The following is a 54,431-nucleotide window of genomic DNA, read 5'->3' on the forward strand; positions in this document are numbered from 1 at the left end:
TGCCCATTTCCTCCTTTAACTTCGTCAGCTTCTCGGTGAGCCTTGTTACCTTCGCGGCCAGCGCCTCCGTCGGCTCCTGCCGGTCGGCCGTGTCAAGTTGGCTCAGATAGCGCGCGACGCTCTCCTCCAACTGGACACGCCGCCGTTCCACCTTCGCCCGCGTGAAGTTCTTATCCCGGTTGTTCACAGCTTTGAACTTGCTACCATCGATGGCGACGCTCGCCGTCGCAAGAAGACCCATCTCGCGGCAGAGTTCGACGAAGCGCGCACATACCCTGCGCAGCGCCAGGCCATTATCTTTGCGGAAGTCCGCGACCGTCTTGTGATCAGGTGCAAGCCGACCCAGCAACCACATGACTTCGACATTGCGTCCGGCCGCGCGTTCGAGCCGCCGGCTCGACTGCACCCGGTTCAAATAGCCGTAGATGTAAAGCTTGAGGAGAACCGACGGGTGGTACGACGGCCGACCAGTCGCCGTCGGCTCTACCCCCTCAAAGCTCATCTCAGCCAAATCGAGTGCATCGACAAACACGTCGATCACGCGAACAGGGTTGCGCTCGTCAATGAAATCATCGAGGCATTCGGGCAATAGCGTCCATTGCCCACGATCCGCCTCTTCAACGAAGCGCCTCATCGATTCCTCCCGCAGAATCACAGGAGAATCATGACAGCAGCACTGCGTTTTCACACAGCCAGGGTCATTTTCGGAAGTGAACGCCCGAGTCGGCGACTTCGGATCGTCCCCCAACAACGGACATCACTCGTCAGATCGGCCACTTCCGAAAAGTGCCAAGAACGCACTCGTGTACTTAAACTTTCCGTTAGCGGCCACTTCGGCTGCCTAAGATATTTTCAGCAGTGATCGAGCGACCTCCCGCGCACATTTAATGAACGCTTCCACTGCTGGGCTGAGCGTCCGATTCCTCAAAAATACGATCTCGGCCGATATCCGGGGCCCTGAGGACTTTAGCGGCAACACCTTCAAAGCAGTTTTATGAGCACTCAGTGCCGCAACCGAGGCCGGTAGAATTCCGACGAATTCTCCGCCCGCAATCAAAGACACCGTGAGCTGAACAGCGATCGTTTTGACCAGCGGCTTTGGCGGCGAAATGTCGTTGGCTCGAAATACCGCGGCAACGAGAGCACCCGGCGCACTGTCGTAGGGCGGCAGGACCCAATTAGCTTCCATGATATCCTTGAGTGCCGTTCGCCGCTTTCGCGCAAGATCACTGTGCGCCCCCACAACGAAGACAAGAGGCTCGTCGAACAGAACCTCGGAATTGAAATCGGCTTGCCGCGCCGGGGCTCTGGTAATCAGCAGATCAATTCTGCGCTCGCGCAATTCCTGTATTTGATGTTCACCCGGGTTGGTAAGCTTCACGTCGAGCTGAACGCCGGGATGCTCCCCGGAAAATCGCCGGACGATCGTCGGCACCAAGCTGTGTAGGATGATGTCCGTGCATCCCAACCTCACTTCGCCCGAATTTGGATCAGAGAGATATTCCAACGAGCGAAGACCTTGTTGCATCTCATCAAATATATTTACTCCGCATCGGAGCAGAACTTCTCCATAAGCCGTCAGCACCGCGCCCCGCGATCCGCGGTCCAGCAGTCGCACGCCGAGCGTACCTTCCATGTCGGATATCGTGTTGGAGATCGCAGGATGGGAAATTCTCAATTTGGTGGCTGCCTTCGCCATGCTGCCGGCATCTGCAATCGCCATCAGGATGTGAAGGTCACGCAACTTGATGCGACGGCCAATTCGATCCGACCAATCCATGCGAGCCAGCCTTAACCCAGGGGTTACAGGGATGTCATGATTTTCGGTCTACCAGATAAGGGGCAAACCGACCAGTGTCGATCGCGAACGTGAGCACCGTCTGCGCTGGAGAACCCCATGATTACGAGACGAAAATTCGTGTCGCTGACGTGCGTAGGTGGCCTTGCCTCGGTCTTGCCCGGCATGCCGCGCGCGGCGTGGGCTCAACAAGCCAACCATGCCAAAACGCGAATGCTGGTCGGCTTCACCGCGGGCGGCGCCATCGACGTCATTGCAAGGATGCTGGTCGATGGAATGAAAGACCACTTCCCTTCGTTTATTGTGGACAACCGCCCGGGAGCTGGCGGACGCGTTGCGCTTGGGGCCCTGAAGGCCAGCCCAGCCGATGGCACGACAATGATCCTTACGCCGGCCTCCAACTTCGCTGTGTTTCCCCACGTTTACAAGACACTTGGTTACGATGCGTTCCACGACTTCGCACCGGTCACAACCGTTTGTTCCTTTCCCTTTCTAGTCACGGTGGGACCGATGGTGCCGGCTGACGTTAGGACACTCACCGATTTCGTAAGCTGGTGCAGAGCCAATCCGAAGCTTGCGACCTATGGCACAGCTGCGGCTGGATCGATGCTGCATTTTACCGGCGTGGCCTTGGCCAAGGCCGGCGGTTTCGCATTCGTGCATCTGCCATATGGCGGCCCAAACGGCATCCAAGACCTGACCGGCGGTCGAATTGCCGCAACGATCTACCCGATCGGCACCGCACTTCCACATGTGCAGTCCGGAGTCATTCGAGCATTAGCAACAACCGGCCCCGAACGATCCTCGTTGCTCCCCGATGTGCCGACGGTTCGGGAGGCCGGATATCCCATGCTTGAAGCCATCGAGTGGTTTGGCATTTTCGTCCCGGCAATCACGCCGGCCGAAACGGTGAACCGCCTCAATAGCGCGATCCGCTCAGTTGTCGGTACCGATGCGTTCAAAGCAAAGCTGGCCAAGCTTTCGGTTGACCCGGCGGGCGTCACACCAGGAGAATTTGCGCAATTGATTAAATCTGATTTCGAACGGTGGGGGCCGATTGTTCAGGCTTCCGGCTTTTCACCCGAAGATTGACGCTCGTTATGATCGGCTCGGCAGAGGCGCGAAAGCACCGCGCGAGAACACGGGCAAGCACCGACAGGAGTAGCCAGCACCTCAATTAGTCGTATAATTATTGCACAATTCGGCTTTGGGGGAATTGAATATGCCTGATAGTCGGCTGGAAAACCCTCCGCAGCACGTTCAACTGATTCAGATGGGCCGTGCCCACATCGTCTCAAGAACCGTCTATGCAGCGGCCAAGCTGGGGCTGGCCGATCAACTCGTCTCCGGCCCGAAGAGCGCTGCGGAGCTGGCCGGCTCCATGCGTGTCCATGCGCCCTCGTTGCACAGGCTAATGCGTACGCTGGCGAGCCTGGGCATTCTGACCGAGCGAATGGAGCAGCGCTTTGCGCTGACCGATTTGGGCGAGGCGCTAAAGACCGGCGCGCCCGGTTCGGCAAGATCGGCGGTGATATTTTCGGGCAGCCCTTCGTCTCAGAGTGGCTGGGATCATGTGGTCTACTCCGTCCAGACGGGCAAACCTGGCTTTGATAAAGCGCAGGGCGTGGCGTTCTTCGACTATCTCGCGCAACATCCCGAGGACGCCTCGCTGTTTAGTGAGATGATGGACAGCCTGCATAGTCAGGAGCCTTCTGCTGTCGCCGAGGCTTATGATTTTTCAGTTTTCAAGACAATTGTCGACGTCGGCGGGGCGACCGGGAACATGCTGGCGGATGTGCTTGCCCAACATGCCGGTCCGCGCGGCATTCTGTTTGACAGGCCGCATGTCGTGAAGGACGCAACGCGCCTGCTTGAAGCCAAGGGCATCAGCGATAGGGTCGTAATTGAGCCCGGCGATTTCTTCACAAATGTCCCTCGGGCGGATGCTTATATCCTTTCGCATATCATCCATGACTGGGATGAGGATCGGTGCCTGACGATCCTTAGCCATGTCCGCAAGGCAATGAACCCAGCTGGCCGTCTGTTAATAGTCGAGATGGTGTTGCCGCCCGGCGACACGGCCCATCCGGGAAAAGTGCTTGATATGGTGATGCTGGTGCAGTTGGGGGGGCGTGAACGAACGGAATCCGAATACGCGTCTCTTCTGAGCAAGGCCGGTTTCCGCCTGACGCAGGTCGTGCCAACAAATTCAGCGGCGAGCATTGTGGAAGCCGCGGTGGTTTGAGTGAGAATGGAATTGGTGCCGACTTCCGAAATGGGTCAATCGCGTCATTTTAGTCGGCGGCCGACTACTTCCGGTCTTCCTCTGGAAACGGACATTGTCAGGGTCGGTCGCCACGTCTCAAAGGTGCCAATAACCGACATCAGCCTTGGGTGGGCATTCCGTCAAAACGCGTTTGGCGCTGCCCCCTGATCCGTCGTACAGTGTGCTGTGGGTTGGATTGCATGCCATGGTGCAAGAGCGGCCAGTCCGGGTTGAGCGGAGGCTGTCAGCGATACTGGCCGCCGACGTGGCTGGCTATTCGCGGCTCATGCATGATGACGAAGAGACTACCCACGCCAAATTGACGGCGCTCCTACTGGACGGTGTCGCGCCCGCGATCTCCGAACACGGCGGTCGCATCGTGAAGAACACAGGCGACGGGTTCTTGGCGGAATTTCCAAGCGCGGTCGAAGCGGTTCGGGCCGCTGTGCAGTTCCAGACGCGCATCAAGGAACTTACAATCAGCGAGGTGGAAGACCGCCGTATTGCATTCCGGGTGGGCGTCAATATCGGTGACGTAATCGTCGAACCCCACGACATCTTCGGCGACGGAGTTAACATTGCGGCACGCCTTGAGAGTATCGCAGAACCCGGCGGCATCTGCATCTCGTCAGCTGCTTACGATCAAGTCCGAGGCAAGGTCGGGGTTGAGTTCGCCGATCAGGGGGAGCAAAACCTCAAGAACATCGCCCTTCCGGTCCGAACCTATGCGGTGATCCGGGATGGGCTTAGCTCTCAGGCTGAGCGCGCGAGGCTAGACCTGCCTTCACCCCCTCATCTTTCCATCGTTGTGCTGCCTTTCGCTAACCTCAGCGGTGATCCCGAGCAAGACTACTTCGTCGATGGGGTGACCGAGAGCCTGACCACGGACCTCTCGCGGATCAGCGGATCGCTCGTTATCGGCCGACACACCGCATTCAGCTACAAGGGCAAAGCGGTTGACCTCAAGCAGGTCGGTCGCGAGTTGAACGTCCATTATGTATTAGAAGGTTCGGTGCAGCGCGGCGGTGATCGACTTCGGGTAAACGTTCAGCTCGTGGACGCAGGGACCGGCGCTCATCTATGGGCCGACCGTTTTGACAAATCCGTCGCCGATCTCTTCGCTATGCAGGACGAGATCGTATCGCGGCTTGCCCATTCGTTGAACGCGCAGCTCATCGCGGCTGAGGCTGGGCGAGCGGAACGATTACTGCATCCCAGTTCAATGGACTTATATTTCCGGGGTAGAGCTTCGCTGCACCAGTGGGCGAAGCTGTCGACGCTCGAATACCTAACACAAGCGCGTCGCTTTTTTGAACAGGCGGTAGTGCTCGACCCCAAAAATTTCTACGCAATCTTCGGTGTTGCAGCTGTCGATGTGCAAATTGCAGAGGGCTACTACTCTGAAGACCCGGTGGCGCGCCTCGTGGTCGCCGAGGAAATGATTGTAAAAGCGCTGCCTCACGTGCTGAACGTTGCGCTTGCGCATCAGGTATTTGGCCAACTGCTAATTCTAACCAACCGCGCGGCTTACGGGATAGCCGAGTGCGAGCAAGCGTTGGCCTTGGATCGCAATTTGGCTGGGGCGCATGCGTTGATCGGCAAAGCTAAATCTCTAATGGGTCGCGGCGAGGAAACTGAGGCCCATATTAACGAAGCACTCAGGCTCTGTCCTCACCATCAATTTACCCACCATATGCTGCTGATTGTTGGCGCCGCCAAATTGCAGCTTTCCGCGGATGCCGAAGCCGTCGATTGGCTACGACGTAGCATCGAGGCCAACCGCACTTATCCCCTCACGCATTTTGGACTCGCCGCTGCACTGGCGCTGCTCGGCTCGCTGGATGAGGCGAGGGCCGCCGCAAGGGCAGGACTTGCGCTCGATCCAAGCTTTACCATTCGACGCTACCGCGATCGCGCGCCGAGTGATAACCCGACTTACGTCGCCTCACAGGAGCGCATCTATCGAGGAATGCGGATGGCCGGGATACCGGAGGAGTGATGTCCGCCATGGGTCAAATTCGGAAGTCCGGGTGCGCAAATGGGCAGTCCGCTTTACCCTCAAGAACAGACGTCGCCAGCCGAGCCCGTCAGGTCCGGAAAGTGCCAAAGGACTAAACCGCTCGCGCGGTAGGGCGCTGCGGCGGGCGGCATGGGCGTGCCAATAATGGATGAACGATGGAGCGTCTTACCTGACGATGAGGGGCCAGAAGCGCGGCGGCCCTAGAATCGACGATCGATCAGCGTGATGATCGCGCGATCTATCATCGACGGCGTTGGGAGCGCACCGGACGTAGCGCGACGACATCTGCATCGCGGACGTTTCGAATACCCGAACCGATGCAATCGGAGATGCAGTCATGATCGCGAGTGGTGTATAAGGCGAGCTCGAAACAATTCTGTTGGACGCTGTCACGTGGAAATATTTGTTCGGCGATGTGGTAGAAAGGCTGCCATCAGGCACATAACGCACAAAGTGCAATATGTGCCCCTTTTACAACGCGTAACTCTTTGAAATTACAGGAGCGGCGAAAGGTGTTTTCCCCTATTCGCAAAGTTCGTGCCATATCGCAAAAGTTGTGCTCACATTCAGGCACGACAGCCGTCAAATCCCCATAGCGTCTGACGCGCCACCTCGCCACACATCCCGCGGTTTCCTCCATTGGAGGTTTGCGTACGCCGGCCCCGTGCGCGCGGCACCACCGTCATGGGGCCGGCATCCGCAAACCTTCACAGAAGCGGCCATTCACCCAGGGTCCCTATTTTTCTGGTCAGACAATAAAAGACAAAAGGCCACGCGGGCATTACACCGCATGGCCTTTGCGAGACTGTCCCCCTAGGCCCTCCAGAGATTCCGTCTCGGGGCGCATAGTGTGCGGGTGGAGGCGCCTGTCTAGGGTGTGATAGAATTACCCACAGCTTAACCGAACGACCACCCGTCCGCTTCAAATAGCGTCTTTAGCAACCTTCAGGGGTGACGCCTTGACCGACTTGCTGGCTGGCTTGGCCGCGAACTCCATAGGCTCTTTCGTGAAAGGATTTACACCGCTGCGGGCTTCAGTAGCAGGCTTGTTCACGACCGACATTTTCACGAAGCCAGGAATGACAAACTCGCCGGATTCATTCAGTTCCTTATAGCCTACGGTCACCATCTGCTCGATGACGGCCTTTACGTCTCCTTTGGAAACCTGCGTTCCTTCTGCAATTGCATCAATCAACTGATTCTTAGTCATCTTGGCCATAATGGATTCCTTTGTGGCGGCTCAGAACAATTCAAAGCGCATGAGCGACGGGAGGGGCGTCACTCTGTTTAAAACGCGGTAAAGCCCCGCAGTTCGCTTCCCGTTCATACCTGTGGTCATGAAGTCACCGGGCTTAAAACCTATCGAGGTCCAAAACGCAAGGAGCAGTTCGGCGTGTGTTCCTTATCTGACTACTATGTGCCAATAGCGGCCGTTCCCTAAACGTCGGCCGAGCCACGCTGTGTGAAAACGTGCACAAACAGAAAGGTCGCAGAATTATTTTCGCTTTTCTCCCTCATTAACTGGGGCTGTCAGCGCTGTTCATTTTCCAACCTATTTCGAGAAAAATTCTCTACGTGCGAGTCCGGCGCCGGAATTTTCACTTGGCCTAGACCACCGGGTGCAGGTCAGTGACAAGTACGCGCATGTTCTCGCTGTAGTCGACTGGCACCACAACGAGATGCACGCCGCCCTCGCTGAAAGCAGCTTCCAGCATCGTCACGAGTTCCGAGACCTTGCCGACGCGGGAGCCCTTGGCGCCATATGACTTGGCATAGGCGACGAAATCAGGATTGCCGAAATCGAGACCGAAATCGGAAAATCCGTCGACTTCCTGTTTCCATCGGATCATACCGTAGGCTCGATCCTCGAGTACGAGCACGACGAGATTCAGCTTGAGCCGCACGGCCGTCTCAAGCTCCTGCGAATTCATCATAAAGCCGCCATCGCCGCAGACGGCGAGCACGCGGCTGTCCGGGTGGATCAGCGACGCTGCTATCGCCGAAGGAAGACCCGCACCCATGGTCGCGAGCGCGTTGTCGAGCAGGAGCGTGTTGGCGACGCTGGTGCGATAGTTGCGGGCGAACCAGATCTTGTACATGCCGTTGTCGAGGGCAACGATGCCGTCCGGCGGGATGACCTGGCGGACGTCGTGCACGATGCGCTGCGGCGTCAGAGGAAACCGATCCTCCGTCGACCGCTCCGCGAGGTGGGCAAGGATCCCTTCCCGCAAACCCAGCAATGCCTGACCATTGGGGAGCTTGCCTTCGAGGCGATCGGCAAGGCTTGCGAGGCTCGCACCGACATCGCCAACGATCTCCGCCTGCGGGAAGTATACCTGCTCCACCGTCGCCGGCGTGACGCCGACATGAATGACCTGCGGTCCATCATGGCCCATCAGGAACGGCGGCTTCTCGACGGTGTCGTGACCGATCGAAATAATCAGATCGGCCTGGTCGATGGCCTCGTGAACCCAATCCCGCTCCGACAGCGCCGCCGTGCCCATATAGAGATTAGAGCCGGCATTGACCGCGCCCTTCCCCATCTGAGTGTTGAAGAATGGAATCCTGCATCGTCGCACGAACGCCGACAGCGGCTCGGCGAGATGCGGGCGGCTCGCCGCGGCGCCCAGCATAACGAGCGGCCTGCTGGCGCCCATGATCATGGCTGCGGCGCGCTCGATGGCCGCTGCAGGCGCGACCGGAAGCTCGACGACATGCGGGGGAATGATGTCGGCCGCGGCTTCGTCGGCCGCGATATCCTCGGGCAGTTCGAGATGCACGGGGCCCGGCCGCTCCTGCTGTGCGACCCGGAAGGCGTCGCGTACCAGGGTCGGAATACTTTGCGCGGAGACGATCTGCGTCGCCATCTTGGTGAGCGGTCGCATGGTCGCGACGATGTCGACGATCTGGAAGCGCGCCTGGCGGCTGCTCCGGATCGCCTTCTGTCCTGTGATCATGACCATCGGCATCGCGCCCAAATGCGCGTAGGCCGCAGCCGTCGCCAGATTGAGTGCACCGGGACCCAGCGTCGTCAGGCAGACGCCCGCGCGTCCGGTGAGCCGCCCGTAGGTGGCCGCCATGAAGCCGGCGGCCTGTTCGTGCCGCGTCAGCACTAGCTTGATCTTCGAGCGCCGCAGCGACTCCAGCACGTCGAGATTCTCCTCGCCGGGAATAGCGAAGATGTACCCGACGCCCTCGTTCTCGAGGGCAGCTACCAGCAGATCGGAGGCTTTGGTCACGCGGCCGAAACTCCGCGGGCGCCTGATTCAGATTTCTCCGCCCGATGCGGCAGCGTCCATTCCGGCCGAATGAAGTGACAGGTGTAGCCGTCAGGATATTTTTCAAGATAATCCTGATGCTCGGGCTCGGCCTCCCAGAAGGGTCCGGCAGGGGCCACCTCGGTGACAACCTTGCCCGGCCAAAGGCCGGAAGCATCGACATCGGCGATGGTGTCTTCCGCGATCCGCTTCTGCGCGTCGCTGGTATAGAAGATGGCCGACCGGTAGCTCGCGCCCCGGTCGTTGCCCTGGCGGTTCAGCGTCGAGGGATCATGGATCTGGAAAAAGAACTCCAGCAGCTTGCGATAGCTGATCGCCTGCGGATCAAAGGTAATCTCAATGGCTTCCGCGTGATTGCCGTGGTTGCGATAGGTCGCGTTTGGCACCTCGCCACCGGTGTAGCCCACCCTGGTCGAAATCACTCCGGGATACCGGCGCAGCAGATCCTGCACGCCCCAGAAGCAGCCGCCTGCAAGCGCTGCTCGTTCTGCCGAAACTGTCATGTCCGTCCTCCAACGGTTCGCTGCGGGTGGCGCTCCCGAAGCCTCATCGACGACGCATATTGCGGCCGAACGATGCAAAAACGCAAATATCAACGAATGTCTACTTTGCCACCAGAAGCAGCCATTCGACTCGATGGAACAGCGAACCAGGCGAACACCGACTCCGTGGAATGACCAAACTTCAGCAGCTCGGCCGTTTACACTATCACTTTCCGATCGACCATTCGTCCCGCTACTATCGGCACGTGGCCCTCGATCCTGCCTTCCGGACAAGAGTAAGGTGGCGGGGGCGTGCGTTCAGGTTCCAGGGAGGACAAAATGGCCACGATGATGAACGAACCACTTTCACGCCATGCCCTCGCCTTTGTTCTTGCGGGCGGTCGCGGAAGCCGGCTCCTGGAGCTTACCGACAAGCGCGCCAAGCCGGCGGTGTATTTCGGCGGAAAATGGCAGGTCCACATGAGTGCGGGCAGATTACGAGTCTACCTAGCGCCGTGCACGAATGTTGGATTTGGCACGTGTGATCAGGGATTTTCCGAAATCTTCCTCGCCAACCAGTTCAATCCCTTCCCTCTCCACAGGAAAGCGACCTCCAATGACTGGTATGCGCGGCCGGAGAACATACCCTGAAGCGAATAAGGTTGTTACGGAATAAACCCCATCGATCGGTGCGGGCTACGCCCCATGTAAACTGTATATGCGTGCCCTAGATTGATACCGCGACCACCGCCAAAGCTGCCCTCACGGTAGCAATCGAAGACACCAGAAGGCGCTTTTTGCATCGTTTCATGCGGCACGCTGGCTCTGATTTGATACCGCGGCGGGATATTTTGATACCGCGTTTTGTCTTCGGGCACCGTCTTGCTCGTGAGCTAGAGCTGCTGCCCATCGCGCAAGGTATGCAGAGTTATCTCCGGCGGGCAGTTTAAGCGCACAGGCAGAAGGCTCGTGCCAGCGCCCACGGAGGTATATCCGATCATGGCGCCATGGCGCCATGGTCCAGCGCCCATGAATCTAGGTAATGCTGCCTCCAGCTTGATCGGAATTCCACCGGGTAGGCAAAGCTGGCCTCCGTGGGTGTGTCCACATAACATGAGATCGAATCTGGCGCTCATCGCTCGATCGTAAATTTCCGGCGTGTGCGCCAACAAAATCGAAAAGGCATCTGAAGGAATTTGCGAGGCGGCTTTCTCAATGTCGTCTGCCCGATAGAAATGCGGATCGTCAACGCCGGCCAGGAAAATACGTTGCCCGTCACGAACAATCGGTTCGCACTCGTTGAACAGCATGCGGATTCCCATGGCTTCCATTGAAGGGGTCATTCGGATGCTGTCGTGGTTACCAAGCACCGCATAAACTGACCCCTTCAATTGGGCCTGCAGTTCACCGATGATTTCTAGGCTTTTTTCGAATGGACCATATGTCTTCCCGCGATAGTCGCCGGTTAAGACGCAAATGTCGTATTGAAGGCCGCCGACCACGCTAGCCAGATGCCGCATTGCGCTTATACTTATGTCGGCATGCAAATCGCTGATGTGAAGGATAGTGAAATTGTGAAATGCCGGGGGAAGATTAGCGAAAGCCACGCTATGTTTTTTGACAACGACGTGGTCCGCGTTTCGACGCGCACGGCCGTAAAGTCCAGTGAGCTTCAGCGCAGTTCTGACAATCCACGGCGCTAAGTACCAGTTTTCAAGATTGAATAAGATCAGTCCCTGTCCAAACAGCTGGGCCTCGTGCTCGACTTCTATTTTCAGTCGCCGCTCAACATGTTCTGAGCCGATTCGCTCGATCAGGTCTTGTAGGGACGAAGTAGGATCCAAATTCTAGTCTCTCCAGTTGTTGGGAGGCCGTTCCAAACAAAAGCATGAATGGAATGATAGGTCCATTGTAGCCGGCGCCAGGCGGTGCGCGCCATTGTCGCGCTGGTCTTGGCAACGCACTCCTCAGACGTCCATCTAGAGGCGGCATTCCGCCGATCAGAAATTATGGAACAGCGGGTGTCCGCGTTGCCCCTAAAAGCAGACGTCGCTCAGCTCCAGCGCAAAGTCCGCTTAGTGCCCAGCCCTGTGCTCAAGGACTGACAATGCGCTCAAACCCTATGCCGAATGACGACCACGCCAGGCGACCGGCAATTAGAAGCGACATGGAGCTGAATACGACAGTCCCCCAGAGCTGGAAATCGGGGCGCGTTTCATTCAGCCATACCAGTGCGGCTAGACAGAGCGTTGCCGGGACAAAGCACGCCTGCGTCGCAATGTAATGACGACGCAATGTGCGTGGCGCACGTGAAACGGGACCACAAAACCGCTCGCGCAAGGGATTGTCGTTGGAATCGACCTTCAACAAACCATCGCCCACTACCCCGGCGAGTAGATGCGCCGACGCCAGAAGACCGATCCCGCCGCCCAGATAATGCGGACAGAACGTCTTGCCGGATCTCACGATAGCGCCGGCAATGGAGCTACACTCCGTGAGCCCACCCCATTCGCGATATCTGGTTGAACCACTCGCAACGAGTCGTCACCGAGCGCCAGCTTGAATCCGTCGCGGCTCGCAATGTTCTCGTCCGCGGCAAGCGGCACGCCCGTGCCCTTCCGCAAGGCCAGCCACTCCTTCCATGGACGGTCGGCACGGATCGGCTCCTCCAGCCAGCCGAGATTGAACCTCGACAGTCCAGGCGCAATCTCCAATGCCTGCTCGATCGGCCAGGCCTGGTTGGCGTCGGCGGCCAGCATTAGAATGCAGAAATTGCCATGGCTGCGAACATGAGTGCTCTCGCTCCTAGCGGTTGCGCGGCGATGGGGCCCGCGTGAGCTGCGCGCAGTAACTAAGGGCTGCCCGAGTCCCGCAACTAATCCTAAAATCGCCAGGACCACACCTATGGCGAACATGCCTACAATCACGACCGGGATGAGCGCTTCGAGCACGGGCGCAGTCGCCCAAGGATTGAGGCAACCCGTAGGACGCATGTGCCAGAGCAAGGCGGCCGCAGCAGCAAAGTATGATGGGACCCGCAACAGGTATCACCGGATATTCCTCCATCGCTCAACGGGTGAGGCCCGAATATTCGACGCCCAAGGAGCAGAGCCCTACTTAGTCAATAGCGAGCTAATAACAGCGGCCGCGCCAAGACCGAGGAACACCAGAATGATCGGGGGATAAAGAACGAGTGCTGCGTTGAACCGCAGAAATTTTGGATGCTCCCCGGCGCTGTTCGGGCGGCCGATAACACACAGGACAGCAGCGACCACGAGCATCGCAATTCCGGTCCATAGGTTCATGTCCGCTTCCCTCGTATACAGGGGAGCAGACAGGAGCTATTTGAAAAACAGCAAGCTAGTCTAATGTCGGAGTAGGTGGCCGCCCGGGCGACGAACATCCAAGCGAATGTTTGCTTCCGGTCATTACGTCGATTTTTGTATGTCCGCATCATGCGCTTCGCCAGGTGCCAGCTCCCCCCGCTCGATCAGGTGCGGCGCCTTTAGCGAAGTATTTCACTTGACGGTAACCCAGGCTGTGCTTGGCAATTTCGTCCGCACCCAACTCCCTCTCTGCCTTCACTCGCCGCAAATTAGTTCTCGGACCAACGTTCCGGCGCAAAGCATCCACGGCGGATTGCTTGGTGGGATGTCCCACGTAGAAAAAGCGAAACTCGACAAACTTACCATTTTGATATCGGTGGCCGACGCTTACGACCCACGCCTTTCTTGCCAATTCTATCATCATGAAAGTTTTGGAAGCCCTATTTGGGTAAACACCGCCCTGCACCGGATGCGCAGTCATCCATTCGAGCAATTTTTGATCCGTTATTGTACCTCTAGCACTCGCCCTACCCGAGTCAGGATTTGCCCGACGCTCTAACAGAGTCAGGATTTGCCTGACAAGTGCGAGTCTGCTAGCCTGAGGGGGCAGTGGTATCTACGGTAATCGCCGGACGCAAATTGCCTCTAACGCCCACTCCGCATGTATGGACTGTCTTCGGAGGCGTATTTCAACGACGGGTCAGCCGCTAGCCGAATTTGTCGTGAAGTCTTAAGTTGCGAGGAAAGGCCGCCCGTTCCAGTATTGAAATTTTCTTCAACTGAGAACAGGCCAAGTGCAATTAGCATTCCTGCTGCGATCAAAAGGATTCGGGCCATGAAGCCCTCCTTGCCTCGTTGGACTCTCCGACATGGGATCCTTCATGGCAAACCATGTAATCACATTTCCTGGAAAGAGACTCGCCCAAGGCGAGGACGATTATCGCGAGCGAATGAGGGCTAATTTGGCGGCCATCGCCTTCCTCTCAATTTTTCTTTTGGCATCTTGCTGGGTGATAGACGGGCTGCTGAGCATTCCCACCCGGACAGATTGTAATTTTTCGGTGCGCCGGCCCTGCAATGTAAACTTCAGCATAGACAGCGCGTCGCTTGGGTAAGATGCTTCTGAGGAGGATGCTGCCGGCTAAGGCGGTTAGGAGTCGATGAGTTGGCCTTGCAGCATAGGCTTTGCGCCACTCGATGCGCCCTTTGGCTTCCGTCCGATGCGCGTCGCTTTCATATTCTTCCTAGAGTGCATTGAGTTTGATCGCAATACTCCAACGTTTCCCACACCGTCAGCAAGTTGGCGACATCTGTGGGTTCTCGCGCGGAGCTTTTCACTAGGAACTTCTCGTCGATACTATAGACGGCTGTTCTGCCTTGGCGGCCTCTTTCATGCCAATCGGGATCCATTCCCCCGAATGATGAAACTGCGCCCAAAGAACCCATTGCTGTTGGCCGTTATCGAGGAAGCGGAGGTGCCCAGCATGGCCTCCATCGCGAGTTTCGGCCACGACTGCCTGTCTCCCACTCACAGCGCTTTCGAAAGCCTGTCCAACTACAAACCGCATCGTCCGTCCTCCGATAGATCAAAGGCGAATCAACTTGCGACGGCTCAATTGTATCAGTTCATGTTATTCCATTCAGTGAGGGGAAGCACAAACCGCGCGACTCGCAAGTTAGCCATTGGTCGTCGGCCAAACGTATTATCTCGGTGCCGATCGCCGGACTCGGAACGGCCACCACGCTGGAGGCGGTCGGGACCACCCAAAACATGAAGGGAGAGAAGATGCTGGACAAGATGTCGGCCCATTGCGCAGCGTTGAACGTGGCGTCCGGCGACAAGAAATACATTGACGGCGCCTGCGTGCTGGCCGACAGCGACGGTGACAAGATTTTCTCGACCTTCGATACTCGCGACCTCGATAAGTCACAGCCTAAAATGGATTGTGGCACCCACATCATCGCCGGCGGTACCGGGAAGTATAAGGGGATCACCGGGAGTGAGCCATTTGCTTGCATAACAATGTCCGCGCTAGCCGGCCCGGGTGGCTATTTCGCGATGGACATCCCGCATAACACGACGTGGGAAATCAAATAAGACCCTCGATGTCCCCGTAGAACTCGGGTGCCCAAACTAGGCGCCAACCACTGAACGAGAGCCCGGCCTAAGAGCCGGGCTTTTCTTCGGCTGATTCGCAGGAATCCACGGTTCGTGAAACGCAGTAGACTTTGCACCGGGGCTTTAGTGGCATCCTAGTCTTGCGGATATCGATTGCCCCTGCAAACCGCAGCACTTTTGAGACATGCCGACGGTCCGCGATTATGTCTGCTTGTGGGGTTAGGCGGGAAGTGAGCTGCACGCGGTCAAAGCGACGCGAATCTCGTCGCCTGAGACCGAACGGGTCCTGGCTTCTCACCGACTTCCCTGGGTAGGGCGTTTTTACACAGCCAAGACCCGAAGCGGAAGTCGCATTATAATATGCTAGTCTGACCGAAATCGCTCGGAGGAGCCAAGGAGACGCGCGATGAGTGGTTTCCATGAGGGCGGCTGTCTTTGCGGAGATATCAGGTACCGAGCCCATGAACCGCCGCTCGAGGCGATCGTCTGCCACTGCAAGTTTTGCCAGCGTCGCACCGGAGCGGCATTCGGCGTCGAGGTGTTCTTCGCTACGGATCAGCTTGAGTTTGTCGGCTCGCCGCTCAAAACCTACGAGTACACGTCGGCAGACCATGGACGTTGGCTGCGGCTCGAGTCCTGCCCGCGATGCGCGACCCCTGTTGCGGTCACGGTTGAACGACGCCCAGGTCAGCGGGGCCTAAACGGCGGCACGTTCGATGATCCGACGTGGTTCACCATCACGAGGCACATCTGGGCGTCATCAAAGCTGCCCTGGGTCGAACTACCTGCTGCCGTTCCGTATCGGTTATTTGGAAGCACTTAGCTATCGTGTGGACGTTTGCCGCTTATGGCACATCGCGGTGCGATGCGGAATTCGGTCGCTATCGAGGCATAGCGGACATCTATCACAAGCCCGAGTTATGAGTACGCAGTTTAGTTGGCACGGCGGCCCCGGGAGTAATGCGAGGAACTAAGTCAGAGCAGCCCCTTTCGATAGACGTGCCGGCGCCGCCTTCCGCCGGCATCCTGTTGGACGAAGGCGAGCTTGAATTTTCTGCAACATGCTACACGCTGGATACGGCTGCCCATCCTTCGCAAGCGCGTCAGGACCCAAGGTCGGGCACACCAGATCCCAGCTGCGACTTGAAGGCCGATGTTGAAAGCAAACGCGGTCTGGTAAGCGATCTCAGGATAGTGCCCATCTGTGGGGGCCCAGAGTTGAACCACCAAGCCCGTCATATATTGCGCGACAAACGCACCACCGATGTGGAAGAGGTTCAGCGCCGCGTTGGCCCTACCCGCCAAGTTTGTGGGGAAATTCTCGGCCAGGATCGCGTAACTGAGGACAGTTCCAGCACCGACCGCCGCCACGACGATCCACGGGACATGCGATGGGAGCGGCAATCGCAGGATCAATGCCAACTGTGCCGCGATAAAAATCATGGCGACAAGGCCGAACAGCGCCCGCGGTCCGACACCACGTCGGCGCAACCGATCGACCGCGACGCCCCACAGAAGCGCCCCCAAACTTAATGCGATTGCCATGACAAGCAAATGCCGGAGCAATTCCGACCGATCCAGGCCCTCGACATCGCTGAGCCATGGCGCCGCCCACAGTCCCTGCAACGCCCAGGACGTCCCGATACAGGTCGCCGAAAGTGGGGCCAGGCGCCAGAAGCGTGGGTCGGCGTAAACCCTCTTAAGACTGCAACGAGTAGGTCCGCCCGCCCCCGGTATAGCTGCCGGCATCTCGGGGACGACAAGATAGATGACAAACGCGCATCCGGCCGAGGCAATCGCCAGTAGCTCAAACAATGCTCGCCAGCCCACCGAGACCAGCAGGAATTCCGCAGGCAAGGTTGCGGTCAGAGCACCCAACGCCCCCAACATAATCATCAGACCGTTGAGCAGTGGTACACGTTCCCTGGGAAACCAGAGCACGAGGGCCTTCAAGCCAGCCGTCAATGATGCGGCGACACCAAGACCGATCAGCGCTCGGCCGCCGAGCAGCAGCCAAAAATTGTCCGAGGCGGCAAATAACGCCGCGCCCAGAGCTGCAGCGACCATCACGGCACTTTGGATCTGCCCCGGACCATACCGGTCCAACAAGATGCCAATCGGAATCTGGGCGGCCGCGAACGTCAGGTAGTAAACAGACGTCAGCAGACCAAGATCGCCAGCGCCAAGGCCAAATTCCGCCGTCAAAGCGCTGGCGACCGTCGCATTGATGGTCCGGAACAGAAACGAGAGGTAGTAAGCAGCAACGAACGGCAAGAACACGCACAGAATCAGACGCCAATTTTGCGCCAGGCCTCCGGTATGCCGGCGCGCAGTCTCATGGGCATGCGATCGAGGCCGTTTCGGTGCACCGACAGTTTGCCGCCTCGTATGCGACTTATTGCAAGGGTATTCCCGCCTTCCCTGGAAAGCTGAACAGGCTGCCGCCCTCCCGGACGGCAGCGAATGACACTGCTTTGTCGCCAACCAGACTTGACGTGCGGAGAGCTTGCTTTTGAACCGGGGAGCATGTCTGCGGCGCGCCTCCGCCGAGAGCAATCGTGGCAGCGTCGCGTTTCGTCGTGCCGAGCCGATCCATCGTCTCCTGCATGAGCGACGTTCCCAACTGGACGCGACGCTTGACCTGTGTGGCCAATTCGTCGAAGCGCTCGGACCCAAGTACGCAAGCAGCGCGTTGGTCCGCTGCAGAAAGCACCGGTGTCACGGCGAGATGGAAGCGCGCCTGAAGGGCGACGGTCTCATTTACGATTCTAAGGCCGCGATCGAGCTCGTCGAGTTGGCGGCTCATAAGGGAAAGGCGACGGTCTATCGGAAGATCGTTGGTCTCATCGTCGGCACCGAGGAACTGAGCGAGGGCGGCCTCAACGAGCGCCGACTTGCTTGTGCCGGGACGTTTGGCCGCTGCCGCCAACCGTGCGGCCATTTGTTCCGATAGGTAGACGCCTATTCTGGGTTTCATGATGGACCTTGCGCCTGCGTTACGCATCCGATGACTTTGGCTGCCGAAAGTGGCTTGGCCGCCAAGAACGTGGCCTACAGAAGGAGGCACTCGGGTCTTTGGGCAACCGCTCAACCGCGCTTGTCGTAGGTTTGGATAGAACCGCGTACAAAAACCGATCAAGCCCGTGTGCGATCTGGAGCGACCGTGGATCGAGGTGTGTCACGGGCTGGCCCGAAAGGGCCGAACGTGGCTTGCCGTCAAATGCCGAGACCGATTTTCCTTTCAAAGCTCCAGGTCACTCGCCCGTCTGCGGTTGCAACACCTGAGACCTCTCGACCAAGGTGCCGCTCCAATGCCGGTTGCCAGGGCACGAGTTGGAAGCCAGTTCCATCGTCGATCATGGCAAAGCGGCCCGACGCCAGGATCAGGCGTTGACGATAGATGCCAGCCACATGCTCGCCCTCAGATGAAGGACGATGGAGCAGCCCGGTCTCAACGGAGAGCCTTGAGATAGCTGCATCAAGTTCCCGTTGTCTCAAGGTCTTGAGCAGATCGCGAGCTAAGATGACCCGCGGCCCCTGTCGCCGCGCAAGACCTTCGCCTACGAGATGATCAATCCGGCGTTCCATCGCATCCCGTGCTGCGATACCAAATCCGGTGCTGCTGACTTCAGAATCTCGGGTAATCAACTGTCGGTCAATCCAGGTCGCTCCCTGCGCCGAGACCTGGGCCTCAATACTGAGATCCGATCGCGTGGCGAGCGAGAGACGCTTGCGCCCCTGCGCATCGTCATATGTCCGCGCCTCCACGATTGCGCCGGGCGCGGCATCGCCGGTCATTTCGATATCGGTAAACCGGATGTGATGCGTTCGTCCATCGATGCCCTCGACGATCGCGTAGGCCGAGCCTCGCAGCTCGTCATGTAGTCCCCGCTCGACAAGACGGCCGAGGACCGCATCTACCGGCACGTCGCCGTGCAGGGCAAAGCCTGCGACATCCGGCTCGCGGTGGACGCCGCTCATCGCCCGATGCATCGTCTTGATGATATCGCCGCGAAGCGAGAGATCACGCAGCTTGTCCTCAATACCGGCTTTGAGGGTCCAGCAGCCGGGTGCAATCTGCTCGGCAAGACCGAGACGCTCCAGCCTGGTCGCCCGTCCGACCATCAGGCGGCGGAGTTCGGGGTCTTCGCCTGATGCGCTGGGGCGAAGGTCTGCCACGCCAGCCCCCTCGTCTGTGGCAACACGCAACGCCCGATCGAGGCTCGTCCAACGTTCGGCCTCAAGCTCCCTTTCCAGGGCAGACCGGATTTCCCGCTCGCTGCGCGGCCCAAGCTCGAGGGTAACGCGCTCGGCGGCACGATCCCGAAACCCGCGGCTGATGTAATCCCGGCTGATGACCAGATCCTGGCCGTCCTCGGCACGCCCGCGGATCAGGACATGAATATGCGGGTTATCGGTGTTCCAATGATCGACCGCGATCCAGTCCAGTTTGGTTCCGAGATCCCGGGCGACGTCGGTCATCAGTTCGCGCGTGAAGGTGCGGAGATCGCCCAGCTCGGCGGCATCCTCAGGAGAGATGATAAAGCGGAAGTGATGCCGGTCATCCGTACAGCGCTCGGCGAAAGCGCGTTCGTCCACCATATCCGACGTCGCGTCGAACATCCGGGCTTCCGCTCCATCCCGCGTCACGCCGTCGCGTTTCAAATAGGTGATGTGCTTGGACAGCGGCGCCGAGCGAAACCGCGCGCCGTGATGACGGACCACGCGCGCCTTCATCACCACACGTCGTGAGGTCGATCGCAACGACAGGGAGAGCGCAGCACGCCGGCCCCGACCGAAGCGGGACCGGCTCGCACCGCCCTTGCCTCGTCCAAAACTGTGACCGACATGTCCTGCCTTCTTTGCGGCCCGCATGACCTGGCCGACAAAGCTCTTCGGACGCGAGAGGCTACGCCCACTGTCGCGAATGCGTCCAGGACGGACGCGAATTTCACTGTCGCGCTGCTTCATGATCTCTCACCGCTTACCCGCGAAAACCGACGGCTCTCGATGCGTTGATTTGTTTGAGGTTTCGGGCTGCAGCGACGGCATGACCACTCTCATCGCCTCGCAGAACCTCAACGCCATCAACCACATGCGCCGAACCGAAGGCGGCGCTTTTCCCTTGCCATCCGAGGCTGATATCTCCCTGCTCCTCCTGCCTCACATCAGAGGATGCGATATCCTGCGACAGGCTGCGATGAAGCACGATTTCGATCATTGCGATCTGATCCCTCGGGCAAGGCGCACGAACAGGTTGTTTGACTGCGGTATAAGAGCCGATAGGTCGACGACAGCGTAGCGGCGTGATGAACGGTTCTGACGCATGTCAGCCAAAGCTTTGCCGTCGGGCGCGATGCTCGCCGACAGGTCGCAAACAGTGACAAGTTGGCCGAAGCAAACGACCTTGCGACGGAGCAATTTGCTTGCTGGCCCGCACGTCCTCGATCGTCGGCATGAGCGTTGCCACATGCGCTTGTGTCTCCTCCGGCAGCGGTCTACCTGTCGTCGGGTGGCGTTCGTAGCGTCCAGGCCCTGCATTGTAGGCGGCGAGGAACCCCGGCGCGCCGTAACGATCGTGGAGTTCGCGGATATGTAAGGATCGGCGCCGAGACCGTGCCGAGCGCACAATTCGGTCCAGGTCATTGGCTTGATCTTCATCAGGCCAATGGCGCCCTTTCGCGACCTCGCCCGTGATTTTTGACCACTTTCAACGCGCATCACCGCGCGTATCCAGTGCTCTGGCACACTGAACCGCCTGGATGCTTCGGTGACAAACGCTGCAAAGGGATGGAAGGATTTACCGTTCGCCCGATGCGTCGCCGGCGATGCTTGACCCGCATGCGCAGCACTGCAGGACAACATCGGCGCTGCAAGACGATCACGGCGCACAGCATCGACCTGAGGGATCGCAAGGCTGCCATCGTGCCCGCGGCCATCAAGAGTGAAGCGCTGACGCGCAGGCCCGCGGCAGAAAGCGGCCATCGGCGAGGAAGGTTGCAAACGGCTCAGGTGGTTCGATCGCGACAAGTTCGGTGACGAACAATCGGTCGGTCGGCTGTAACCGGTAGAGGCCGATGGGAACGCTTTCGGAAGCGTTCCATAGAAACCGGGGAACCGGTCTCGCCGCGATCGATGACAGCACACCGGCCGGCTGCAGCCAACAGCGCCGTCAGGAGTATCATCACGCGGCCCGTCACAGCGCGATCCTCCGACGATGCAGCCAGGTCTGATGGCGCGAGCGCGTGTAAGCGCGAGGCACTTCATTGACGGACACCCGGTTGTGGACGTGGTGCCAGTAATCCGGAGCCGCGTCAGCCGGGTCGATGCCGAGCGCCTCGATGGCGTCGACAATCTGCAACACGCGTTCGACCTTGGACCAGCCTGACAAGCGCAACAGGAGTTCGCCGCCTGGTCGTACATAAGGCACGGTCGCGCAGCGCTGGCCGGGCGCGACAGCCCGCAGGATATCGACGCGCGAGATAACGGTGCCGAAGTCGTTGGAGGCCCAGCGCACGAACGCGAAGATGCTACCCGTGGCGAATGAAAGGATCCGCCGTCGCTTATCGAGAATCTGCTCCTCGGCAGCGTGGCCGAAGCGAATCCAGTTCTCGATGCGCTTCTCCAGCCAAAGGAGTTCGACATCAGTGAGATCGCTCATCCTGCTGCTCACTGGTAAGAGTGGCGAGCCGGGAAGCCCGCAAGATGGGACGAAAGAGCACCATTGTTGCCCGCTCCCGCGCTGCAATGTTGAGCAGCAATCATCGTGCCGGAAGAGGATGCTGGACACGACTCCGGAAACGGAAGCCTCAGAGGCGTGCGATTTCTGTTGAGCCTGCTCGTGATTCGGCCCCTGGATCGTGAGTCCAGTTCGCGAATCCTGGAGCTGTTTCGCGAAACCTCGCACCAGATCCCGGGATTTCGTCGGCTGACCACTGCTGTGGAAAACGGGCACTCCGTTAGAAAGAATCCGCAGGATTCCAGGTTAGTAAAGTTACGAGCGCGAAAAGAATTTGAGCGCCAGGACGTTACGTTCGATTTCGGTCCCCGATAGGACGAGGATCGGGTCCCCGATGGCACGCGAGTCCTCGTCCCCGATAGCACGAAATGATTCACAGCTTGTGCACCGATGCAGTTGGGAGTCCGCGACGGCGTGGAGCAGCCGTGAGCGGATCGACAGGAATGGGCGTGAAGTTGAGGCGTTCAGCGCCGCGAAGGCCGCGGTCGATAACGAGGCGATAGCCAGGCAAGGTCTGGCGGCGGACGATCTCCCGGAGATCGTATGCAAAATGCTTCAGCGGCGAGAGGCTGCCAGACTTGGCGTGCAGATGAACGAAATCGAAACTCCAGCCGCCGGTCTGGCGTCCGCCATGCTTGCGCACGAGGCGATAGAGCCAGCGCTCCAGGCCGCCGGTCAGGTCGAAATACGCACGATCAATGGTGAGTACGAGTGCTTCATCCAGCACACTGTCCGGCCGCTTCCTCGATGTAAGTGGCGTTCGTCTCCACTACGTTGAACGGGGCTCGGCGAACCCCTGGTTCTGTTGCACGGCAACGGCAGCATGATGCAAGACTTTGACTCCAGCGGTCTGATTGATCTTGCGGCAAAACATTTCAGGGTCGTCATTTTCGACCGACCCGGTTTCGGTCACAGCGACCGCCCGCGCAATGTGGTCTGGACCCCCGACGCCCAGGCCGAGCTGATCAAGCAAGCACTCACAAAACTCAACGTTTCCAATGCGAACGTTCTCGGACACTCATGGGGCGCATCGGTTGCCGTTGCACTAGCGCTGAAATACCCCGACATGACCCGCGGCTTGGTGCTCGCCTCGGGTTTTTACTATCCCACCGCAAGACCCGATGTCATCGCGATGGGCGCGCCTTCGTTGCCGGTCGTCGGCGACCTTCTCAGTCACACCTTGTCGCCGTTGATTAGCCGGGCGATCTGGCCGTTGATGATGAAGAAAATCTTTGGTCCTCAGTCTGTGCCGAAGAAGTTCGAAGGATTTCCGAAGGAAATGGCCCTTCGCCCCTCACAGATACGGGCATCTGCCGCGGAATCGGCGCTGATGATTCCGGATGCTTTCCTGTTCCGCAATCAGTACGCAGATTTGAAAATGCCGATCGTGATCATTGTGGGCGAGCAAGACAGATTGATCGACATCGACACACAGTCGGCACGACTGCACTCCGAAATTCCGCAGAGTAGGTTGCACCGAGTTGCCGGAAATGGCCACATGATCCAGCAGACGGCCACGGATGAGGTGATGTCGGCTATACTCAAGGTAGCCGGTCGCCCGTCAAAGCTTGAAGCTGCGGAATAGCTCGGATTGAGCGACCGCGAGAGCGGCCAGGGTAGCGGGGCGAAGCGTGCCCCGGGGCTAGGAGGGATTTGTTACCTTACGCAGAAATTTAGGTTTGCGGACGCCGCAACGGCTCTTTGAGCGCGTACAGGGGTTCGGCTAACCTATCTTTGTCTATTGTTCAATTGCGGACCGACGGCCAAGGACTGCCGAGGCGGCGTGCGGGGCAGGTGCCGCCGCGGCGGGCGTGCTGTCAGGCGGCTTTACCGAAGACGCGCTGCGCAGGGCGGGCTGCTTCGCGGTCGCCGGCGAAATCTCCCGCTTGCTTGGTGCTCTTGAGAATACAAAACCGGTCTCCGGTGCGAGCCGTTAGGAACATTTGACGCACGGGGTTATTGGGCTGCAGCAGCCCCGCAAATTCAGCCCCGAGGTCATCATGTATCATCACGTAAAGAAGCTCATGTACACGGTTCGCGTCGATGAACCGGACCCGCGTTTTGGCAACATGTTGCTTGAGCAATTCGGCGGGGCCAACGGCGAGTTAGCTGCCGCGATGCAATATTCCATCCAGGGCCTGAACTGTGAAGATCCGGACCGCAAAGATCTCCTGATGGATATCGGAACCGAAGAGCTGAGCCATCTTGAAGTCGTCGGCAGCCTTGCCCGCCTCCACCTCAAGCCGATGAAGTTCGACCGGGAAAAGGCAGAAGCCGATCCGCTGATCGCTATCGCGGGCGGCGGCGGCGTCAATCTCTTCAACTCGCAAGGCAATGCCTGGACCGCGGACTATCTGAAGATCACCGGCGAGCTTGACGTCGACCTCCGCAGCAATATCGCTGCCGAAGCCCGCGCCAAGATCGTTTATGAGAGGCTGATCAATTTCTGCGACGATGCTGGTACCAAAGATGCGCTGCAGTTTCTTATGACCCGCGAAATCACCCACATGAAAGCCTTTTCCGCAGCCCTTGAAAGCATGAAAAAGCCGGCCTTCTCGATCGGCAAGCTCGCCCCCACACCCGGCCTTGTGAATCAGTTCTTCAATGATTCGACCGGCACAGGTGATGAAGGTGAGATCGATACGAGAGGCCCGTGGAATGAGGGCGGCGACTGGGAATTCATGGCCTCCCCGGCCCTATCGACAGCCGATACTGACTCCGAAACCACGATCAGGACGGAGAGTTCGCCACCCACAGCGCCGGAAGGTATCGGTGACCTGCTGGTGGATGAATTGAGGGACATTCTCCACGCGGAGAAGCAGTTGACCAAAGCACTCCCCAAAATGGCGGAGGCGGCACGGTTCGACCGCCTGCGCGAGTGCTTCGAGGAGCACTTGATTGAGACTGAAGGTCAGATCGAGAGGCTGAATGAATGTCTCTCACTGCTAGGAGAAACTGCTCGCACCAAGCCCTGCAAGGGCATGATGGGCCTTGTCGAAGAGGGCCAGGAAGTCATGAAGGAAGGAGAAGAGAAAGAAGATGCCCTCGCCGACCTCGCATTGATAGGTGCGGCGCAGCGCGTAGAGCATTACGAAATCTCCGCCTATACGACCGCAAAGAACCTCGCGCAGCAACTGCGGCACAGTGCGATCGTGGCGCTACTCGCCAAGTCGCTGGCGGAGGAAGAGAATGCTGACATGTTGCTCAACCAGATTGCCCGCACGCTCATGTCGGTTGCTAAGATGCCCGAGGCAATCGAACAGAGTGCCGAAGAGGCATAGACAACAAATCGCCGAGGGCCGCCTCATGAACGAGGCGGCCCAGCTTTTTTGTGCTGCAGCGCCGCATGAGAGCCTGAATTTTTGGCCTTGGCGTGATGTCCCTCGCGCAAGAGGGGATTGCACCCCGTTGCCTTCAAGGGCTGGCCCGGGCAGAGATAGGAACCAAGGGCTAGGCATCGCTGTTGGAGCTGGTTTTTAGGGGAAAGGGTATGTCAAAGAACGACGAATTGCGCTGCGGCCCGCCCGGAGAGACTGCAGTTCATCTCTGCGTTGATATGCAGAGAATGTTTGCCGAGGGCACCGAATGGAAGATGCCCTGGCTTGATCGCGTCCTGCCGAATATCCTGTCAATCACTTCCATCCACTCGGAAAAGACGATCTTCACTTCATCCCGGCCCACAAGCCCGGTCAGGGCGTCGGAATGTGGCGCCACTATTACGAGCGCTGGGGCTCCATGACCATTGATCAGCTAGGCCCGGAAATGATCGGGCTGGTTCCTGACTCGCGAAGTTGCGTTCCCCCTGCCCGCACCTACGACAAGAATGTGTATTCGCCCTGGACAGGCACCGACCTGCATCAGCAGCTGCGCAGCGCCGGGATCGAAACCGTCATCATCACCGACAGCGAAACCGATGTCTGCGTGCTGACGACCATGCTGGGCGCGATCGACTGCTGGCTTCCGGATCATTCTCGTGACCGACGCTCTTTGCAGCTCGGCAGATGAAACCCACCATGCCATGATGAATGTCTATATGAATCGCTTTAGTCAAGAACTTCGCCGCCTAGGCAGTCATCGCTATCGAGAATATCCGCCTGCTCAATGAAGTGCGCCAGCGCACAGCCGATTTAAGCGCGAATCCCTGCAATTCCGGACGGCCAGCGCGGAGGGTGTGGCTGCGGCCAAACGCATGATTTTGGCGCGCACTGAGGCTCGCGTTGATGGCGACGTAGGGGGTACCTACCTAGTACCACCGCGCGGGTCAGTTTGAATCGTCAGCGCCTGAGCGGCACCACGACCTTCCTGCTGTGGGGAGCAGTACCTGTGACAAGGGCAGCGTTGACTTTCTTCGCAAGCTCTTCGCCGATAAACGGCTTTTTGATGATCCTTTCCTCGCCTACATCCCGGAGCGCATTTTTGTCAGCGTATCCCGTCACAAACAAAATTGGGATTGCCGGATGTTTCAATTGGACTTGGCGCGCGACCTCCACGCCACTCATGCCCGGCATCGCAAAATCGAGCAACACCAGATCAACATTTGGTTGCCGATCGAGGAGATCGAGGGCAGCGCCGCCGCTCCCCAACTTCAGCACGACATAACCAAGATCTTCTAGGAGCGAACCTGTGATGTCGCGTACTGCACTGTCGTCGTCCACGATGAGAATTATTGCACCTTTACGATTGGTCCGAGCGGCGCCAACCGGCACGACCGTTGCTTCCGAGCCGAAATTCTCGGCGCGGGGCAAATAGACTTTTACCGAGGTACCTTCCCCGACGCGAGTTTCGATCCGCATTCCCCCGCCCGACTGCTTTGCAAAGCCGAGGACCTGGCTCAATCCCAAGCCCGAACCCTTACCGATCTCTTTGGTTGTGAAAAATGGCTCAAATGCTTTTGCCAGAACTTCTTTTGTCATTCCCGAACCGGTGTCGGTGACCGCAATCATAACGTAGTCACCGGCGGGAGGTTCTTCCGGGCTTTCGGGAGGTCCGACTTTTGCATTCGCTGTTTCAATAGTGACATTGCCGCGATCTCCCATGGCATCGCGTGCGTTGATCACGAGATTGAGAACAACTAGCTCAATCTGTGCCGGATCGGCGAGAGCCTGCCAGGTTCCCGGTCGGAGCACGGTATTGATACCAATGCCGCCGCCCAACGTGCTTTGCAGCAGATTCTGCATATTCTCCAACGCTTCGTTGACGCCGAATGGCTTCGGCTCCAGCCGCTGGCGGCGTGAGAATGCGAGCAGTTGGGAGGTGAGTTGGGCCCCGCGCTCGGTCGCCAACCGCATATGAGAAAGCCGCTGTTGCAATTTTGGATCGCCGACAATGGAATTGTTTCTTTCCAGAAATCCAATATTTCCGAGCACGACTGTGAGCAGGTTATTGAAGTCGTGTGCGACACCTGACGTAAGTTGACCAATCGCTTCCAATCTCTGCATCTGACGCAGCGTTGACTCAACTTTTTCCTTTTCCTCGATCTGAGAGAGAAGCTGCCGGTTGGCGGCGGCTAATTCTGCAGTGCGTTCCTGGACTCGCGCTTCCAAGGTTTCGTTCAGACTGCGCAAGCGCGCCTCGGCGTGCCGTGCGTGAGATTCGCTTTCATGCAAGGCATCGAGACGGGAGCGCGCCTCGTATTGCCTGTTTCGACCGCGCAGAGCTGTGCGCACGACGCTGAGCAATGTTGTCGGGTGAAACGGTCGTTCCAAAAACGCCACATTGCCGAGCGCCCCCATTTGCCTCGTTGCGATGGGATTTCGCTCCAAACCCCCGCCGCGTTCAGTCAGCAGCACGAAGGGAAAATCTGACCAGGGGGGCTGCGAACTGATCCAGCCCGCGAGAGTTTTGATATCTGCATTTCTGATGGGGTCATCGGTCAGGACTGCGACACCGGCTCCTCGGGCAATTTCTTCTGTTAAACTTGGCAGATCGTTGCAGATCTCGACAGTCAGCCCGCCTTCACGCAAGATGCTGGCCGCGACCGTCGCATCGCGCCCTTGCGGGGCAAGAATAACCGCACGTTCGGGACTCGTATCGAACAGGGGGGTCATAAGTCGTTACTCTTGGGTCTTTGGCGCGTTCCCGCCTATGTGTTGAGGTACCCCGCGCAGGATGCCTTGGAATTTCTCAAGAACGGGCCCGACGGTGATACCAGTTTGGCCAATTGTGAACTCGCGGATCGTATTTTCGTGCGAGCCGGTCCGCTTCTTGAGCATCGAAATCGCCCGACGGACCTGGCCGAATGCCTCAAAATAGCGAAGCAAAATGACAGTGTCGGCAAGATACGTCACGTCCACCGGTGATTTCATTTCTCCAACCATTCCGTGCTGGGCCACCGTGAGAAATGTCGCAGCGCCCACGCGGTTCAGGTACTGCAACAACTCGTGCATGTGTAGGATGAGATACTGCTCCTGCGGCATTGCATTTTGATAGCCGTTAAGGCTGTCGATAACTACCGTTCGAATATTTTCCTTTTCCACGACCCCGCGGACTTTGTGAGCGAACTCTCCAGGCGATATCTCGGCCGCGTCCACTTGAACAATGTGGAGCTTTCCGCCGTCACGCATGGACTCCAGATCGATGCCCATTGCCTTTGATCGGGAAAAAAGGAGCCCAAGCTCTTCGTCAAAAATAAAAAGAGCTGCGTGCTCGCCGCGCTTGACCGCCGCCGTTACGAATTGAAGGACCATTAGCGACTTGCCGGTTCCCGCAGGGCCGATGATTAACGTGCTGGAGCCGCTATCGACACCACCACCCATAAGTTTGTCTAGTTCAGCGATGTCCGTACTCAGCACCTGGGATTTAGTTCGCGCACGATACTCGGAAGCGACCAAGCGTGGAAAAACCTGCACACCGCCAGTTTGAATGATGAAATCGTGATAACCGCCACGAAATGCCTGGCCGCGATATTTCAAAACGCGTAGCCGCCTACGCTCGGCGCCGTAGTCGGGCGCAATTTCTTCGAGTCGTATGACGCAGTGCGCAACGCTGTGGACAGTCTTATCCAAAATTTCGGCAGTCATGTCGTCAAGCAGCAGGACCGTCACGTCGCGTTGCGCGAAATAATGCTTCAGCGCCAAGATTTGGCGGCGATAGCGCAGCGAGTTCTGCGCAAGCAGCCGTATCTCCGACAAGCTATCGAGCACGACACGTGCGGGCTTGACCCGCTCCATGGTTTCAAAAATGCGGGTGGTGGTTTCCCCTAACTCAAGGTCCGACGAATACAACAGACTTTGCTGCTGCTTTTCGTCCAGTAGATTTTCGGGGGGCAGCAGCTCGAAGATGTCGATCTTGTCAGAAATTGACCAGCCATGAGAGGCCGCCGCTTCCCGCAACTCCTGCTCGGTTTCGGAGAGTGTTATGTAGAGGCCTTTTTCGCTTCCTGACGCGCCTTCGAGCAAGAATTGCACAGCCAAGGTTGTTTTGCCGGAGCCTGGGGTACCTTCCAGCAAATAAAGGCGATTGCGGGCGAGACCCCCGCTAAGGACCTCATCGAGGCCAGTGACCCCGAACAGAGCCTTAGGAGGCTGTTTCGCTTTTGCGTCCATGATACTCCCGATGGTGGTTCGAGAATTCGGCTGCGTCAGCTCACAACAACCCGTTAATTAACGAACTACCAAAGAGACGGTTCCAAAAAGAACGATAGTATCGAACAATTCTTGTCTGGTTTTGGCATGTCTGCATCTGGCACTTTGAGACGTGCCGGCCTATCCTGAGCGTGTCCGTTCACCGCGGTAGACCGGAAGTCGCAGTGGTCCGGCCAAATCGACGCGAATGACCCACAAGAGACATTAGCCGGATCGAAATCCCGCAATGCGAGATAGGCGCTACGCGCCCCGATCTGGGACATGTTGCCCGGTCGTAACCCCGCCGCGTAGCCGATGCGCTGGTCACACTGCTGCTGGCACATGTGATCGTACACAACGCTCACGATCCGGCGACGATGGCCGCGGCACTCGCACTCGCGGTCGATCAGGACGACGCCGACGTAGAGCCGGGCAAGCGTGGCAACCAGCGCGACACGTTGGCGCAATAGGTGTCGTACTCCGCTCCAAATGTCCTACGCAGCGTCGGCTCCTCATAAGCCAGAACGAAGATGTGGAAGCCGATCCACACTAGCGCGCCGTAGACCAGAAGCCTTGCGTTTCCGAGGATCAGTCCTTGGCCAAGTACAATCGCCACTAGGGCAAGATAGATCGGATTGCGGACATAACGATTGGGGCCGGTGATCACCAAATGTTGCGTTGGTGCGACCGGCGCTGGCGTGCCGCCACCTTGCAGCGCAAATCGTGTGAAGGTTTCGACCAACACCGGAATGCCGAGCAGGATCAGAACCACGCCGAACCATCGGATAAGCTGGAGATCGAAGAACGGCGCTTGCAGACGCCATTGCGAAATCCACCACGGCACGACACCGGCGACCGTCGTGGGGGCAATCAGAAAAAAGACCGCCGACCCCAGAACTGCCACGCCTCTGGTCATGATGTTGCTCCGGCCTCACAAATCCCAGCGTGCACCCGCGATAGCGACGCGGTCGCGATCGCCGGCCTCATCGTAGCGGCCGGCGACGGCATCGCCGGGTCTACTAAAGTGAACCGGATTGGTCGCCGCACCGTTTACGCCATGCTTGCGATCTTGGCGTTGGCGATCGTCTGGAAGGTGTTCGGATCGCTGTAGGCCCGCCGACTCTCGCTAGCGATCAACCTACCCTGAGGTTTCGGCGGATTCTTTCCCGCGGTTAGCCACGACTTCATAGCTCACTTTCGCCCCCTCATTTAGACTGCTTAGACCTGCTCTCTCGACGGCCGAGATATGGACGAACACGTCTTTGCCGCCAGTAGGGCTGAATAAATCCGTAGCCCTTTGTCGCGTTGAACCACTTCACTGTACCTATTGCCACATTCACTCACCCCATAGATTCGAATACACGAAAGATGGTGACGGAAATCCGGCGAAAGAAAGGGCCCTGTGGCACGAAATAGCCGCTGCTGGGTTGAGACAGCGGCGGCTATTACGCATTCCTCCTCACGGGTATGGCGATCTGCGATTGCCCGCGATCCTGCTGGCGGTGAGTTAATGAACGGTTGGCCAGCCCGAATGAGCCGGAAGCGAACAAGATCAACCCCTATAAACTTGATACAATTGAGTAGTCGTGAGTTGATTCGCCCTTGATCTAGAAGAGGACGGACGAGCGATTTGCTGTTGGACAGGCTTTCGAAAGCGCTGTCAGTGGTAGGCAGGCAGTCGTGACAGAAACCCGCCATGATGGCCATGCTGGGCACCTGCGCTTCCTCGATAACGGCCAAACACAATGGGTTCTTTGTGCGCAGTTTCTTCATGAAGGAGAGTGGCTTCCGATTGGTATGAAAGACGCCGTCGCCTGAGGCGGCCCCATTCACATTGCAGACCCTGGTGGCGCCTATGCCATTTTCCGTGAAAGCCTACCATGCCGATCACCAGCTGACCGTGACCAATGAAACCGCCAAGGAAGCGTTTGCAAGAGCGGTCGAGTGGCATGTCGTCGAAGGGTTCGCCGACGTGACTATCAGCGACGGTCAAAAAAGCTATTCGATGCCGAATTTTCATTGGCAATGGCGCTCCAGGAGATTGCCAACACGGTCCAGGCCGCGGCCGAGCTCGGGCTAAAGGCGAAGGCGAAATGAAGTTCAACAGCACAACGAGGGCGACATGATTTCGGTTTTGATAGGGGTTTTAATTATCGTCGTCGTCGGCGCAATCTGCTTTTGGGCGATCGACAAGTTCGCCACCGACAGCCGACTAGCAAATCTGCTCAAGTTGCTCGTGGTGCTCGTTTGCCTCGGCGCCATTTTGCAACGAGTGCTGCCGTTAACATATTAGGCAAAACCCCCGGCTTGTAGAGCTGGGACTGAAGGCGAAGGGAAATGAAGCGGGCGCGTTAGGGGCTAGTCTATACGATCCTAGTTGATGGCAAGCCTATCGTCACCCTCGAGGCCAGCCGGGAGGCTGCCGAGTTTTGCAAGGAAGAATCGTTTCGGGCCGAATTGTCTGCGCTGAATTCAAATGGCGAACCGATCTGCGGGACCGGAAAACTGCAAGCGCGGACAACCATTAAGGAAGAGATAGCTAAATACCAGCAAGGCTCAAAGGAAGCTGAGGACTCTGATGACCTCCTGTTTGTATATTTGATTGATCTAGACGGTGCATAAAACCGCCAACGTGCGCCATTGATCCCCAACGAAAAAGTAACATGCAATGGACGCAAAAATACTCGACAGCGACGGACAGTACGTCGCCGACATCCGTGCAAACCAAATTTACGACCTGTCCGGCAAGAAATTGTACGACCTCCGAGGTCAAAAGATTTACAAGCCAACAGGTGAACTAGTAGGCCATCTTAGCTCGGTAGCTGGAGACAGACGGTTAGATAAATCGACCGACAGATTGTTCCCAGAAGTTTAGCTCCGCCAGCCGGCTGAAGGCGAAGGGGAAATAGAAGGATGATTCGGAAAGGCTGGTCCTACAAGGAAGATCGTCGCCTATCGGAGCTAGCCGGATCTGGAAAGACCCTTGAGCAGATTGCGAAGGCAATGGATCGGACACCTGATTTCGTACGGAACAGGTCGACACGACTCGGCATCTCGATTAAATCAAAAGCAGCTACAAGAAAGATCAGGGGTTGAGGCCATCAGCGCCGCCCGATGAAATACGCCACCACCCGCCCCTGCGCCGAGCCCGAAACGGCGGCGCGCCGGATCCTCGAGATCGCCAACGCCGTCGAGCCGGTGCAGAGCCGCATCCACATCGAGAAGATCAACGAGCCATTTCTGTTTCGTGATGGCGGCAGTCCGGCGGAATATGGCGCCGGCATGAAACTCGCCATTGAGCGGGGTTGGCTAGCGATGCACGAATCCGGAACCTTCGTCACCTTCACTGCGGCCGGCGCCGAGCTGTTCGCTTGACGGGCAAAGTAGCCGCGTTTCTTTAGCAAATGATTTGAGTCGGAAGACCTATTGCCCTCGCCTTCCGGTTGCGGTTGGATGAAAAGGGTCTGGGGAATCAGAAAAATGCGAAATCTGGGAATCGTGGCGCTTGCCGTCGCGGTGAGTGGCTGCGCGATCCAGCGAGCGCAAATAGCTCAGGACGCGCGGATTCAAATGGTCGGCCTCTCTAAAGAACAAGTGCTGGTCTGCATGGGACCACCGGCCAATAAGGCGGCCGAAGGGCAAACGGAAGTCTGGTCGTACAACTCCGGAGACGGCACCACAATCGCGAGTGGCTCGGTCTCATCAGGAAACTTCTCTGGTACTTCGTCTCGGCGATTTTGCCAGATTAATGTTGTCGTCTCTGGCGGGGTCGTCTCTATCAGGGACCAACGGGCGGCCTGATCACAGCCGGCGAGCAATGCGCTTACGCGGTCGACGCGTGCGTCAAACCGCGCTAGCCGGTCGACCTCGGGGCCAAAGGCGAAAAGGTAGGCAATGCGACAATTTAACACCGCGCACTTTGCAGTGGTCATTTCGGCGATCGCTTTGCTGGTTTCTGGCGGCAGCCTCTACATCTCCAAACGTTCTCTTGACCTTAGCGCCGCGAAGGACGATCGCGAACTGAGGGACAAAGAGCCTGCGATCGATGTGCAGGTGCGCCCAGCCGGAGTGTCGACCGCCTCCATAACAATTTCGATGCTCAACCGCGCTGACGTCAACATTACGCCGCTGGACATAACGGTCGAGCATTCGTTTGAAATCGGAGATCTATACCTTTCCTCTGCTAAGCAGAGCATTGATCTGTCGAAATCCTCATTGAGCTTGTCATCAATGGGAACGGTAGTACCGAAGGGCGTTGGCACTTTGAAGGCAACATTATCCGGGGTTACAAACGGCAAAGACGACACGTTCACGCCTGGGCTTGAATTCCGATTTGTTGTTCGGATCAGGTTCGCTGACTCGGAAGATACTATCAAAACCTTCGTGGTCACTCGACGGCTTCTACCCCAGTTGGCTGCGGAGCCGTGCCCGCCTTCGTGGACGCTCGCACCACGGCCGCCTGGCTGTTAAGCGCGAGAAGGGCCCCCAGCGGCACCGCTGAGACCCTTCTTGGGCTGAGGTATCGCACCGGGGGAAGGTGCGACACGGTTTCAACCCACCACCTTAGCTCGCGTTCCTAACGGCCAAGCCGGCGCTCGACCCGCTTGCGACCGCTGCCCACCTTCTTGACCGCCTTCTTCACGGCGCTGGCCGACTTCCTGGTCTTCTTCGCCGTGTAGCGCACCTCGTAATCCTGCCCGCCGGCGACCCGCGCCCGGTCCTGCTTGCGCCCGCGGCTTGATTGCTTCTTTGCTTTAGCCATCCTGCAATACCTCCCGTTGCGAGCGGCAACGCGTCATCATAGGAGGGGTTCCAATTCGGTGCGCCGGAACGATTCAGGTTAGGTAAATTTTTCTTTCCGCATTGCGTGGAGTTCATAATGCGTGGGTCCAGTTGGACGCCGTCGATCGTCCCGAACGACGACGATGAAACGGTTTACCTGGTGGCGGATGATTTCGGTCGATTAGGCCGCGCCTGGCGCGAAGCCGATTACGAGGCCACCGATCTCGAGACGGTCATTCAAGACCTGTTGACCGGCCAATACAGCAACCCCATCCGCGTCGTCGCTTTCAATACCGCCGAGCGCTGGTCGGAAGACGTTTCCGAAGACGTCGCCCGCGAATTGCGCCGTCGCTGCGATCTGCAGATGCGCGAGCTTCCCGCTGCGATCTCTGATTTTCTCGAACGGCACGAGGATCACGATCGGCGCCAATTATCCCTCCGACTAGTCTGATCCAGACTCGCATTTTCACTGCAATTTCCTATTTATCCCGCAGGTGAAAGAGCGCACTCGCATCCCATTTTCCTGGCCAAATGACTCGGCCTGCATCAATTTTGAATCAGCTTTAGTAGCGTGGAGTTCTGTTGTGGCATTTCAGCGTAAGAAGCCGGCGGCAATCGGCGTGAAAGCGCCCTTCCCCGGATTCGTCGAACCCGCATTGGCGACGTCGATCGAGAAAGTGCCGTCCGGCGATCGGTGGGTCCATGAGATCAAATTCGACGGCTATCGCGTCCAGGTTCACCTGGTGAACGAGGCCGTCAAGGTTTTCACCCGCCGCGGCAACGATTGGACCAAACGTTTCAGGAAGGTTGCTGACGACGCCTGGCACATCGGCGCCGGCTCGCCATCATCGATGGCGAGATCGTCGTCCCCGCCGCTGACGGCACGACAGATTTTTCAGTCCTTCAAAACGAGCTCAAAGGAAAGTCGACAAAGATCGTGCTGGTCGCTTTCGACCTGCTCTATCTCAATGGCTATGACCTTCGAAAGCTGCCGCTAATCGAACGCAAGGCGCATCTGAAGAAGATCATCGACGGGACCGACGTCCAGTTCAGCGAAAGCTTCGAGGTCGACGGCAAAGAGATGTTCGCGCACGCCTGCAAGGTCGGCCTTGAAGGCGTCGTCTCCAAGGTCCGCGATAGCCGCTACCCATCGGGGCGCGGCCGCGACTGGGTGAAGAAAACCAGCGCCCAGCGCGAGACTCTGACCATCGCCGGCTTCGCCCTCGACGGCAACGACTGGGACGGCATCCATGTCGGCCGCCGCAAGGGCGACGACCTGATCTACGCCGGCAAGGTCGACCACGGCTTCGACAAGAAATCATCCGCCGAGCTGCGCGAGCGTCTGACGCCCTTGATCCGCAAAACCCAGCCCTACACCAAGCGGATCGCGCACCAGGGCATCTGGGTGGAGCCTGAGCTGAACGCCGAGATCAAGTACCGCGCCAAGTCCGCCGAGGGAAAGGTCCGCCATCCCTTCTTCAAGGGCCTGCGGGAGGACCTGTGATGGACACTTTCGATCGTTACTGGCAATGGGCGAACAAGCCCCTCGACAGCGGACTGACTATCCCGGCCAACATTCATCACGCGGTCACGTCGCTACCGCCGGAAGCGCGGCGCGACCGCGCCAAGATCAATGAGGCCGTGCGCATGGTACAAGAGGCTGTCGTCGGAAATACCGCGCTACACCGGCCATAAGTCGAGGATCTCAACCGGTCGGATTTCACACCACCCCACAGCGCGTTTGTCGACCTGGGCGATTTTCGATGGGTGATGGCGGCATATTCATGAAGGCGAAAAAGCGTCCATTCGTGAAACGATTTGTTTCGACCCGCTGCACCAACACTAGGACAGACGGGCCACGTTGGCCGCGACATGCCTGCGGTAGAAATCGATCACGTCAGCCGTCTTTTTGCCAAAAGCATCGAACCCACCTCAAAAAGCAGCATCTACCTTTTCGCTGACCATCAAGCCGGCGCCGACGGTCGTCCCGAGTATTCTCGGTCCATCACCGCACTGTATCGGGCTGTTATCGGTGACGGAGAGTATTGCGCTCCCGCCTTCGCAAGGAACGGAGCATTGCTATGCAGAAGCAATTGCGACGACGATTCAAACAGGCAGACAACCTAGAGCAACGATTAGCCGATAAAGCAAAGCGTTTGCGCGACGAAGCCAAGTTGCTTCCACCTTGCGCTCAAGATCATCCGCAAAGCGAGGCAGGCCGAGACCGGCGCGCATATTAACGAATGGTTACGCTCGCCCGGCCTGCAGGCGCCGAAGTAATGGGCGAAACCGCGCCTACTTCCTTAAAGAAGACGGGCACATAGACATTCGCGCGGAACATCCGCGAGCGCCGGCCATTGTCCTATTCGCTTAGCTGGGGCGCTACCGGAGGAACGAATTTATGGCATATCAACCCAATCCGAACGACCCTTATCGTGCGGGCCGGAGTGAAGAGGAAATGCGGCGTCGCGACAATGAGCTGCAAGCCGATCCCCAGCTCGCCGAAGGTCCCGCCAGCGGCACCAAGATCGCAATGTACGCCATCGCCATCGCCGCTGTGCTGGGTGTCGTGTTCTACGGCCTGAATAACAACACGGTAGACCAGGCGGGCACCACGCCGCCCAGCGAAACCGCGCGGCAGACCCAGCCGGCTAACCCTGCGGGGCCTTCGGGCAAGACCAACACCGAGCCCGGCACGACCACGGGCGCGGCGACGACCAACCGTCCGACGCCGCCATCTCCAAACCCCACGGGTACGGAAGTAGATCGAAGCAAACAGTAAAGGTTGATCGTCCGAAGCAACTTGCGGCGGGCCGATCGGCCCGCCGCTTTTTGACCGCTTACGAGGGCTGTGACCGGACATCGACCTCCCTGACTAAGCAGGTCAATCAGACGCAAGGAGATTGTTGCTGACGCCTTAACTCAGCGACCAGTCATGAATTTGTGAAACTCAGAAGGCGCGGCGACAATTTCGTACTGGCGGTCTCTCGGCAAGCACCTGACTCACGTCAGGCCCTTCAAGGCCGTCAGCGCGAACACATTCACAGGGCATGCCCGCCCTGCACTGACATCCCAACTCTTCCGTCCACGCACGCTGGAGATGGTTCTCGCATACCCAGCTAAAGCTTCTCCGTCATCTTCACAATAGACGGCAGACTGCTGCCCGCGCAGCCTAGCGTGCGATAGTGGCAACATCCGTATCCAGTAAACAGAGCGCGGGGCTTCTCCCCTATCGATTAAAGGACGGAGACGTCGAAGTCCTGCTCGGTCGTCCCGGAGGACCCTTCTGGGGCAAGAAGGACCTGGGATCGTGGTCGGTTCCAAAAGGCTTGATCGCGGCGGATGAAACTGTCCTCGCCGCAGCAAAGCGCGAGTTTGCGGAAGGAACCGGTCACCCTCCGCGCGGTAAGTCTGTGTCGCTGGGCCAGTCGAAGCAGCCAAGAGGAAAGATTCACGTATCGGCTGTTGAACATGACTGGGACGCTGCCGATCTCAAGAGCAATATGTTCGAGATGGAATGGCGACCGCGATCCGGGCGGCGTCAGATGTTTTCCCGAACTCGATCGCGCCGCATGGTTTGAAATTGAGGAGGCTCGCGCGAAAATATTGAAGGGGCAAGCAGTTTTCCTCGACCGTCTGCTGGCAGCTATCGCAGGCGGTTGAGCTACGGCCGCTCAAAACATCCTCAATGCTACTAGGCCTTCTTCTGGAGCAGACACATTAGGAGTAAGCCATGAATCTATCGGTCGACTGGAATTCCGTGTTTGTGCCGGCAATAGGGCTTGCAGAGATCGTTGTTCGCGGCAGCCTGATGTATCTCGGGCTTTTCGTGATCCTCCGCTTCATGGCGCGACGCCAGGCGGGACATTTCGGGCCTGCTGACCTCCTCGTGATCGTTTTGATCGCCGATGCCGCTCAGAATGGGCTTGGAAAAGAGTACAGCTCGGTAACCGAGGGTCTCGCGCTCGTTCTGACGATCGTTGCGTGGGAATATCTTCTGGACTGGATCGCCTGGCGCTTCCCAGCGACGCGGCCGTATCTGAAGCCTCCAAGCCTTACGCTCATTCGCGACGTCAGGTTGATTCCGCAGAACTTGCGTAAGGAAATGATTACCGAAGATGAACTGAAATCGCAGCTGCGCGAACAGAGTGTCGACAACTATGAAGAGATCAAGCTGGCTATGCTGGAAGGCGACGGACGGCTCAGCGTTTTGAAAAGGCAAAGCGTTTAGCTTTCTGCGGTGCTGGGCTGGATTCCGGAGCTCGCGCGGTCCGTTCCCCTGCCCGCGCATTCGATAAGTACGTCTATTCGCTCCGGACGGGCAGCGATCTGCATCAACAGCTTCGCAGCGCCGTTCATCCATGCTCTTCCCCAAATAAAAGGCCGCCCGCCATGGCGGACGGCTGTTGTTCCATGATTTGCCGAGGTTCAGGCGCGCATAACCGTCGCTGGCTTCGTGATCTTGATCGTTGCTCCATCGCCTGGACGGCCGACGACTGGGTTGAAGGCAAAGCGTCGCTCGTTGTCCAGAATGTGGTTCTCCTTCTCATCAACGCCCTCGGCGTTTGGCGCTGGCTTCCAAACGCCGAGAAGGAAGCGAAAAGCTAGCTATCTTCCCAAACTCATCACTCGCAATATCCGTCGCGGCGCAAGAGACCCTTGTTGATGGCGACCGCCGCCTGCGCGCCTTCCGCGATGGCAACGGCGACAAGAAGAACATCGCGAGACACGTCACCCGCAACATACACGCCCCGGACACTGGCTTCCTCCGTGTCGGGGTCCTTCACGACGCCGCCCTTCGCATCGCGCTTGCAACCAAGTCGTTTGGAAAGGTCAGACGCCTGATCGCAGCCCGTCGAGAAAAACAAACCTGCCCGGGGCAGATCCGGCCCGCTCCTGAATACGATCTTTGCGAGCTCTCCGTTCGTACCTTCGAGGGATTCAATGGGCTCCAAGCGCAGCGGAATATCGTGCTCTTTGAGTTTTCGCTTCGCTTTCGTACTGACCTCAGTCCCATCGCAGCAAGCCACAACATCCGCCATCCAGTGCTTCATCATGATGGCAAGCTCGGCCCCTTTATCCCCCTTGCCAAATGCAGCTACGGGCTTTCCCGCGTATTCGAAGCCGTCGCAATACAGACAATGGTGCACGGAAACGCCGTACAGAGGCTCGATTCCCGCTAATTCAGGAAGCTCGTCAACGAGACCCGTCGCAAGCAAGACCTTTGAGGTGAGGCCGGTTGTTCCGTCCGCACACACAAACTTGAATTCATCGCCACTTGGAATGATGTCGGTAACTCGTGTCCCGCGCAGCGAAATCGACTTGTACAGGCTGAGTTCTTGCCGCGCCTCATCCACGAATACTGAGGGGGACCGGCCTTCCCGTCCGAGCAGGCCGTGTATCGCGTGCGAACTCAGGTTGCGCTGATGCCCTTCATCGCAGAGCAATGCTTTGCGGTGGCACCTCCCCAGAATAAGCGCGGCGCTTAATCCGGCAGGCCCGCCGCCGACAATGAGAACATCGAATTTCATCGGAAGCCCTTTCGTTGCGGGAATATATAAGACTGCTCGCAACGCTTGGAACCCCTGGTAGCCGTTCAGGCGTTAGTATTTGGGAAGAAATCATGCCGCGTGCGAACACAGCAGTTCGATGGAAAGAACTAACGCGAGAGGAGCGGCGCGAACGGAGGCGGCTACGCCGCGAAACGCGGCGCGAGGACAATATCCGCCGCGCCGCGAAGATGCACGTTGCCCGAAAGGAGTTGGTTTCCGAGGGCTCGAATTCAACGCCTCGTTTGAAGGCGGCCTATGTCGGTTGCTCTGGCTGGCGCTACTGGAAATGGCGGGGATTGTTCTATCCCGCAGATCTGCCGGAAGGAAAGTGGTTCGATCGTTACGCCAAGCGGTTTGATACCGTCGAAATCAACGCGTTCTTTTACTCGTGGCCCACTGTCGCGAATGTTAAAGCCTGGCGCCGTCAACCCGGGAAAGGAAAGTTTGTCTATACGGTCAAAGTCTGCGAACTCATCCACACGTGAAGCGGTTCAAGGGCACAAAAACCCTTATCAGGGACTCTGGAATGATCGCCGATATTCTGGGCGAACGAATGGGCTGTTTGCTATTCCAGCTTCCGCCGAGTTACCGTTACACCAAGGCGCGGCTGAATGCGATCGTCAGTCAGCTCGATCCTGCGCGCCGCAATGTCGTCGAGTTCCGGCACGCCAGCTGGTGGAATGAGGAGGTTTACGGCGCCTTCCGTAAGGCAGGCATTATCTTCTGCTCTTGCAGCGGGCCACGGCTTCCTGATGAGCTTATCCGGACGACTGACGAAGTATACGTCCGGCTGCACGGCCCCAAGCGCTGGTATCAGCATGACTATTCAAAGGACGAGCAGCTGGAGTGGACGAACAGGATTAAAGCAAGTGGGGCGACGAGAGCCTGAATCTACTTCAATAATGATAACGATGCCTATGCGCCAAAGAACGCAACTGCTATGCGGTGCATGCTAAGCGGCTTTCTTCGGGGCGTCGACCGGTGAAGCGACATCGAACGTAGAGAATCAATTCTCGACTCGACTAACACGTACCGTTGGCATCTCGGGCGTCTACTCATAAAACGAGAAATGTCCCATTTTTTAGGCTAAAGCCAGTGCTAACCAACTCTAGATAGCCCCAATGCCGCGGAACTGCGGTGCGCGGTCCTCTATGGGCGTATTGAGCTCCCGGCCGTCTCGGGATCCCGTGCGTGAGCGCACACTTAATTTCTGAATTGATCTATGAATGTCATCGCTCGGGACAGCAAGAGCGGCTCATATCAGCCGCTCTTACAATCGAAACTGCACACCAGGGTTAGGCGGTGCGCCGGGCCTCCTCCATACTTTGTTTCATCTGCTTTCCGGCATCGTCGGCCATTTTGAGCGACATGTCGGCTATCCGACGGCTGCTCTCCAAGGCGGTTTCCACGGTCTCTCGCACCATGTCGCTTTGTACGGCTGCAAAGTCCTGAGGAGTTCGGCAGGACCACAACTCATTCATGTGGTCCATGTTCTTCTCGACTTGATGCCGAACCATCTGAAAGTACTCTTGAGACATTCTACCCACCACTCTGGCAGCAGCGGTACCAGTGTAAAGCAGCGTTTGCGCGTTGCGCGCCGACCGTTCTGCTGCCTTCGTTGCCTGTTGCGCCCCTTCTCCTGACACGCCGAGCGTGCGACCAAATTGCTCGGTAGACCGTTCCATGGCCGAGGTCGCCGCTTCCAGGCCGAAGCGCCATGCATTCTGCAACGTCTCGACGTTTTGCTTAAGCAGGTTCGCACTTGCTCGAGCCACTTCCTCCCCGGCTTCAGCAGCAGCTTGCCCGACACGCGCCGTCTGATCAGCTGCAGCTTGTCCGATACGGGTGGTCTGCTCAGCAGCACTCTCGCCGGCGCGGCGGGCTGCGTCTTCCATGCCTTGCGTAGATTTGTCGTCCTGGCGGGGATTTGCCATCCTTGTTCTCCACTGATTGGTTGATGACTTGCCCCAGCTCCTTGCCGAGAACGCGATCTGGGTGAGACCGTTCCTAAGCCCCGACATTCTTTTCCGCCGGTGTCGTTAGGGCTAGGCCGCTAGGACTCGGGCTAGCCGCACCAGTTCGATGCGCTGACATACCTTGCAGAGATACTGAATAAGATCATTCCCCTCGTCATCAGGGTCAATCTTCTCAAGCTTCATCGTTGATTGCAGTCAATGCAAGTCAACAAATCGAGCAGCCTGCTCCGGTTATCGTTCATATGACCCGTAGCCGCCACTGGCGTGTGTCTCTCTGCCGCAGTTCGACTAGCAACATATCGTTGTGCCGGATGTTCCTAAGCTATCCGCTTGTTGACATTACCGCTTGCCGCACAGGAGGCCGGGCATGAAGTTGGTTCATAATGGATGGTTTAGGGGACGCAACTGGTATTGGGCGACGATTCTGGTTCTACTCGTCCTGCCAGCCCTCCCGGATAATCTCGCCGCGCAGGGACTGCCGGTTGAAACCGGATCGCACGTGTCTGTCGCCCTATTGTTCGCCGGTGCCGTCGTGCTCGGACTGGTGCTAACCTACGGCATCACGCGAAACAGGAGCCGCACGCGCTCCGAGAAGCAGATTACCGAACAAGCAACGAAGGACCTTTACGTGAGAGAAGAGCGGGAGCGGGCAAACTCAGGCAGCGAGTAAGACGATCGACCGACTGAAGCAGACCGGCAAGGAGGCGCTCGATGCCACTCGTGAAACGACAACGCGGGACTTAGAAGCTGATGGAGGACCGTTCGAACGAAACGAGCGAAGCCGGCGTGCTGGACAAGCTCCGGCGTCACATTCGCATTTTAGTCGATATCGGACGACTTGCGAGTGAGAATGACGAGTTGAATCGCTTCCTGGACCAGGCCGTCGTCCAGATCGCTCGGGCAGTCGAAATACACCATGTGAAAATTCTTCGATATCGTCCGGAGACGTCGGATCTTCTCCTCGTCGCAGGTGTCGGATGGAAGGAAGGTGTCGTTCGCACAGCAACGTTGTCAGCAGACCTGCGTTCACCGCCTGGGCGGGCATTTCAGACCGCAGAGCCGGTCAGCATCAAAGATTTCAGAGAGCAAGATGAGTACGCTCCGTCGGATTTCCTGAAGGAACATGGCATCATCTCGGTGGCCAATGTGCCTGTGCTGATCGGGGGTGCGGCATGGGGCGTGTTGGAGGTGGATAGTACCTCGCCTAGAGACTTCAGTGAGGATACGAGTGACTTCCTATCGTCCGTTGCTGGCCTCATAGGCTCCGTACTGCGCCACCATGCACAGCCGGATAAAGAAGCACGCTTGATGGCTGCGGCTGCTGAGGCTCAGAAACAGGAGGTTTTGCTTCGCGAATTGCAACACCGTGTCAAGAACAACTTCCAGCTCGTTTTGTCCTCCATTTCCATTCAGAAGCGTCGGTATCAAGATCTGGACGTTCATCGCGCGCTGGATCATGTTGCAAGCCGCATCAACGCCATTTCACTTGCTCACGATCAGCTCGCATCGCGACACGAAGGCAGGACAGTCAGACTGTCCGATTACATTCGCGCTCTTTGCAGCACAATTCGTCAGCAGATCGACGCAGTCGAAATCGACGTAGAGTCGGACGAACTTGAATTGAGCGTTGATCGGGCCCTGCCAGTTGGTCTCATCTTGAACGAAGCGGCAATGAACAGCATTAAACATGCGTTTGGCCCGGACGTTGGCAAGATAAGAGTGAAATTGGTCGGGGGCATCGGTTACGGAGAGGCCCGCCTGACCGTTTCTGACAACGGCCGCGGCATCCGTAACCCGAGCGAACACGGGTCCGGACTGAAACTGATTGCTTCTCTTGCAAGACAGATCGGCGGCACCATAGAACAAGAAAGTTCAGATTCCGGGACGACAACGACCCTCACGTTTCCGTTGATAAACTGAGGGCTATGGTCGGAATTATTCGCGCCTAGATCGGGCGAGCATCAGTTAACCGTTCTCTTGAGGCAGGCAGGGTGGTAGGAATGTTAGTTGGTTCAAATCCGAGCAGCGCGGGCGCCGGAAGACGATGGGCAAATTGCCGAGGGTACGTCGAAAGCTGCGATGCAGAAGGTTTTGGAACGTGAGAACCGCCGAATTGGAGGTTTAGTGACTGATGCCTGCGCAATGGTAGCGGTCGCATATCATCGTGCCGCAGGGGTCTACGAAGCCGACGCAGACATGCGAGAGTTAGGAACTGCCGCTGTCCACCTACTAACGATGGCAACCTCCTATACCAACGCACAGAAGGAATGATTTACGACAACCAGTTCAGAACGCTTAGGCTATCCGCTTGGTATTTAGTTCAGCCATCTCTTTCGAATACTTCCCGAACATGGCGATCTGCTTGCTTGTGAATTCTGCAATGACAGTGAAAAACTCGACGGGCGACCTAATTGTCGCCAGCCTCTGGCTGAATTCAAACGCAAATGTCATGTTAGCCTGCGCCAATTCCAGCAGCTTTGCTTGATAAGCGCGCGCATTTGCGGCGGCTGAAGATAAATCAAATCTTTTGCTCAAACTGCTGTCAGTCATCAAGTAAGGGACATCTTCTTGTAGGGCTGTCACTGGCTTTTCGATTACAAGGGGAGCCGCTGGCTTTGAATCGTTGTGAGGCTTGGGGGACGATTCAGCCGAGCCTGCCACAACCGAGCGACTGATCTTCGGGCTTCTGACGATAGTCTGGGCGGCCCGCTGGGCCTTCGCAGCTATTTTCGGGCTGCGCGCGTGTTTTGACGCCGTTGCCGATCTGCGTTTGCTCATCTGACACTCCAAAGGATGGATTAGGACCACGGGGTCATTCGTAACAAAGACAACAGGCGCTGCAGTTTAACGTTCCAAACGGCAAGTTATGGACGAGACTGTGGCTTTTCAGGCTATCTGGCGTTCAGGCCAGGGGGTCTGCCTGCACCGCTACTTCCGTCGGCGTCGCGTTCGCTTAAGCACACGGTTTCGGCTCCGACCCGAAAGCCGCTTCGCATTTTTCGCTACATGCTGTCGGTATCGATGAACTATTTCATCCCCGGAAGCACCAGCCACTAGACTTGCGGTAGCTTCGAAAGCCGCGTTTATCTTTTCGCTGACCATTAAATTTGCTTCGCGTCGGGCGCTTCTCCCGCCTCGCATCAGCTTCATCATCCGAAGCGCAATTACTGCGTTTGCTTCTGCTGCCAACAACATAAAAGGATTGAACATCCGCTGTGCTCCACTTGTAACAAGGCGAATGGTCAGAAATTGTTCCGGAAGCGCCCGGCACCTTGATCGTCAAACCGAACGCATACGGGAGGGAGGTCGCTGATCACGTTTGCAGCGACTAGCCTGCCGTAGGAACTTCGTGCATTCTGTTCTACTCGAATTTGTGCGGCGCTGAGGTCGCCGCGGAATAGTGCGTCGAACGGGTCGCGCGACCTGAATGACAGTCTACGCTGACATTCTGGCGCGGACAGATGCACGGAAACGGCTCCGGCGGAGCGCGCCAGAGCCGCCAACCTTGGAGGTTTTCGCCCCATAAATTTGCAAGCGCTGCCGCGCAACAATGGCGGATGGGTTCAGTCTCGAAAGAACGTCTGGATCGGCTATTTTAGACAAAACGGCCCGCCGAAGCGGGCCGTTTGGATGTTTTATTATTTAGCGCAGTCAACCGCCGTACAGGGCTCGTTCCTTCCGGACCTCCTCCGCGCCGTAGGGCTTGCTGGCAGGATCAAACGATTTCCACCCAGCCTTTTGCCAGGCGGCACTCCGATCACGCAGGTTGATGGCAGACTCGTTCAATATTGAATCGAGGCGCGACCGGTCCGCATCGGCCACTCGCGCCGACACCAGCGTACCTCCACGACGGACGCCCTCGGCGTAGGAGTGAGCATCCTCTGCCGAAACGCCAGCCTCGGTGAGCGCTCCGACAATACCGCCGATAGCTGCTCCTGCCGCCGCGCCAACCGCCGTCGCGGCCAGCCAACCAGCTGCGACAACGGGTCCGAGGCCGGGGATCGCCAGTAAGCCGAGCCCGGCAAGAAGGCCGGCCGTGCCACCTACGCCCGCACCAATGCCGGCGCCTTTCGCTGCACCTTCGGCGCGATCGTCGACGCCATCGCGGTCGCGATCCACCTTCTTGTCGGTGTTGAACCAGCTGTCTGAATTATTGGCGACGATGCTGATGTCCGAGTGCGGCACGCCTGCGGATTCGAGGCGCCGAACAGCCTGCTGAGCGTCATTGTAGTTGTCGTAAAGACGACAAATTGTAACGGTCATGCTAAACCTTCCTTACTTGGCAGTATTGACGTTGCCTTGAAAATCGACGCTTACCGCAGTGGCTGCCCCGCCCTTGCTCGCCTTGCCGCGCCAGACACCATTGTCGTCCTTTTTCAATTCGGTGACGTTGGTGTAGCCGGCATCCTCGATCTTCGACTTGGCTTGTCCTTCAGTGAAGCTGTTGCGACCCGCGATAGGAGCATTGTAGTTGTTTTGACTAGGGCTGTTGACCGCGTTGTTGTTCGGTCCCGACTGCGCGGGCGGGTTTTGCGCCGATGCTGTGGTAGCCGCTAATAATCCAAACAAATTAAAAGAAGTGAGCGTTTCATAGTTTTCTCCAGAGTTTAAGGAGCGAGCATAACCTCTCGCTACCGCTTTAGTTCCTAATCCTGTGAGTTAGGCGCTTACGCGCTTTGCCAGGAACCCCCACCGCTTGAGCTGCGCCGGCCGGAATATCGTTCGCGCGGCAGTGGAGCGCCTTCCGGCTGATCGTAATGGATGCACACAGGCCAAAACGTCTGCACCATGCGAACTCCAATCGTGATTTGGGCCGAGCCTGATATTGCGATCATCGTTCGATCGCTTTCGAGATCCAGCCGAGCGTATCCAAGCCGTCCTTGCGCCTAGGCCGAACGTTGCATGGGGGGTCCGAAAGAGCCGCGATAGAACGGGTAGAAAAGTCCACCCTCTTGAATTGGCTGACCATCATTCGAGCGACGTGGCGTGGCCATCTAGGAACACTTCAACGTTGGCGTCGTTTACACTCGGTCAACCTAGCGGCGTCGAATTGAATGAATCAACATGACTCCAAAGCGCTCGAAACGGATAGACTGTTTGCAAAGAATAAGAGCGCGAACCACCGCACCACAGTAGGTGCGATCCCATGGAATTATGATCGTTCCGAATTAATTGCAGATGGAGCGATTCATTTTGTCGGGGTTGGCATGGGATTGGGCGCAACGACGACGTTGATCGTCCTGACAAGTGGTTCCAGTGCATCCATCCATCCGGTCATCGTTGCAGGTTATGCGCTGTGCTTACTTAATATGCTGGTGTTCTCTGCGGCCTATAACCTCTGTCCGGTATCGCCGCGGAAGTGGCTGCTAAGGCGGTTTGACCAGTCTGCGATACCTCTCCTCATCGCGGCCACCTATACGCCGTTCATCACGCAACTTAACGACCGCGACTTGGCAGCGTCCTTACTAGTCGCCCTATGGTTTTTGGCTGCTATCGGGATCGTCCTGAGGCTGCTTTTCCCGGGTCGTTTCGAGCGCCTCTCCGTCGTGTTATATATTGCCATGGGATGGAGCGGCATTATTGCATACGACAAGGCTGTCGCGTCACTCTCCGGCTCGATCCTAACGTTCATCGCAACTGGCGGAGTATTGTATACGTTAGGAGTTATCTTCCATCTATGGGAACGATTGCGCTACCAAAATGCCATTTGGCACGCATTCGTGTAGTTGGGCGCCGCCTGCCACTTTAATGCGGTCTGGGATCTTGCTATCGCTTAACGAAACGAAAGCCTGCAATTCTTTTCAGACGCTTTACCCAGCCGCCGTGCTGTTGGACACACTTGCGCAGCGCCATGGCGATAATCGCCGGTCATGTCGCGGATCTTGCAGACCAACACGATACCAGAGAGCGTTCCCCCAACACCAGCAGCCACGATTACCCTGTCGACCGTCGCAAGCCCATCAATGATCCAGAGCGCCAGGCCCGACGTCAGGGCTGACAGCATTTTCCACGACAAATCGTCGGCGCTGTCGCGCGGCCATGCTTTCTTGACTTGCGGCAGGTAAGATTGCAACGTCAATGCGGGCCGCAAACCCGCCCAACAACCTCACGCGAGTGCTCTCGGCCATCAAGGCGTCGGTCTCCAGTCGAGTTGCCGACATGATGACCACCCGCACATCCCCAAGCCTCGAATCTGCGGATGGTGTGATACTCATTCGGCTTCCTTCTTCTCCCGCGCGCGCAGGTCACGGGCGATGGATTCGACCTGCGTATGTTGTGAGAGATCCTTGTTGTCTGGATCGTGAACGGGCAATTTCAGATGAACCGCGATCTCTCCGAGCATTTTGAGAATCTTCGTCGCCTCCTCCTCTGCGAGCAGATTGATCTGAAGGTCGAGATGATTGCGTCTTTCGGATGTACGGTCGATTGCATTCTGCCGTATCAAGACGAAGGACGTCAGCAGAACGGCCTCTAGCCCGAGAACGACGGCTAACAATGGGAATGGATACGGGTCGAAAGTCCAATGCGTCGGCGCCAGACCAACATTGAACGCGATTCAGCCAAGAACCATTGCGCATTCGAACAGCATGAAATACACGGTGCCGACGAACCACCCGATGGCGTGCGACAGACGATGGTACGGCGATAACGCCTCCTGGTCTTCTTTCTCCAGTTTCAAAATGGATTCGATGTTACGCGTGGCCGTATCTGAGTATCTCGCGTTTGTCCCGCGATGGATTAGCGTTGTCACGACCCCCCGCTCTATCGGCCGCCCGCCTCGCCTTTTCGCCGGTCTTCTCAACGGAGACCTCTCCGGTTTTTTCTGCCTGTGCGCGGGTTTCGCACTTGGTCCGGATTTCCTCGAGTTCATCATCGGTCAGATGTTCAATTCCAACGAAGGAATTACGAGCCGCACTGACGCGGATCAGTTCATCCAGCTTGACCTGGATCGCGGCGCTGTCGCGGTTCTGGGAATTTTGAATCAAGAACACCATCAAGAATGTCACAATTGTGGTGCCCGTATTGATGACAAGCTGCCAAGTATCGGAATAGCCGAACAAAGGCCCTATAACGGCCCAAACTATCACCACGCAGGCAGCAATGATGAACGTCGAGGCGTGGCCCGCAGCCTGCGATGTCCGGTTGGCCACATCCCCAAACACTCTGGCGAACCCTGTCGGCTTCTCCTTGCATTGCTTCTCGCGAGAAACCTGCAAGGACTGCCTCATCGTTTTTTTAGTCCGGCCCACAGTTCCTCCGCCGCTGCGCCCGATCCGCTCCGTTGACAATTTGGGGCTCGCAGCACTTATCGGCATCAACAGCCGTCGTCAGCTTGAGTTCCATTATGGACCGTAACCCGGCCGGCCGCCCGGCGTCTTGGCCGCCGCCCTAAACCTCATCACGTGCCAGAGCGACTTCGTTGACCTGCTTTAAAGATCGCTGGTAGTTCAAGCAGCTCATCCGCAACAGCGAAACAGCCGGCCTCCAGTAGCACTTGTTTGGCAAAACCACCTGTAAGAAGCCCGGCGGCCGCAATGCCCGCTCCGCTCGCGGCCTCGGCGTCATACGGAGTGTCTCCGACCATGACGGCTTGCCCAGCTGAGATCCCGAGCTTTCCAAGCGCCAGCCCGACTAATCGTGGATCCGGCTTGCCGTGTTCGACGTCGTCCCCGCATGCCATGGCATCGATGAGATCATCGACATTCAGTAGCGAGCGGTAGTGGCAGAGTTCAGGGCCCTTGCAGTCCGTGGCGAGCGCAATCCTACCGCCGCCCTCCCTTAGTGCCTCGAACACTTCCCGCACACCCGTGAACGCCTTAACGCTTCCCAGGTATTTGGCTTCGTAAATTTTCCCTTGGGCTTCCAGCACCTCCTGCCGCTCGCGTGCGTTCAGGTCTGGGGCTACAAGCTGAAGGGTTTGATCGCCGTCTAGTCCGGAATAAAGTTGCAGGAGCTCGTAGGGAACGCTAACGCCGAAGTCGCCCAAGCACACCTGAAGGCTCAGCAGGTTTTTCTGCACGCTGTCCACCAGCGTGCCTTCGACATCGAATATGTAACCGCTAAACAGCATACCGCCTCCGCCGCAGGAACGCGCAACGGTTCACTTTTGTCTTAACGTGCTCGCGCGACGGCCTCCGCAACGTTTTGCAGACTGTCGGCATCTCTCTTCTTGATCGAGCCCCGGTGCTTGGCAAATGCTCGGGTAACCTCAGCACCCATGAGAATGATCTGGGAGGTGTAGTACACCCAGATTAATACAACGATGATCGAGGCGGCGGCACCGTAGGTCGACTCCAGGCCTTGTTTGCCGATATAAAATCCTATCGCAGCCTTCCCGATTTCAAAAAATACGGCGGTGACGACGGCGCCGAGCCAGACGTCATACCAATTGACTTCCGCATCCGGGAGCCACTTGAACATCATGGCGAACAGCAAGGAAATCACGGACAGCGAGACCAGGATGCTGATGAGGTGAAAGACCCACTCCTGCATGTAGGGAGCGGCAAATTTGCCAAGGGCAGCTAAACCCGTGGTCACAACCAGCGACACGAGCAGAAGAAAACCAAGGGCCAGGACGGCGGCCAATGACACGATGTAGCTGCGCATGAATTGCCGGACGCCGTGTCCCGGTTGCTCCTGGACTTCCCAAACGGTGTTTAAGGCGTCCTTGAGCTGAACCACGACTCCGATGGCCGCAAATAGGAGCGTTCCGATTCCTAGGAAAGTCGCCAACATGCCTTCTCGGGGCCGGTTGGCGTCCGCCAGCATGGCTTCGACGGCTTTGGCGCCGGAGTCGCCCAGCATGTCCTTGATTGACGCAGCAACTTGCCCACTCACCGCCTCACGACCGAAAAAAAGGCCGGCGACCGCGATTGCGATGACGACGATGGGACCTATGGAGAAGACGGAGTAATAAGCCAGCGCCGCGCCCTGACGCGAGTCCTTATGGCTCGACCAATTTCCCGCAGCATCTCTTGCAATCGACCACAGCATCGCGAGCCCTTCTTTCACTTTCTCAATGGGCGACATCGCGAGCGGTTCCAAATTTGGCCAAACAACGCTTTGGATCGAGATGCCAGACAGCCCAGTGTAAAGCTTGAGGGATACGAGGAACATTTTTGGAACGTATCCATCCTGCTGCTGTTGCGCTCAGACGACATGGACCCGTGAATGTGCATGCCGATCCATAAGGAGAACCTAATGCGCGCACTGTGCTGGCACGGATAAGGCGACGTTCGGGTAGACACCGTTCCCGACCCCAAAATCCAGCACCCCCGCGATGCCGTCATCAAGATCACCGCCTGTGCGATCTGTGGCTCCGACCTTCATCTGTTTGACGGCTATCAGCCCACCATGGAGAGCGGGGATATTCTCGGGCATGAGAATATGGGCGAGGTTATCGAACTTGGCTCCGAAGTCACGAACCTGAAGATCGGTGATCGCGTCGTCGTTATCTGGCGGACGTTCGAGGCGGGCGAACCCGCGATCGAAATCCGACGCGGCTTCATGGCCTCGGGCAGCTCGCGGACCAGTTCGATCCTGAGCAAGCCGTTGTCAAACGCCGCTCCCTTGACCTGGACGTAATCCGCCAGATTGAATTGCCGCTTGAAAGGCCGCGACGAAATTCCCTGGTACAGGAACTCGCGCTGTTGCTTCTCGGCCTTCCGACCTTCCACCGTCAGGATGCTTTGTTCTGCGGTGATCTCGATTTCTCTGGTGAGAAACCGGCAACCGCCAGCGAGATCTGGTAGCGGTCTTCGCCCACGCGCTCGACGTTGCAAGGCGGATAATGGTCCTCCGTGCCGGCCTGCTGCTGCGCGGCATCGACGAGATCGAACACGCGGTCAAAGCCGATGGTCGACCGCCAAAGGGGAGCAAAGTCGTAGGTAGTCCTCATAGCCAAATCCTCCGTTGAGCAAGATGGATACGAGCAGGCCCGGACACCTCCGGCGCCCGTCTCCGCCGGGCCCCCAAAGGGCGCGCGGACCGCCTATTGCGGCAAGCAAACTCGTGGGTTTGCATCGGAAAGCGAGCCTGAGATAGCGGTGTGCATGCTTCCGGGTACCGAACTGGCTTTCGCCGGCAACGTAAAATATCAAAGCCGATGGCTGTGGCCGAAAGTCATAGAATCGAGCGTTGGAAAATTCAGCGTGTTGGATCCACAGCTACCCCAGCGCCATCACGACGCGGTGGAATTTCCAGATGGTAGCCGGGTGCTCGTGACGCAACTGGTGCCTGGGCAGCGAGTGACCGTGCTGCAATTGCCCGTGACATCGCGCAATTCAAAACCTGCACCACAAGAGCGTGGGGCAGTCGGAATACCCGAAAACCCGCCACTTCCGGCTTAGTAGCTGAACTTCGCACGCCGACGCGACTACCAAGAAATGCACCATTGTCGATAAAACGCCGACCACTACAACGACCATAGTTGATAACGGTATCTTCAAGACCCGGACCGAAGCCGAAACCGGTATGAAGACGATGAAGGTTTGTACGGAAAACTGATCTTCGACCAGCTAAGACCTCGCAGTCCTCGATGGACCACCGAAATCCCCGCTTGCGCGTCCGTCGACTCTCTCTGCGTGACCCTGCCGAGTACCCCTCGGCAGGGTTTTTCTACATCGGAACTCCACGCAGCCCATCTGAATTGCCATTCTTTCCCGGTGGGAAACATAAGCTGCGCCTGTGCGTTCGTGGTTGTATAACAGGAAAATTCCAATGGCTTCAAACGCAGTCGTTTTCTTTGCGGGGGTTGGGACCACCTTTGTTATCCTTACGGCAGGATTTAGCAGCGGGTTGGTATTCACAAAGGCGGCTTTTGACGACACGCGAGCTCCAACCCGGGCAGACCCGAGACCGCCGCCGTCCGTCAGAGTTATTTTGCCTGCTTATGGAGAGCCAGCGTCAAGCGCCACTCCTGTATCAGACCAGCCTCAGACCGAGGCGACCCTCACAACGCCCGAAACCCAATCAGTTAGGGAGGCTCCCACGCCTGTTGCACAAGCTTCCACGCCGGATCCGAGGACGGTAGAGCGAAACTTGAGAGCTGAGCGCCGCAAGCAAGCCGAGCGCAAGGCGAGGAAGGTCGCCGCAGCAAGAGCTAGACAGGAGACGAAGGCACAGACCCACCAAGCGCCCGGCGTCATGGCCTTTGGCGGCGACAGTCCCCATTTCTTCGGAAACTAGCGAACGGTTTCCAATCGGAGGAAAGAAGTGTTTTGGCGGCAATTGTGGCATGAACTGTCGAATGCGCGAGACGCCAACTTGATGCTGGCCGTTATCGCCGGCTTTACTGCCTGGATCGTTACCCAGGTCTTGAGGGTCGTTTTTGGCTGAAGGCCGCAGCGACAGACAAATGGCCCAGCCTATTTCTCTCCCCCATCCAAAAACCTGAAGCTAATCTCAATAATGGACCGTCCGAACTCCGAACCTCAACGGACGTAAGATATCCTGCAGGGTTGGGAGGTCTCATAGATAAATCGATTGCCATGTCTGACAGGAACGAGGCGGCCTCTATTTGAGCATGGGAAATATCGAGCAGCTCCACCCCATCTTCATCTTACGTCTCGGAGATCGAAATAGTATTGGGGCATAGGCCGGCCCTTCCAGATATCAAACTCGGTGTGCGCAATATTGTTTCTAAACGCTCTGCCAAGACCCCAACGGTTTGAGCTGCGTCGGACTCGATATCGTTCGGGCAGCGGCGGAACACCGTCCGGCTGGTCGTAATGGATGCACATCAGACCAAAACCGTCAGCGGCATGTGAGCTCCAGTCATAGTTCGGCCCTAGCCCGATGTTTCGATCGTCCTTAGACCGCTTTTCGTGATACCGGCCGTTCGCGTCACGGCCCGGTTCGGTCGTTTCCGCGTTGAAGAAGATCCGTGGAAGTGCCGCCGAGCCGTTTCGATTCGAGCCTTCGCCTCGCCCTGGGTTCTGGATCACCAGCACGTCAAAGCCGGCCTTGCCGGATCGCGCTTTCATATGAGTCGAAAAGACCCTATCGCCGTGCGCGCCGTCATGCGGTGCCGTTGCGCCTTAACATCTCGGAACCAAGAAAGCCGCGAGCCTGATGGCGGCAGTCTGATAATGGGGGTGCCTTCGGGCCGCTCACTTTCATGTTCGAGTAGTTTGTGGATTCAGTGCTTACATGACAGGCGGGCGACATTCGCCGCGACAATCTTCTGGTAATTTTCGATCACAATCGATGGGTTGCCACCGCGAGCAATAATCGCCTTGGCTTCCTCCATCGCACCCATCTTTTCAGATACCATCATAAGAAACATTTCGGCCGGAGTGCTTGTGCCGACATCGTCCGGAGGCGAATTTCAATAACTCGGGCAGCGCCGCCATGAGCGTCATCAACGGAAAAAACGTAAGCATCAACTCTGACCTCACGGCGGAATGCCGCAACCCCCAACAGTTCCGATATGTTTTGGTCCTACCGTTTCCGCTCTAGATGTGGTCTTTCAGGAGGTTGTCCATCTGGTCCGAACCGAGGAAGCTGAGGTTGCGAAGCTTCAGTGTTCCA

At 57.6% G+C, this 54,431-nt stretch carries 51 protein-coding genes and 9 pseudogenes; 26 read left to right on the plus strand and 34 right to left on the minus strand.

Annotated elements, in window-relative coordinates; translation table 11 throughout:
- Both JQ624_RS33590 and JQ624_RS33595 read right to left on the minus strand, forming a co-directional pair.
- On the minus strand, window positions 1-634 hold a 634-nt coding region (locus JQ624_RS33590; protein ID WP_212423185.1), incomplete at its 3' end, for a transposase.
- Window positions 635-841: 207 nt separating this feature from the next.
- Window positions 842-1,780 (minus strand): LysR family transcriptional regulator, encoded by a 939-nt coding sequence (locus tag JQ624_RS33595; protein ID WP_212423186.1) that lies wholly within the window; start codon window positions 1,778-1,780, stop codon window positions 842-844.
- Window positions 1,781-1,897: 117 nt separating this feature from the next.
- Here JQ624_RS33595 and JQ624_RS33600 point away from each other — a divergent pair, with 117 nt between their 5' ends.
- The 3 genes from JQ624_RS33600 (at window position 1,898) to JQ624_RS33610 (ending at window position 6,063) form a co-directional block, all read left to right on the plus strand.
- Window positions 1,898-2,890: a tripartite tricarboxylate transporter substrate binding protein gene (locus tag JQ624_RS33600; RefSeq protein ID WP_212423187.1), complete on the plus strand. Its 993-nt coding sequence runs from the start codon at window positions 1,898-1,900 to the stop codon at window positions 2,888-2,890.
- 130 nt (window positions 2,891-3,020) lie between these two features.
- The gene (locus JQ624_RS33605; RefSeq protein WP_212423188.1) at window positions 3,021-4,043 is read left to right on the plus strand and encodes a methyltransferase; all 1,023 of its coding nucleotides are present in this window, start codon (window positions 3,021-3,023) and stop codon (window positions 4,041-4,043) included.
- A gap of 226 nt (window positions 4,044-4,269) precedes the next feature.
- The gene (locus JQ624_RS33610) at window positions 4,270-6,063 is read left to right on the plus strand and encodes an adenylate/guanylate cyclase domain-containing protein (protein WP_212423189.1); all 1,794 of its coding nucleotides are present in this window, start codon (window positions 4,270-4,272) and stop codon (window positions 6,061-6,063) included.
- Between the two features lie 943 nt (window positions 6,064-7,006).
- Here the strand turns inward: JQ624_RS33610 and JQ624_RS33615 are convergent.
- The 3 genes from JQ624_RS33615 to msrA form a co-directional block, all read right to left on the minus strand.
- On the minus strand, window positions 7,007-7,303 hold the full coding sequence (locus JQ624_RS33615) for an HU family DNA-binding protein (RefSeq protein WP_212423190.1): 297 nt from the start codon (window positions 7,301-7,303) through the stop codon (window positions 7,007-7,009).
- 388 nt (window positions 7,304-7,691) lie between these two features.
- On the minus strand, window positions 7,692-9,323 hold the full coding sequence (locus tag JQ624_RS33620; protein ID WP_212423191.1) for an acetolactate synthase large subunit: 1,632 nt from the start codon (window positions 9,321-9,323) through the stop codon (window positions 7,692-7,694).
- Window positions 9,320-9,865, minus strand: coding sequence for a peptide-methionine (S)-S-oxide reductase MsrA (msrA, locus tag JQ624_RS33625; protein WP_212423192.1), 546 nt, complete (start codon window positions 9,863-9,865; stop codon window positions 9,320-9,322). Before msrA ends, JQ624_RS33620 begins: the two co-directional genes overlap by 4 nt.
- A 318-nt stretch (window positions 9,866-10,183) precedes the next feature.
- Here msrA and JQ624_RS33630 point away from each other — a divergent pair.
- Window positions 10,184-10,321 (plus strand): annotated as a pseudogene (locus JQ624_RS33630) (sugar phosphate nucleotidyltransferase); the annotation flags it as partial.
- A 416-nt stretch (window positions 10,322-10,737) separates the two neighbouring features.
- Here JQ624_RS33630 and JQ624_RS33635 read toward each other — a convergent pair.
- The 5 genes from JQ624_RS33635 to JQ624_RS33650 form a co-directional block, all read right to left on the minus strand.
- A complete protein-coding gene (locus tag JQ624_RS33635; protein ID WP_212423193.1) occupies window positions 10,738-11,688 on the minus strand; it encodes a metallophosphoesterase in 951 nt (316 codons plus the stop codon).
- Window positions 11,689-11,938: 250 nt separating this feature from the next.
- Window positions 11,939-12,310, minus strand: coding sequence for a hypothetical protein (locus tag JQ624_RS39590; RefSeq protein WP_312014534.1), 372 nt, complete (start codon window positions 12,308-12,310; stop codon window positions 11,939-11,941).
- Window positions 12,307-12,795, minus strand: coding sequence for an enolase C-terminal domain-like protein (locus JQ624_RS39595; protein WP_312014535.1), 489 nt, complete (start codon window positions 12,793-12,795; stop codon window positions 12,307-12,309). The genes JQ624_RS39590 and JQ624_RS39595 overlap by 4 nt, the downstream gene beginning before the upstream one ends.
- A 162-nt stretch (window positions 12,796-12,957) precedes the next feature.
- A complete protein-coding gene (locus tag JQ624_RS33645; protein WP_212423194.1) occupies window positions 12,958-13,149 on the minus strand; it encodes a hypothetical protein in 192 nt (63 codons plus the stop codon).
- A gap of 148 nt (window positions 13,150-13,297) precedes the next feature.
- Complete coding sequence (locus tag JQ624_RS33650) at window positions 13,298-13,663, minus strand: hypothetical protein (RefSeq protein ID WP_212423195.1); 366 nt, start codon at window positions 13,661-13,663, stop codon at window positions 13,298-13,300.
- Between the two features lie 1,293 nt (window positions 13,664-14,956).
- Between JQ624_RS33650 and JQ624_RS33655 the strand changes: the two genes are divergently transcribed.
- Both JQ624_RS33655 and JQ624_RS33660 read left to right on the plus strand, forming a co-directional pair.
- The gene (locus tag JQ624_RS33655) at window positions 14,957-15,268 is read left to right on the plus strand and encodes a hypothetical protein (RefSeq protein ID WP_249130273.1); all 312 of its coding nucleotides are present in this window, start codon (window positions 14,957-14,959) and stop codon (window positions 15,266-15,268) included.
- A gap of 427 nt (window positions 15,269-15,695) precedes the next feature.
- Entirely contained in the window at window positions 15,696-16,112 is a 417-nt protein-coding gene (locus JQ624_RS33660; protein WP_212423196.1) for a GFA family protein, read from the plus strand.
- A gap of 152 nt (window positions 16,113-16,264) precedes the next feature.
- On the opposite strand, the gene JQ624_RS33665 is transcribed toward JQ624_RS33660, so the two are convergent.
- From JQ624_RS33665 to JQ624_RS33700, 7 genes and pseudogenes are all read right to left on the minus strand, one after another.
- Entirely contained in the window at window positions 16,265-17,569 is a 1,305-nt protein-coding gene (locus JQ624_RS33665; RefSeq protein ID WP_312014536.1) for an MFS transporter, read from the minus strand.
- A gap of 115 nt (window positions 17,570-17,684) precedes the next feature.
- Window positions 17,685-18,266 carry a ribbon-helix-helix protein, CopG family gene (locus tag JQ624_RS33670; protein WP_212423197.1) on the minus strand — a complete coding sequence of 194 codons (582 nt, stop codon included), beginning with the start codon at window positions 18,264-18,266 and terminating at the stop codon, window positions 17,685-17,687.
- A 239-nt stretch (window positions 18,267-18,505) separates the two neighbouring features.
- Entirely contained in the window at window positions 18,506-20,260 is a 1,755-nt protein-coding gene (locus tag JQ624_RS33675) for a VirD2 family relaxase/mobilization nuclease (RefSeq protein ID WP_212423198.1), read from the minus strand.
- 13 nt (window positions 20,261-20,273) lie between these two features.
- The gene (locus tag JQ624_RS33680; protein ID WP_212423199.1) at window positions 20,274-20,510 is read right to left on the minus strand and encodes a hypothetical protein; all 237 of its coding nucleotides are present in this window, start codon (window positions 20,508-20,510) and stop codon (window positions 20,274-20,276) included.
- Window positions 20,507-21,556 (minus strand): transglycosylase SLT domain-containing protein, encoded by a 1,050-nt coding sequence (locus tag JQ624_RS39820; protein ID WP_409334405.1) that lies wholly within the window; start codon window positions 21,554-21,556, stop codon window positions 20,507-20,509. Before JQ624_RS39820 ends, JQ624_RS33680 begins: the two co-directional genes overlap by 4 nt.
- A complete protein-coding gene (locus JQ624_RS33695) occupies window positions 21,486-21,950 on the minus strand; it encodes a DUF2840 domain-containing protein (RefSeq protein ID WP_212423200.1) in 465 nt (154 codons plus the stop codon). Before JQ624_RS33695 ends, JQ624_RS39820 begins: the two co-directional genes overlap by 71 nt.
- A 451-nt stretch (window positions 21,951-22,401) precedes the next feature.
- A pseudogene (locus tag JQ624_RS33700) lies at window positions 22,402-22,755 on the minus strand (replication initiator protein A); the annotation flags it as partial.
- Here JQ624_RS33700 and JQ624_RS33705 point away from each other — a divergent pair.
- The 3 genes and pseudogenes from JQ624_RS33705 (at window position 22,727) to JQ624_RS33715 (ending at window position 26,133) form a co-directional block, all read left to right on the plus strand.
- Window positions 22,727-23,613, plus strand: a pseudogene (locus tag JQ624_RS33705) (alpha/beta fold hydrolase). The pseudogenes JQ624_RS33700 and JQ624_RS33705 sit on opposite strands and share 29 nt — an antisense overlap.
- 415 nt (window positions 23,614-24,028) lie before the next feature.
- The gene (locus JQ624_RS33710) at window positions 24,029-25,309 is read left to right on the plus strand and encodes a DUF892 family protein (RefSeq protein ID WP_212423201.1); all 1,281 of its coding nucleotides are present in this window, start codon (window positions 24,029-24,031) and stop codon (window positions 25,307-25,309) included.
- A 209-nt stretch (window positions 25,310-25,518) separates the two neighbouring features.
- Window positions 25,519-26,133 (plus strand): annotated as a pseudogene (locus tag JQ624_RS33715) (cysteine hydrolase family protein).
- Window positions 26,134-26,302: 169 nt separating this feature from the next.
- Here JQ624_RS33715 and JQ624_RS33720 read toward each other — a convergent pair.
- The 4 genes and pseudogenes from JQ624_RS33720 to JQ624_RS33735 form a co-directional block, all read right to left on the minus strand.
- Entirely contained in the window at window positions 26,303-28,075 is a 1,773-nt protein-coding gene (locus tag JQ624_RS33720; protein ID WP_212423202.1) for a response regulator, read from the minus strand.
- 6 nt (window positions 28,076-28,081) lie between these two features.
- Window positions 28,082-29,572, minus strand: coding sequence for an ATPase domain-containing protein (locus tag JQ624_RS33725; protein WP_212423203.1), 1,491 nt, complete (start codon window positions 29,570-29,572; stop codon window positions 28,082-28,084).
- Between the two features lie 424 nt (window positions 29,573-29,996).
- Window positions 29,997-30,506, minus strand: a complete 510-nt coding sequence (locus tag JQ624_RS33730; RefSeq protein ID WP_212423204.1) for an isoprenylcysteine carboxylmethyltransferase family protein — start codon at window positions 30,504-30,506, stop codon at window positions 29,997-29,999.
- A gap of 222 nt (window positions 30,507-30,728) precedes the next feature.
- Window positions 30,729-30,930 (minus strand): annotated as a pseudogene (locus JQ624_RS33735) (cold-shock protein).
- A 782-nt stretch (window positions 30,931-31,712) separates the two neighbouring features.
- On the opposite strand from JQ624_RS33735, the gene JQ624_RS33740 reads away from it, so the two are divergent.
- The 4 genes from JQ624_RS33740 (at window position 31,713) to JQ624_RS33755 (ending at window position 34,060) form a co-directional block, all read left to right on the plus strand.
- Entirely contained in the window at window positions 31,713-31,883 is a 171-nt protein-coding gene (locus tag JQ624_RS33740; RefSeq protein ID WP_212423205.1) for a hypothetical protein, read from the plus strand.
- Window positions 31,884-32,704: 821 nt separating this feature from the next.
- The gene (locus tag JQ624_RS33745; protein ID WP_212423206.1) at window positions 32,705-32,965 is read left to right on the plus strand and encodes a hypothetical protein; all 261 of its coding nucleotides are present in this window, start codon (window positions 32,705-32,707) and stop codon (window positions 32,963-32,965) included.
- Window positions 32,966-33,070: 105 nt separating this feature from the next.
- Window positions 33,071-33,391 (plus strand): hypothetical protein, encoded by a 321-nt coding sequence (locus JQ624_RS33750; RefSeq protein ID WP_249130275.1) that lies wholly within the window; start codon window positions 33,071-33,073, stop codon window positions 33,389-33,391.
- 93 nt (window positions 33,392-33,484) lie between these two features.
- Window positions 33,485-34,060 carry a hypothetical protein gene (locus JQ624_RS33755; protein ID WP_212423207.1) on the plus strand — a complete coding sequence of 192 codons (576 nt, stop codon included), beginning with the start codon at window positions 33,485-33,487 and terminating at the stop codon, window positions 34,058-34,060.
- Window positions 34,061-34,166: 106 nt separating this feature from the next.
- Here JQ624_RS33755 and JQ624_RS33760 read toward each other — a convergent pair whose 3' ends face one another.
- Window positions 34,167-34,352, minus strand: a complete 186-nt coding sequence (locus tag JQ624_RS33760; RefSeq protein WP_212423208.1) for a DUF3606 domain-containing protein — start codon at window positions 34,350-34,352, stop codon at window positions 34,167-34,169.
- A gap of 180 nt (window positions 34,353-34,532) precedes the next feature.
- Here JQ624_RS33760 and JQ624_RS33765 point away from each other — a divergent pair, with 180 nt between their 5' ends.
- The 6 genes and pseudogenes from JQ624_RS33765 (at window position 34,533) to JQ624_RS33790 (ending at window position 38,603) form a co-directional block, all read left to right on the plus strand.
- Window positions 34,533-34,823 carry a hypothetical protein gene (locus JQ624_RS33765; protein ID WP_312014537.1) on the plus strand — a complete coding sequence of 97 codons (291 nt, stop codon included), beginning with the start codon at window positions 34,533-34,535 and terminating at the stop codon, window positions 34,821-34,823.
- A gap of 133 nt (window positions 34,824-34,956) precedes the next feature.
- A pseudogene (ligD, locus tag JQ624_RS33770) lies at window positions 34,957-35,876 on the plus strand (non-homologous end-joining DNA ligase).
- A complete protein-coding gene (locus tag JQ624_RS33775) occupies window positions 35,876-36,067 on the plus strand; it encodes a hypothetical protein (RefSeq protein ID WP_212423210.1) in 192 nt (63 codons plus the stop codon). The pseudogene ligD and the gene JQ624_RS33775 overlap by 1 nt, the downstream one beginning before the upstream one ends.
- 706 nt (window positions 36,068-36,773) lie before the next feature.
- Complete coding sequence (locus tag JQ624_RS33780; RefSeq protein WP_212423211.1) at window positions 36,774-37,154, plus strand: hypothetical protein; 381 nt, start codon at window positions 36,774-36,776, stop codon at window positions 37,152-37,154.
- Window positions 37,155-37,557: 403 nt separating this feature from the next.
- A complete protein-coding gene (locus JQ624_RS33785; RefSeq protein WP_312014538.1) occupies window positions 37,558-37,953 on the plus strand; it encodes an NUDIX domain-containing protein in 396 nt (131 codons plus the stop codon).
- Window positions 37,954-38,105: 152 nt separating this feature from the next.
- Window positions 38,106-38,603 (plus strand): DUF421 domain-containing protein, encoded by a 498-nt coding sequence (locus JQ624_RS33790; protein ID WP_212423212.1) that lies wholly within the window; start codon window positions 38,106-38,108, stop codon window positions 38,601-38,603.
- 394 nt (window positions 38,604-38,997) lie between these two features.
- On the opposite strand, the gene JQ624_RS33795 is transcribed toward JQ624_RS33790, so the two are convergent.
- Complete coding sequence (locus JQ624_RS33795; RefSeq protein WP_212423213.1) at window positions 38,998-39,903, minus strand: NAD(P)/FAD-dependent oxidoreductase; 906 nt, start codon at window positions 39,901-39,903, stop codon at window positions 38,998-39,000.
- Window positions 39,904-39,995: 92 nt separating this feature from the next.
- Here JQ624_RS33795 and JQ624_RS39600 point away from each other — a divergent pair, with 92 nt between their 5' ends.
- Both JQ624_RS39600 and JQ624_RS39605 read left to right on the plus strand, forming a co-directional pair.
- Window positions 39,996-40,409, plus strand: coding sequence for a DUF72 domain-containing protein (locus tag JQ624_RS39600; protein WP_312014539.1), 414 nt, complete (start codon window positions 39,996-39,998; stop codon window positions 40,407-40,409).
- Between the two features lie 41 nt (window positions 40,410-40,450).
- On the plus strand, window positions 40,451-40,813 hold the full coding sequence (locus tag JQ624_RS39605; RefSeq protein WP_312014540.1) for a DUF72 domain-containing protein: 363 nt from the start codon (window positions 40,451-40,453) through the stop codon (window positions 40,811-40,813).
- 406 nt (window positions 40,814-41,219) lie between these two features.
- On the opposite strand, the gene phaP is transcribed toward JQ624_RS39605, so the two are convergent.
- Window positions 41,220-41,858 (minus strand): phasin family protein, encoded by a 639-nt coding sequence (gene phaP / locus JQ624_RS33805; protein ID WP_212423214.1) that lies wholly within the window; start codon window positions 41,856-41,858, stop codon window positions 41,220-41,222.
- Window positions 41,859-42,267: 409 nt separating this feature from the next.
- Here phaP and JQ624_RS33810 point away from each other — a divergent pair, with 409 nt between their 5' ends.
- Window positions 42,268-42,570, plus strand: coding sequence for a hypothetical protein (locus JQ624_RS33810; protein WP_212423215.1), 303 nt, complete (start codon window positions 42,268-42,270; stop codon window positions 42,568-42,570).
- Between the two features lie 80 nt (window positions 42,571-42,650).
- Window positions 42,651-43,820 (plus strand): sensor histidine kinase, encoded by a 1,170-nt coding sequence (locus JQ624_RS33815; protein WP_212423216.1) that lies wholly within the window; start codon window positions 42,651-42,653, stop codon window positions 43,818-43,820.
- Window positions 43,821-44,195: 375 nt separating this feature from the next.
- Here the strand turns inward: JQ624_RS33815 and JQ624_RS33820 are convergent, their stop codons facing one another.
- The 3 genes from JQ624_RS33820 to JQ624_RS33830 form a co-directional block, all read right to left on the minus strand.
- The gene (locus JQ624_RS33820) at window positions 44,196-44,678 is read right to left on the minus strand and encodes a phasin family protein (RefSeq protein WP_212423217.1); all 483 of its coding nucleotides are present in this window, start codon (window positions 44,676-44,678) and stop codon (window positions 44,196-44,198) included.
- 873 nt (window positions 44,679-45,551) lie between these two features.
- Complete coding sequence (locus tag JQ624_RS33825) at window positions 45,552-46,163, minus strand: general stress protein (protein ID WP_212423218.1); 612 nt, start codon at window positions 46,161-46,163, stop codon at window positions 45,552-45,554.
- Between the two features lie 12 nt (window positions 46,164-46,175).
- Window positions 46,176-46,469 (minus strand): hypothetical protein, encoded by a 294-nt coding sequence (locus JQ624_RS33830; protein WP_212423219.1) that lies wholly within the window; start codon window positions 46,467-46,469, stop codon window positions 46,176-46,178.
- A gap of 485 nt (window positions 46,470-46,954) precedes the next feature.
- Between JQ624_RS33830 and trhA the strand changes: the two genes are divergently transcribed.
- Window positions 46,955-47,626, plus strand: coding sequence for a PAQR family membrane homeostasis protein TrhA (gene trhA / locus JQ624_RS33835; RefSeq protein ID WP_212423220.1), 672 nt, complete (start codon window positions 46,955-46,957; stop codon window positions 47,624-47,626).
- 47 nt (window positions 47,627-47,673) lie between these two features.
- On the opposite strand, the gene JQ624_RS33840 is transcribed toward trhA, so the two are convergent.
- The 5 genes from JQ624_RS33840 to JQ624_RS33860 all read right to left on the minus strand — a co-directional run bounded on the left by JQ624_RS33840 (window position 47,674) and on the right by JQ624_RS33860 (window position 51,017).
- On the minus strand, window positions 47,674-47,979 hold the full coding sequence (locus tag JQ624_RS33840) for a SemiSWEET family sugar transporter (protein WP_212423221.1): 306 nt from the start codon (window positions 47,977-47,979) through the stop codon (window positions 47,674-47,676).
- Window positions 47,980-48,111: 132 nt separating this feature from the next.
- Window positions 48,112-48,456 carry a DUF1003 domain-containing protein gene (locus JQ624_RS39430; RefSeq protein WP_212423225.1) on the minus strand — a complete coding sequence of 115 codons (345 nt, stop codon included), beginning with the start codon at window positions 48,454-48,456 and terminating at the stop codon, window positions 48,112-48,114.
- Between the two features lie 136 nt (window positions 48,457-48,592).
- Window positions 48,593-49,129 carry a low affinity iron permease family protein gene (locus JQ624_RS33850; protein ID WP_212423226.1) on the minus strand — a complete coding sequence of 179 codons (537 nt, stop codon included), beginning with the start codon at window positions 49,127-49,129 and terminating at the stop codon, window positions 48,593-48,595.
- A 170-nt stretch (window positions 49,130-49,299) separates the two neighbouring features.
- Window positions 49,300-49,971 carry an HAD family hydrolase gene (locus JQ624_RS33855; protein ID WP_212423222.1) on the minus strand — a complete coding sequence of 224 codons (672 nt, stop codon included), beginning with the start codon at window positions 49,969-49,971 and terminating at the stop codon, window positions 49,300-49,302.
- 41 nt (window positions 49,972-50,012) lie between these two features.
- Entirely contained in the window at window positions 50,013-51,017 is a 1,005-nt protein-coding gene (locus tag JQ624_RS33860; protein ID WP_249130277.1) for a YihY/virulence factor BrkB family protein, read from the minus strand.
- A gap of 84 nt (window positions 51,018-51,101) precedes the next feature.
- Between JQ624_RS33860 and JQ624_RS33865 the strand changes: the two are divergent.
- Window positions 51,102-51,353, plus strand: a pseudogene (locus JQ624_RS33865) (alcohol dehydrogenase catalytic domain-containing protein); the annotation flags it as partial.
- Here JQ624_RS33865 and hspB read toward each other — a convergent pair.
- Window positions 51,353-51,798, minus strand: a pseudogene (gene hspB / locus JQ624_RS33870) (small heat shock protein HspB); the annotation flags it as partial. The pseudogenes JQ624_RS33865 and hspB overlap by 1 nt on opposite strands.
- Before the next feature lie 100 nt (window positions 51,799-51,898).
- Between hspB and JQ624_RS38950 the strand changes: the two are divergent.
- Window positions 51,899-52,249: pseudogene (locus tag JQ624_RS38950) on the plus strand (hypothetical protein); the annotation flags it as partial.
- A gap of 1,790 nt (window positions 52,250-54,039) precedes the next feature.
- On the opposite strand, the gene JQ624_RS33875 reads toward JQ624_RS38950, so the two are convergent.
- Complete coding sequence (locus JQ624_RS33875) at window positions 54,040-54,177, minus strand: hypothetical protein (protein ID WP_212423228.1); 138 nt, start codon at window positions 54,175-54,177, stop codon at window positions 54,040-54,042.
- Window positions 54,178-54,431: the final 254 nt, after the last annotated feature.

Origin of the sequence: Bradyrhizobium sp. AUGA SZCCT0283 (assembly GCF_018130385.1) — a bacterium.
Taxonomy (GTDB): Bacteria; Pseudomonadota; Alphaproteobacteria; order Rhizobiales; family Xanthobacteraceae; genus Bradyrhizobium.

Excerpts from the sequence above, each read along its gene's own strand:
- JQ624_RS33600 (WP_212423187.1), top strand. The coding sequence starts at position 1,898 with ATGATTACGAGACGAAAATTCGTGTCGCTGACGTGCGTAGGTGGCCTT.
- JQ624_RS33760 (WP_212423208.1), bottom strand. The coding sequence starts at position 34,352 with ATGGCTAAAGCAAAGAAGCAATCAAGCCGCGGGCGCAAGCAGGACCGG.
- JQ624_RS33850 (WP_212423226.1), bottom strand. The coding sequence starts at position 49,129 with ATGAGGCAGTCCTTGCAGGTTTCTCGCGAGAAGCAATGCAAGGAGAAG.
- JQ624_RS33725 (WP_212423203.1), bottom strand. The coding sequence starts at position 29,572 with ATGGACGCAAAAGCGAAACAGCCTCCTAAGGCTCTGTTCGGGGTCACT.
- JQ624_RS39820 (WP_409334405.1), bottom strand. The coding sequence starts at position 21,556 with ATGAAGTGCCTCGCGCTTACACGCGCTCGCGCCATCAGACCTGGCTGC.
- JQ624_RS33875 (WP_212423228.1), bottom strand. The coding sequence starts at position 54,177 with ATGATGGTATCTGAAAAGATGGGTGCGATGGAGGAAGCCAAGGCGATT.
- JQ624_RS33755 (WP_212423207.1), top strand. The coding sequence starts at position 33,485 with ATGCGACAATTTAACACCGCGCACTTTGCAGTGGTCATTTCGGCGATC.
- JQ624_RS33815 (WP_212423216.1), top strand. The coding sequence starts at position 42,651 with ATGGAGGACCGTTCGAACGAAACGAGCGAAGCCGGCGTGCTGGACAAG.
- JQ624_RS33670 (WP_212423197.1), bottom strand. The coding sequence starts at position 18,266 with ATGAAACCCAGAATAGGCGTCTACCTATCGGAACAAATGGCCGCACGG.
- JQ624_RS33595 (WP_212423186.1), bottom strand. The coding sequence starts at position 1,780 with ATGGATTGGTCGGATCGAATTGGCCGTCGCATCAAGTTGCGTGACCTT.
- phaP (WP_212423214.1), bottom strand. The coding sequence starts at position 41,858 with ATGGCAAATCCCCGCCAGGACGACAAATCTACGCAAGGCATGGAAGAC.
- JQ624_RS33825 (WP_212423218.1), bottom strand. The coding sequence starts at position 46,163 with ATGACCGTTACAATTTGTCGTCTTTACGACAACTACAATGACGCTCAG.
- JQ624_RS33710 (WP_212423201.1), top strand. The coding sequence starts at position 24,029 with ATGTATCATCACGTAAAGAAGCTCATGTACACGGTTCGCGTCGATGAA.
- JQ624_RS33660 (WP_212423196.1), top strand. The coding sequence starts at position 15,696 with ATGAGTGGTTTCCATGAGGGCGGCTGTCTTTGCGGAGATATCAGGTAC.
- JQ624_RS33655 (WP_249130273.1), top strand. The coding sequence starts at position 14,957 with ATGCTGGACAAGATGTCGGCCCATTGCGCAGCGTTGAACGTGGCGTCC.
- JQ624_RS33750 (WP_249130275.1), top strand. The coding sequence starts at position 33,071 with ATGCGAAATCTGGGAATCGTGGCGCTTGCCGTCGCGGTGAGTGGCTGC.
- JQ624_RS33775 (WP_212423210.1), top strand. The coding sequence starts at position 35,876 with ATGGACACTTTCGATCGTTACTGGCAATGGGCGAACAAGCCCCTCGAC.
- JQ624_RS33680 (WP_212423199.1), bottom strand. The coding sequence starts at position 20,510 with ATGATCGAAATCGTGCTTCATCGCAGCCTGTCGCAGGATATCGCATCC.
- msrA (WP_212423192.1), bottom strand. The coding sequence starts at position 9,865 with ATGACAGTTTCGGCAGAACGAGCAGCGCTTGCAGGCGGCTGCTTCTGG.
- JQ624_RS33740 (WP_212423205.1), top strand. The coding sequence starts at position 31,713 with ATGATTTCGGTTTTGATAGGGGTTTTAATTATCGTCGTCGTCGGCGCA.
- JQ624_RS33615 (WP_212423190.1), bottom strand. The coding sequence starts at position 7,303 with ATGGCCAAGATGACTAAGAATCAGTTGATTGATGCAATTGCAGAAGGA.
- JQ624_RS33610 (WP_212423189.1), top strand. The coding sequence starts at position 4,270 with ATGGTGCAAGAGCGGCCAGTCCGGGTTGAGCGGAGGCTGTCAGCGATA.
- JQ624_RS33605 (WP_212423188.1), top strand. The coding sequence starts at position 3,021 with ATGCCTGATAGTCGGCTGGAAAACCCTCCGCAGCACGTTCAACTGATT.
- JQ624_RS33745 (WP_212423206.1), top strand. The coding sequence starts at position 32,705 with ATGAAATACGCCACCACCCGCCCCTGCGCCGAGCCCGAAACGGCGGCG.
- JQ624_RS33820 (WP_212423217.1), bottom strand. The coding sequence starts at position 44,678 with ATGAGCAAACGCAGATCGGCAACGGCGTCAAAACACGCGCGCAGCCCG.
- JQ624_RS33675 (WP_212423198.1), bottom strand. The coding sequence starts at position 20,260 with ATGAAGCAGCGCGACAGTGAAATTCGCGTCCGTCCTGGACGCATTCGC.
- JQ624_RS33810 (WP_212423215.1), top strand. The coding sequence starts at position 42,268 with ATGAAGTTGGTTCATAATGGATGGTTTAGGGGACGCAACTGGTATTGG.
- JQ624_RS33855 (WP_212423222.1), bottom strand. The coding sequence starts at position 49,971 with ATGCTGTTTAGCGGTTACATATTCGATGTCGAAGGCACGCTGGTGGAC.
- JQ624_RS33790 (WP_212423212.1), top strand. The coding sequence starts at position 38,106 with ATGAATCTATCGGTCGACTGGAATTCCGTGTTTGTGCCGGCAATAGGG.
- JQ624_RS33645 (WP_212423194.1), bottom strand. The coding sequence starts at position 13,149 with ATGAACCTATGGACCGGAATTGCGATGCTCGTGGTCGCTGCTGTCCTG.
- JQ624_RS39605 (WP_312014540.1), top strand. The coding sequence starts at position 40,451 with ATGATCGCCGATATTCTGGGCGAACGAATGGGCTGTTTGCTATTCCAG.
- JQ624_RS33730 (WP_212423204.1), bottom strand. The coding sequence starts at position 30,506 with ATGACCAGAGGCGTGGCAGTTCTGGGGTCGGCGGTCTTTTTTCTGATT.
- trhA (WP_212423220.1), top strand. The coding sequence starts at position 46,955 with ATGAATCAACATGACTCCAAAGCGCTCGAAACGGATAGACTGTTTGCA.
- JQ624_RS33695 (WP_212423200.1), bottom strand. The coding sequence starts at position 21,950 with ATGAGCGATCTCACTGATGTCGAACTCCTTTGGCTGGAGAAGCGCATC.
- JQ624_RS33780 (WP_212423211.1), top strand. The coding sequence starts at position 36,774 with ATGGCATATCAACCCAATCCGAACGACCCTTATCGTGCGGGCCGGAGT.
- JQ624_RS33720 (WP_212423202.1), bottom strand. The coding sequence starts at position 28,075 with ATGACCCCCCTGTTCGATACGAGTCCCGAACGTGCGGTTATTCTTGCC.
- JQ624_RS33860 (WP_249130277.1), bottom strand. The coding sequence starts at position 51,017 with ATGTTCCTCGTATCCCTCAAGCTTTACACTGGGCTGTCTGGCATCTCG.
- JQ624_RS33795 (WP_212423213.1), bottom strand. The coding sequence starts at position 39,903 with ATGAAATTCGATGTTCTCATTGTCGGCGGCGGGCCTGCCGGATTAAGC.
- JQ624_RS39600 (WP_312014539.1), top strand. The coding sequence starts at position 39,996 with ATGCCGCGTGCGAACACAGCAGTTCGATGGAAAGAACTAACGCGAGAG.